Annotated in this window: 61 protein-coding genes, 1 other RNA gene and 1 pseudogene (1 of these 63 only partly in view); 39 read left to right on the top strand and 24 right to left on the bottom strand. The window is 62.9% G+C overall.

Translation table 11 applies throughout. The features are described from left to right. The 22 genes from PG879_RS01745 to PG879_RS01640 all read left to right on the top strand — a co-directional run. Positions 1-782, top strand: partial view of a MinD/ParA family protein gene (locus tag PG879_RS01745; protein WP_041215585.1) — the 3' portion only. It extends 94 nt beyond the left edge of the window; only the last 782 of its 876 coding nucleotides appear in the window; the start codon falls outside the window, past its left edge; its stop codon occupies positions 780-782. Then, positions 775-1,494, top strand: a complete 720-nt coding sequence (locus PG879_RS01740) for an RNA polymerase sigma factor FliA (protein ID WP_041212632.1) — start codon at positions 775-777, stop codon at positions 1,492-1,494. Before PG879_RS01745 ends, PG879_RS01740 begins: the two co-directional genes overlap by 8 nt. A 122-nt stretch (positions 1,495-1,616) precedes the next feature. Continuing rightward, positions 1,617-1,988 carry a chemotaxis response regulator CheY gene (gene cheY / locus PG879_RS01735; protein ID WP_425278782.1) on the top strand — a complete coding sequence of 124 codons (372 nt, stop codon included), beginning with the start codon at positions 1,617-1,619 and terminating at the stop codon, positions 1,986-1,988. Between the two features lie 12 nt (positions 1,989-2,000). Beyond that, complete coding sequence (locus PG879_RS01730; RefSeq protein WP_010673935.1) at positions 2,001-2,741, top strand: protein phosphatase CheZ; 741 nt, start codon at positions 2,001-2,003, stop codon at positions 2,739-2,741. An 11-nt stretch (positions 2,742-2,752) separates the two neighbouring features. Continuing rightward, entirely contained in the window at positions 2,753-4,903 is a 2,151-nt protein-coding gene (locus PG879_RS01725; RefSeq protein ID WP_143237234.1) for a chemotaxis protein CheA, read from the top strand. A gap of 31 nt (positions 4,904-4,934) precedes the next feature. Further along, complete coding sequence (locus PG879_RS01720) at positions 4,935-6,050, top strand: protein-glutamate methylesterase/protein-glutamine glutaminase (RefSeq protein ID WP_143237235.1); 1,116 nt, start codon at positions 4,935-4,937, stop codon at positions 6,048-6,050. A gap of 2 nt (positions 6,051-6,052) precedes the next feature. Further along, complete coding sequence (locus PG879_RS01715) at positions 6,053-6,790, top strand: flagellar motor protein (RefSeq protein ID WP_042016381.1); 738 nt, start codon at positions 6,053-6,055, stop codon at positions 6,788-6,790. 2 nt (positions 6,791-6,792) lie between these two features. Continuing rightward, the gene (locus PG879_RS01710; protein ID WP_210601746.1) at positions 6,793-7,701 is read left to right on the top strand and encodes an OmpA family protein; all 909 of its coding nucleotides are present in this window, start codon (positions 6,793-6,795) and stop codon (positions 7,699-7,701) included. 4 nt (positions 7,702-7,705) lie between these two features. After that, positions 7,706-8,500, top strand: coding sequence for a ParA family protein (locus PG879_RS01705; protein ID WP_010673940.1), 795 nt, complete (start codon positions 7,706-7,708; stop codon positions 8,498-8,500). Continuing rightward, a complete protein-coding gene (locus PG879_RS01700) occupies positions 8,497-9,363 on the top strand; it encodes a chemotaxis protein CheW (RefSeq protein ID WP_134996663.1) in 867 nt (288 codons plus the stop codon). The genes PG879_RS01705 and PG879_RS01700 overlap by 4 nt, the downstream gene beginning before the upstream one ends. A 69-nt stretch (positions 9,364-9,432) precedes the next feature. Beyond that, a complete protein-coding gene (locus tag PG879_RS01695) occupies positions 9,433-9,921 on the top strand; it encodes a chemotaxis protein CheW (RefSeq protein WP_010673942.1) in 489 nt (162 codons plus the stop codon). Positions 9,922-9,992: 71 nt separating this feature from the next. Next, the gene (locus tag PG879_RS01690; RefSeq protein ID WP_010673943.1) at positions 9,993-10,379 is read left to right on the top strand and encodes a DUF2802 domain-containing protein; all 387 of its coding nucleotides are present in this window, start codon (positions 9,993-9,995) and stop codon (positions 10,377-10,379) included. A gap of 219 nt (positions 10,380-10,598) precedes the next feature. Then, the gene (gene ccmA / locus PG879_RS01685; protein WP_039039903.1) at positions 10,599-11,234 is read left to right on the top strand and encodes a cytochrome c biogenesis heme-transporting ATPase CcmA; all 636 of its coding nucleotides are present in this window, start codon (positions 10,599-10,601) and stop codon (positions 11,232-11,234) included. 3 nt (positions 11,235-11,237) lie between these two features. Further along, complete coding sequence (ccmB, locus tag PG879_RS01680) at positions 11,238-11,906, top strand: heme exporter protein CcmB (protein WP_128271629.1); 669 nt, start codon at positions 11,238-11,240, stop codon at positions 11,904-11,906. A 166-nt stretch (positions 11,907-12,072) separates the two neighbouring features. Beyond that, positions 12,073-12,813 (top strand): heme ABC transporter permease, encoded by a 741-nt coding sequence (locus PG879_RS01675; protein WP_010673946.1) that lies wholly within the window; start codon positions 12,073-12,075, stop codon positions 12,811-12,813. Between the two features lie 2 nt (positions 12,814-12,815). Then, on the top strand, positions 12,816-13,022 hold the full coding sequence (ccmD, locus tag PG879_RS01670) for a heme exporter protein CcmD (protein WP_039039901.1): 207 nt from the start codon (positions 12,816-12,818) through the stop codon (positions 13,020-13,022). Continuing rightward, positions 13,019-13,510 (top strand): cytochrome c maturation protein CcmE, encoded by a 492-nt coding sequence (gene ccmE / locus PG879_RS01665; RefSeq protein WP_010673948.1) that lies wholly within the window; start codon positions 13,019-13,021, stop codon positions 13,508-13,510. The genes ccmD and ccmE overlap by 4 nt, the downstream gene beginning before the upstream one ends. Before the next feature lie 79 nt (positions 13,511-13,589). Then, the gene (locus PG879_RS01660; protein ID WP_043154498.1) at positions 13,590-15,545 is read left to right on the top strand and encodes a heme lyase CcmF/NrfE family subunit; all 1,956 of its coding nucleotides are present in this window, start codon (positions 13,590-13,592) and stop codon (positions 15,543-15,545) included. After that, entirely contained in the window at positions 15,542-16,072 is a 531-nt protein-coding gene (locus tag PG879_RS01655; RefSeq protein ID WP_010673950.1) for a DsbE family thiol:disulfide interchange protein, read from the top strand. The genes PG879_RS01660 and PG879_RS01655 overlap by 4 nt, the downstream gene beginning before the upstream one ends. 10 nt (positions 16,073-16,082) lie before the next feature. Beyond that, a complete protein-coding gene (locus PG879_RS01650; RefSeq protein ID WP_143237236.1) occupies positions 16,083-16,565 on the top strand; it encodes a cytochrome c-type biogenesis protein in 483 nt (160 codons plus the stop codon). Next, complete coding sequence (ccmI, locus tag PG879_RS01645) at positions 16,562-17,824, top strand: c-type cytochrome biogenesis protein CcmI (protein WP_143237237.1); 1,263 nt, start codon at positions 16,562-16,564, stop codon at positions 17,822-17,824. Before PG879_RS01650 ends, ccmI begins: the two co-directional genes overlap by 4 nt. A gap of 78 nt (positions 17,825-17,902) precedes the next feature. Next, positions 17,903-18,715, top strand: a complete 813-nt coding sequence (locus PG879_RS01640; protein WP_029314176.1) for an MlaA family lipoprotein — start codon at positions 17,903-17,905, stop codon at positions 18,713-18,715. A gap of 109 nt (positions 18,716-18,824) precedes the next feature. On the opposite strand, the gene sodB is transcribed toward PG879_RS01640, so the two are convergent. Continuing rightward, complete coding sequence (gene sodB / locus PG879_RS01635; protein ID WP_010673954.1) at positions 18,825-19,409, bottom strand: superoxide dismutase [Fe]; 585 nt, start codon at positions 19,407-19,409, stop codon at positions 18,825-18,827. A gap of 287 nt (positions 19,410-19,696) precedes the next feature. Here sodB and PG879_RS01630 point away from each other — a divergent pair, with 287 nt between their 5' ends. Further along, the gene (locus PG879_RS01630) at positions 19,697-20,041 is read left to right on the top strand and encodes a Grx4 family monothiol glutaredoxin (RefSeq protein ID WP_010673955.1); all 345 of its coding nucleotides are present in this window, start codon (positions 19,697-19,699) and stop codon (positions 20,039-20,041) included. Between the two features lie 72 nt (positions 20,042-20,113). Here the strand turns inward: PG879_RS01630 and PG879_RS01625 are convergent, their stop codons facing one another. After that, positions 20,114-21,325 (bottom strand): RsmB/NOP family class I SAM-dependent RNA methyltransferase, encoded by a 1,212-nt coding sequence (locus PG879_RS01625; RefSeq protein ID WP_010673956.1) that lies wholly within the window; start codon positions 21,323-21,325, stop codon positions 20,114-20,116. Between the two features lie 211 nt (positions 21,326-21,536). Between PG879_RS01625 and PG879_RS01620 the strand changes: the two genes are divergently transcribed. From PG879_RS01620 to PG879_RS01605, 4 genes are all read left to right on the top strand, one after another. Further along, positions 21,537-23,504 (top strand): reprolysin-like metallopeptidase, encoded by a 1,968-nt coding sequence (locus tag PG879_RS01620; RefSeq protein ID WP_210601747.1) that lies wholly within the window; start codon positions 21,537-21,539, stop codon positions 23,502-23,504. Beyond that, positions 23,501-23,824: a hypothetical protein gene (locus tag PG879_RS01615; protein WP_010673958.1), complete on the top strand. Its 324-nt coding sequence runs from the start codon at positions 23,501-23,503 to the stop codon at positions 23,822-23,824. The genes PG879_RS01620 and PG879_RS01615 overlap by 4 nt, the downstream gene beginning before the upstream one ends. A 157-nt stretch (positions 23,825-23,981) precedes the next feature. After that, positions 23,982-24,620: a pyridoxamine 5'-phosphate oxidase gene (gene pdxH / locus PG879_RS01610; RefSeq protein ID WP_039039893.1), complete on the top strand. Its 639-nt coding sequence runs from the start codon at positions 23,982-23,984 to the stop codon at positions 24,618-24,620. Then, positions 24,620-25,579 (top strand): LysR substrate-binding domain-containing protein, encoded by a 960-nt coding sequence (locus tag PG879_RS01605; RefSeq protein ID WP_010673960.1) that lies wholly within the window; start codon positions 24,620-24,622, stop codon positions 25,577-25,579. The genes pdxH and PG879_RS01605 overlap by 1 nt, the downstream gene beginning before the upstream one ends. A 66-nt stretch (positions 25,580-25,645) precedes the next feature. On the opposite strand, the gene PG879_RS01600 is transcribed toward PG879_RS01605, so the two are convergent. Genes PG879_RS01600 through PG879_RS01590 form a run of 3 tightly spaced genes read right to left on the bottom strand, consistent with a single transcriptional unit; the run spans position 25,646 to position 28,091 of the window. Next, complete coding sequence (locus PG879_RS01600; RefSeq protein ID WP_143237239.1) at positions 25,646-26,827, bottom strand: M20 metallopeptidase family protein; 1,182 nt, start codon at positions 26,825-26,827, stop codon at positions 25,646-25,648. Further along, entirely contained in the window at positions 26,827-27,276 is a 450-nt protein-coding gene (locus tag PG879_RS01595) for a hypothetical protein (RefSeq protein WP_048207257.1), read from the bottom strand. The genes PG879_RS01600 and PG879_RS01595 overlap by 1 nt, the downstream gene beginning before the upstream one ends. Next, entirely contained in the window at positions 27,273-28,091 is an 819-nt protein-coding gene (locus tag PG879_RS01590) for a DUF3100 domain-containing protein (protein WP_010673963.1), read from the bottom strand. The genes PG879_RS01595 and PG879_RS01590 overlap by 4 nt, the downstream gene beginning before the upstream one ends. Positions 28,092-28,351: 260 nt before the next feature. Between PG879_RS01590 and PG879_RS01585 the strand changes: the two genes are divergently transcribed. Further along, entirely contained in the window at positions 28,352-29,542 is a 1,191-nt protein-coding gene (locus tag PG879_RS01585) for a GNAT family N-acetyltransferase (protein ID WP_246875654.1), read from the top strand. 152 nt (positions 29,543-29,694) lie between these two features. Further along, positions 29,695-30,201 carry a GNAT family N-acetyltransferase gene (locus PG879_RS01580; protein WP_052815855.1) on the top strand — a complete coding sequence of 169 codons (507 nt, stop codon included), beginning with the start codon at positions 29,695-29,697 and terminating at the stop codon, positions 30,199-30,201. Positions 30,202-30,273: 72 nt separating this feature from the next. Here PG879_RS01580 and PG879_RS01575 read toward each other — a convergent pair whose 3' ends face one another. Further along, positions 30,274-30,774, bottom strand: coding sequence for an SRPBCC family protein (locus tag PG879_RS01575; protein ID WP_010673967.1), 501 nt, complete (start codon positions 30,772-30,774; stop codon positions 30,274-30,276). 182 nt (positions 30,775-30,956) lie between these two features. Between PG879_RS01575 and PG879_RS01570 the strand changes: the two genes are divergently transcribed. Further along, positions 30,957-31,397: a GNAT family N-acetyltransferase gene (locus PG879_RS01570; RefSeq protein WP_042880882.1), complete on the top strand. Its 441-nt coding sequence runs from the start codon at positions 30,957-30,959 to the stop codon at positions 31,395-31,397. A 133-nt stretch (positions 31,398-31,530) separates the two neighbouring features. Here PG879_RS01570 and eda read toward each other — a convergent pair. Further along, a pseudogene (eda, locus tag PG879_RS01565) lies at positions 31,531-32,216 on the bottom strand (bifunctional 4-hydroxy-2-oxoglutarate aldolase/2-dehydro-3-deoxy-phosphogluconate aldolase). Positions 32,217-32,348: 132 nt separating this feature from the next. On the opposite strand from eda, the gene PG879_RS20495 reads away from it, so the two are divergent. Beyond that, positions 32,349-32,486, top strand: a complete 138-nt coding sequence (locus tag PG879_RS20495; protein WP_235690580.1) for a hypothetical protein — start codon at positions 32,349-32,351, stop codon at positions 32,484-32,486. Positions 32,487-32,766: 280 nt separating this feature from the next. Here the strand turns inward: PG879_RS20495 and ssrA are convergent. Then, positions 32,767-33,126, bottom strand: a transfer-messenger RNA (tmRNA) gene (gene ssrA, locus PG879_RS01555). 122 nt (positions 33,127-33,248) lie between these two features. Continuing rightward, a complete protein-coding gene (smpB, locus tag PG879_RS01550; protein WP_010673973.1) occupies positions 33,249-33,737 on the bottom strand; it encodes an SsrA-binding protein SmpB in 489 nt (162 codons plus the stop codon). Positions 33,738-33,985: 248 nt separating this feature from the next. Here smpB and PG879_RS01545 point away from each other — a divergent pair, with 248 nt between their 5' ends. Then, positions 33,986-34,420 (top strand): SRPBCC family protein, encoded by a 435-nt coding sequence (locus tag PG879_RS01545; RefSeq protein ID WP_010673974.1) that lies wholly within the window; start codon positions 33,986-33,988, stop codon positions 34,418-34,420. Further along, positions 34,413-34,769, top strand: coding sequence for an RnfH family protein (locus PG879_RS01540; RefSeq protein ID WP_143237303.1), 357 nt, complete (start codon positions 34,413-34,415; stop codon positions 34,767-34,769). The genes PG879_RS01545 and PG879_RS01540 overlap by 8 nt, the downstream gene beginning before the upstream one ends. Before the next feature lie 67 nt (positions 34,770-34,836). On the opposite strand, the gene PG879_RS01535 is transcribed toward PG879_RS01540, so the two are convergent. The 3 genes from PG879_RS01535 to yiaY all read right to left on the bottom strand — a co-directional run bounded on the left by PG879_RS01535 (position 34,837) and on the right by yiaY (position 37,195). Continuing rightward, on the bottom strand, positions 34,837-35,472 hold the full coding sequence (locus tag PG879_RS01535; RefSeq protein WP_210600026.1) for an NAD-dependent epimerase/dehydratase family protein: 636 nt from the start codon (positions 35,470-35,472) through the stop codon (positions 34,837-34,839). Positions 35,473-35,572: 100 nt separating this feature from the next. After that, positions 35,573-35,911, bottom strand: coding sequence for an outer membrane protein assembly factor BamE (locus PG879_RS01530; protein ID WP_029314185.1), 339 nt, complete (start codon positions 35,909-35,911; stop codon positions 35,573-35,575). Between the two features lie 132 nt (positions 35,912-36,043). Beyond that, positions 36,044-37,195, bottom strand: coding sequence for an L-threonine dehydrogenase (gene yiaY, locus PG879_RS01525; RefSeq protein ID WP_143237305.1), 1,152 nt, complete (start codon positions 37,193-37,195; stop codon positions 36,044-36,046). A 392-nt stretch (positions 37,196-37,587) separates the two neighbouring features. Here yiaY and udp point away from each other — a divergent pair, with 392 nt between their 5' ends. Beyond that, positions 37,588-38,343 carry a uridine phosphorylase gene (gene udp / locus PG879_RS01520; protein ID WP_010674037.1) on the top strand — a complete coding sequence of 252 codons (756 nt, stop codon included), beginning with the start codon at positions 37,588-37,590 and terminating at the stop codon, positions 38,341-38,343. 107 nt (positions 38,344-38,450) lie between these two features. Here the strand turns inward: udp and PG879_RS01515 are convergent, their stop codons facing one another. Then, the gene (locus tag PG879_RS01515) at positions 38,451-39,182 is read right to left on the bottom strand and encodes an RluA family pseudouridine synthase (RefSeq protein ID WP_080988597.1); all 732 of its coding nucleotides are present in this window, start codon (positions 39,180-39,182) and stop codon (positions 38,451-38,453) included. Between the two features lie 194 nt (positions 39,183-39,376). Here PG879_RS01515 and rihA point away from each other — a divergent pair, with 194 nt between their 5' ends. Then, a complete protein-coding gene (gene rihA / locus PG879_RS01510) occupies positions 39,377-40,312 on the top strand; it encodes a pyrimidine-specific ribonucleoside hydrolase RihA (RefSeq protein ID WP_043154549.1) in 936 nt (311 codons plus the stop codon). Between the two features lie 29 nt (positions 40,313-40,341). Then, positions 40,342-40,818 (top strand): hypothetical protein, encoded by a 477-nt coding sequence (locus tag PG879_RS01505; RefSeq protein ID WP_029314217.1) that lies wholly within the window; start codon positions 40,342-40,344, stop codon positions 40,816-40,818. A gap of 96 nt (positions 40,819-40,914) precedes the next feature. Here PG879_RS01505 and PG879_RS01500 read toward each other — a convergent pair whose 3' ends face one another. The 3 genes from PG879_RS01500 to PG879_RS01490 all read right to left on the bottom strand — a co-directional run bounded on the left by PG879_RS01500 (position 40,915) and on the right by PG879_RS01490 (position 43,539). Further along, entirely contained in the window at positions 40,915-41,211 is a 297-nt protein-coding gene (locus tag PG879_RS01500) for a winged helix-turn-helix domain-containing protein (protein WP_039039881.1), read from the bottom strand. Beyond that, positions 41,208-41,738, bottom strand: coding sequence for a DUF1523 family protein (locus PG879_RS01495; RefSeq protein WP_010674042.1), 531 nt, complete (start codon positions 41,736-41,738; stop codon positions 41,208-41,210). Before PG879_RS01495 ends, PG879_RS01500 begins: the two co-directional genes overlap by 4 nt. 178 nt (positions 41,739-41,916) lie before the next feature. Continuing rightward, positions 41,917-43,539, bottom strand: coding sequence for a methyl-accepting chemotaxis protein (locus tag PG879_RS01490; protein WP_143237306.1), 1,623 nt, complete (start codon positions 43,537-43,539; stop codon positions 41,917-41,919). Between the two features lie 164 nt (positions 43,540-43,703). On the opposite strand from PG879_RS01490, the gene PG879_RS01485 reads away from it, so the two are divergent. Further along, complete coding sequence (locus PG879_RS01485; RefSeq protein ID WP_039039878.1) at positions 43,704-44,336, top strand: LysE family translocator; 633 nt, start codon at positions 43,704-43,706, stop codon at positions 44,334-44,336. A 126-nt stretch (positions 44,337-44,462) separates the two neighbouring features. On the opposite strand, the gene PG879_RS01480 is transcribed toward PG879_RS01485, so the two are convergent. The 7 genes from PG879_RS01480 to PG879_RS01450 all read right to left on the bottom strand — a co-directional run bounded on the left by PG879_RS01480 (position 44,463) and on the right by PG879_RS01450 (position 50,649). Continuing rightward, on the bottom strand, positions 44,463-45,566 hold the full coding sequence (locus tag PG879_RS01480) for a beta-N-acetylglucosaminidase domain-containing protein (RefSeq protein ID WP_210600025.1): 1,104 nt from the start codon (positions 45,564-45,566) through the stop codon (positions 44,463-44,465). 45 nt (positions 45,567-45,611) lie between these two features. Continuing rightward, positions 45,612-47,339: a potassium/proton antiporter gene (locus PG879_RS01475; RefSeq protein WP_010674047.1), complete on the bottom strand. Its 1,728-nt coding sequence runs from the start codon at positions 47,337-47,339 to the stop codon at positions 45,612-45,614. 269 nt (positions 47,340-47,608) lie between these two features. Next, on the bottom strand, positions 47,609-47,755 hold the full coding sequence (locus PG879_RS01470; protein ID WP_143237308.1) for a hypothetical protein: 147 nt from the start codon (positions 47,753-47,755) through the stop codon (positions 47,609-47,611). Then, the gene (locus tag PG879_RS01465) at positions 47,755-48,441 is read right to left on the bottom strand and encodes a M15 family metallopeptidase (protein ID WP_143237309.1); all 687 of its coding nucleotides are present in this window, start codon (positions 48,439-48,441) and stop codon (positions 47,755-47,757) included. Before PG879_RS01465 ends, PG879_RS01470 begins: the two co-directional genes overlap by 1 nt. A 29-nt stretch (positions 48,442-48,470) precedes the next feature. After that, on the bottom strand, positions 48,471-49,598 hold the full coding sequence (dapE, locus tag PG879_RS01460) for a succinyl-diaminopimelate desuccinylase (RefSeq protein WP_010674050.1): 1,128 nt from the start codon (positions 49,596-49,598) through the stop codon (positions 48,471-48,473). A 22-nt stretch (positions 49,599-49,620) separates the two neighbouring features. After that, the gene (locus tag PG879_RS01455; protein WP_039039874.1) at positions 49,621-49,971 is read right to left on the bottom strand and encodes an ArsC family reductase; all 351 of its coding nucleotides are present in this window, start codon (positions 49,969-49,971) and stop codon (positions 49,621-49,623) included. A gap of 363 nt (positions 49,972-50,334) precedes the next feature. After that, entirely contained in the window at positions 50,335-50,649 is a 315-nt protein-coding gene (locus PG879_RS01450; RefSeq protein ID WP_185975516.1) for a hypothetical protein, read from the bottom strand. A 285-nt stretch (positions 50,650-50,934) separates the two neighbouring features. Between PG879_RS01450 and dcuC the strand changes: the two genes are divergently transcribed. Both dcuC and PG879_RS01440 read left to right on the top strand, forming a co-directional pair. Beyond that, a complete protein-coding gene (gene dcuC, locus PG879_RS01445) occupies positions 50,935-52,311 on the top strand; it encodes a C4-dicarboxylate transporter DcuC (RefSeq protein ID WP_143237311.1) in 1,377 nt (458 codons plus the stop codon). A 137-nt stretch (positions 52,312-52,448) separates the two neighbouring features. After that, positions 52,449-53,588: a M20 family metallopeptidase gene (locus PG879_RS01440; RefSeq protein WP_143237312.1), complete on the top strand. Its 1,140-nt coding sequence runs from the start codon at positions 52,449-52,451 to the stop codon at positions 53,586-53,588. A 70-nt stretch (positions 53,589-53,658) separates the two neighbouring features. On the opposite strand, the gene PG879_RS01435 is transcribed toward PG879_RS01440, so the two are convergent. Next, positions 53,659-54,315 carry a hypothetical protein gene (locus PG879_RS01435; RefSeq protein ID WP_103259793.1) on the bottom strand — a complete coding sequence of 219 codons (657 nt, stop codon included), beginning with the start codon at positions 54,313-54,315 and terminating at the stop codon, positions 53,659-53,661. Between the last annotated feature and the right edge of the window lie 165 nt (positions 54,316-54,480).

The raw sequence follows: 54,480 nt of genomic DNA, 5'->3' as shown, positions 1-54,480 counted from the left end.
AGACCAACGTGACCCTGAACGTGGCGGGAGCCATGGCCGCCCAGGGCAAGCGGGTGTTGGTGCTGGACGCCGACCTTGGCCTGGCCAACGTCGACGTCATGCTGGGGCTGAGGGTGCATCGCAACCTCTCCCATGTGCTGGCGGGGGAATGCACCCTGGATGACATCATCGTCGAGGGGCCCTACGGCATGATGATAGTGCCGGCCACCTCGGGTACCCAGTCCATGGTCGAGCTCTCCCCGGTACAACATGCCGAGCTCATCCGCGCCTTCAGCGAGATGAAGACCCAGGTGGACGTGTTGCTGGTGGACACGGCGGCGGGGATTTCCGACATGGTGCTGAGCTTCACCCGCGCCGCCCAGGACATCATGGTGGTGGTGTGCGATGAACCCACCTCCATCACGGATGCCTACGCGCTCATCAAGATCCTCTCCAAGGATCACGGTGTGTTCCGCTTCAAGGTGGTGGCCAACATGGTCCGCTCCCTGCGCGAGGGGCAGGAGCTGTTCGCCAAGCTGACCCGGGTCACCGACCGCTTCCTGGATACCTCCCTGGAGCTGGTGGCCTGCGTGCCTTACGACACCAACCTGCGGGCCGCGGTGCGCAAGCAGAAACTGATAGTTGAGGCGTTTCCAAAATCCCCTGCCGCCCTGGTATTTCGTGCCCTGGCGAACAAGGCGGCGAGCTGGCCCATCCCGAATCAGCCGGGCGGCCACCTCGAATTTTTCCTGGAAAACTTGTTGCAAAAGCCGGTCATAACACAGGAAGACTCCCGTGAATAAAGCCCAAGCATACTTGCGTCATCAGGATTCCTACGTGCTGGTCGAGCGACACGCTCCGCTGGTCAAGCGGATTGCCCAGCATTTATTGGCTCGCCTGCCAAGCAGTGTCTTGCTGGATGACCTGATCCAGGCAGGTATGATTGGGCTGCTCGAAGCTTCCCGCAACTTTGACGGCAGCAAGGGCGCCAGCTTTGAAACCTATGCCGGCATCCGCATCCGTGGTGCCATGCTCGACGAGATCCGCCGTGGGGACTGGGTGCCCCGCTCGGTGCACCGCAACAGCCGTGCCATCGCAGAAGCGATCGAGAACGTGGAGCAGGCCCATGGCCGGGATGCCAGAGACACCGAGGTGGCCGCCAATATGGGGGTGTCCCTCGGGGAGTACCATGCCATGCTGCAGGATGTCTCCTGCGGCAAGATCATCGGCATTGAGGATCTGGGCGTCAGTGAAGATGTCATCGGTCATCCCGATGACGGCAACGGTCAGGGAGGATTCGACGATCTGGCGGCCGAACGCTTCCAGGGGGCTCTGGCCGAGCACATCGCCCGCCTGCCGGAGCGGGAGGCGCTGGTGCTCTCCCTTTATTACGATGAAGAGCTGAATCTGCGCGAGATCGGTGAAGTATTGAGTGTGAGTGAGTCTCGGGTGAGCCAGATTCATAGTCAGGCCATGCACAGGCTGCGCGCCCGTTTGCGAGATTGGAATTTATAAGTGGTTGTACTGGCTACACTGGAGCACAACTCTAAGGCATAATCCGCACCATAAAACCTGCGATCTGCATCATGTAAGTGAGCCGTCTTGGCGGCTATTTAGGAGGAACTTTGGACAAGAACATGAAAATCCTCATCGTCGATGACTTTTCAACGATGCGCCGGATTATCAAGAACTTGCTGCGTGACCTGGGATACAACAATACCCATGAAGCAGACGATGGCAACACGGCGTTGCCGATGCTGAAAAATGGCGACTTCCAGTTCGTGGTCACCGACTGGAACATGCCCGGCATGCAGGGCATCGACCTGCTCAAGGCGATTCGCCTCGACGACAAGCTCAAGCACCTGCCGGTTCTGATGGTGACTGCCGAAGCCAAACGCGAGCAGATCATCGAAGCCGCCCAGGCCGGGGTCAATGGCTATATCGTCAAGCCGTTCACCGCTGCCACCCTCAAAGAGAAGCTCGACAAAATCTTTGAACGTATCGGCTAAGGAGCGGCAGGGATGAAGGCCAAAACGAGTGCCATGATCTCGCTTGACCAGGCAAGGATGCTGGTTGCCCACCTGGAGCGGGAAGAGTTTGAACAGGCCGATACCATCCTCGCCGATGTGTGCGCCCCCAATGCGGCGGCCCTGTTTGACAAGGTGGGGCAGCTGACCCGCCAATTGCACAACTCATTGCAGGATTTTCGCCTGGATCCCAGGATCCCCGACCTGGCCACCCATGAGATCCCGGATGCCCGGGAGCGTCTGAGCTATGTCATCGACATGACGGACAAGGCGGCCAATCGCACCATGGATGCGGTCGAGGCAAGCCTTCCCATCGCCGATCGACTCAACGACAACATTCAGCTGGTCATGCCCAACTGGAATGCCCTGATGAGCCGGGATCTCGAGCTGGGTCAATTCAAGGCGCTGTGCCATCAACTGAATGATTTTATTAAGGCTTCTGAGACGGATGCCGATAAGTTACGACAACTGCTGACGGAAATTCTGATGGCTCAGGATTTCCAGGACCTGACCGGTCAGATGATCCGCAAGGTGATCAAACTGGTGCAGGAAGTTGAAACGAAGTTGATAGAGATGCTGACCATGTTCGGTGAGGGCGTTAGCGACAATTCGGCACGTAGCCTGCCAGCGAGCGGCATCGAGGCGGAAGGCCCCATCATGAACCCGCAGACCCGCTCAGATGTGGTCAATGGTCAAGATGATGTGGACGATCTGCTGTCTAGCCTGGGATTCTAATGGAGTGACGCATGGCCTTCGAAGTTGATGAAGACATACTGCAAGACTTTTTGGTCGAAGCATCAGAAATATTGGAACAGTTGTCTGAACAACTGGTCGACTTGGAAAAGCGGCCCGATGACAAGAACCTGTTGAACGCCATCTTCCGCGGCTTCCACACCGTCAAGGGGGGAGCGGGCTTCCTCTCCCTCACCGAACTGGTGGATGTCTGTCACGGTGCCGAGAACCTGTTCGACATGCTGCGCAACGGCAAGCGGACCCTCAGTGCCGAGCTGATGGATGTCATCTTGCAGGCGCTGGATGCCATCAACGTCATGTTTGCCCAGGTCCAGAACCGCGAAGAGATAAGCCCCGCTTCTCCCGATCTGCTGCACGATCTGCACGAGCTGTGCAAGCCGGAAGGGCAGGAGCAGCTGCGTACCGCCAGCGTGGCGGCCCAGCCAGCACCCGAGCCTGAGCCCGAACCAGAACCCGAGGTCATCGCCGAGGTGGCGCCTGTCGCCGTCAATGGCGGTGGCTCCATCGACGAGATCTCCGCCGACGAATTTGAACGCCTGCTCGATGAGCTGCACGGTGTCGGCAAAGCGCCGACGGTCTCTGCCGCCCCCGTGCTGAGCGGTTCAGGTGACATCACAGACGACGAATTCGAAGCCCTGCTCGACCAGCTCCATGGTCAGGGCCAGCACGGTGGTGCCCCCGATCTGGCCCCCCTGCAGTCGGTCCAGAAAGAGGTGGACGAGCTCATCGACGACGATGAGTTCGAGCGCCTGCTGGATGAACTGCACGGCCGTGGGCAGGGGCCCCAGCACAGTCTGGCATCTGCTCCTACGCCCGCTCCCGAACCCAAGGCTCCGGCACCCGCTGCCCCCGCAGCCCCGGTGACGCCGCCCAAGGCGCCAGTGGCCGCCAAACCCGCGCCGGCAGAGCCCCCAGCGCCAGCCAAGGCCGCCCCTGCCAAGCAGGCCGCTCCCGCCGAGAGCAGCGCGGTACAGAGCGATACCACGGTGCGGGTGGATACCAAGACCCTGGACGTCATCATGAACATGGTGGGCGAACTGGTGCTGGTGAGAAACCGCCTGGTGAGCCTCGGCATCGCCAGCAATGACGAAGAGATGTCCAAGGCTGTCGCGAACCTCGACGTCGTGACCGCCGATCTGCAGGGCGCGGTCATGAAGACCCGCATGCAGCCTATCAAGAAAGTATTCGGCCGCTTCCCGCGTGTGGTGCGCGACCTGGCTCGTACCCTCAAGAAGGAGATCGAGCTGGTGATGGTGGGTGAGGACACGGATCTGGACAAGAACCTGGTGGAGGCCCTGGCCGACCCCCTGGTTCACCTGGTGCGCAACTCCTGCGACCATGGCGTCGAGATGCCGGACGTGCGCGAGAAAGCGGGCAAACCCCGTCAGGGTACCATCACCCTGAGCGCCTCCCAGCAAGGGGACCACATTCTGCTCTGCATCGAGGATGACGGCGCAGGGATGGACCCGGAGAAGCTCAAGTCGATCGCCATCAGCCGTGGCGTGCTCGATGCTGACAGCGCGGCGCGCATGAGCGACAACGATGCCTACAACCTGATCTTCGCCCCCGGCTTCTCCACCAAGTCGGAGATCTCCGACATCTCCGGCCGTGGAGTGGGCATGGACGTGGTGAAGACCAGCATCGTCAGCCTCAATGGCTCGGTGCACATCGATTCCACCTGGGGCAAGGGCACCCGTCTCGAGATCAAGGTTCCCCTGACCCTGGCCATTCTGCCGACCCTGATGGTGGAGGTGGGTCAACAGACCTTCGCCCTGCCCCTCGGTTGCGTGAATGAAATTTTCCACCTGGATCTGAAAAAGGCCAACGTGGTGGATGGCCAGCTCACCATCATCGTCCGTGACAAGGCGATTCCGCTGTTCTACCTGCACAAGTGGCTGGTACGCGGTGCCGGCAAGACGGCCCGCCAGGACCAGGGCCACGTGGTCATCGTCCAGATCGGCACCCAGCAGGTCGGCTTCGTGGTAGACAACCTCATCGGTCAGGAAGAGGTGGTGATAAAGCCCCTGGACAACCTGCTGCAAGGTACCCCCGGCATGGCCGGCGCCACCATTACCAGCGACGGCGGCATCGCCCTCATTCTGGATGTGCCCAGCCTGCTCAAGGCCTATGCCCGTCGCCACTGAGCGCCAGGCTCAAGGAGTTAAAAGAATAACAATGGCAGTCAAGGTATTAGTGGTCGACGATTCGAGTTTCTTCCGCCGCCGGGTCAGCGAAATCATCAATCAGGATCCCCTGATGACGGTGATCGACACGGCCCAGAACGGGCGGGAGGCGGTAGACAAGGCGCAGCAGTTGCGGCCAGACGTCATTACCATGGACATTGAAATGCCGGTGCTCGACGGCATCAGCGCCGTGCGCGAGATCATGGCCAAGTGTCCGACCCCCATCCTGATGTTCTCCTCCCTGACCCACGAGGGAGCCAAGGCAACCCTGGATGCGCTGGATGCGGGCGCCCTCGATTTTCTGCCCAAGAAGTTTGAAGACATCGCCCGCGACAAGGACGAAGCCGTCAACCTGCTGCAGCAGCGGGTCAAGGAGATCGCCCGCAAACGCTTCCTGATGGCCACCCGGCCCCGAGCCCCCGAGCCTGCCGTCCGGCCCGCCGTCACGGGGGCCCTGAATCGTCCCTTGGCCGAACGCCAGCCCGAGCCTGCGCGGGCAGCGGCGGCTCCCGCCGCGTTCAAGCGCAGTGGCAAGAGTTACCAGCTGGTTGCCATCGGTACCTCCACCGGCGGGCCGGTGGCACTGCAGAACGTGCTGACCAAGCTGCCGGGAGATTTCCCTCATCCCATCCTGCTGATCCAGCACATGCCGGCCACCTTCACCGCTGCCTTTGCCGCCCGCCTCAACGGGCTGTGCCAGATAGGGGTCAAGGAGGCGCAGGATGGCGACGTGCTCAAGCCGGGTCAGGCCTATCTTGCCCCCGGTGGCAAGCAGATGTTGCTGGAAGGGCGCGGGCCCGGTGCCCGTCTTCGCATCATCGATGGCAATGACAAGGTCAACTACAAACCCTGCGTGGACATTACCTTCGCCTCCGCCGCCAAGACCTATGGCGACAAGGTGCTGGCCATCGTCCTGACCGGCATGGGCGCGGATGGCCGCGACGGTGCCCGTCTGCTCAAGGAGCAGGGGGCGACCATCTGGGCGCAGGATGAAGCCTCCTGCGTGGTCTATGGCATGCCCCAGGCCGTTGCCAAGGCGGGCATAGCAAGCGAATCCCTGCCGCTGGATCGGGTGGCCCAGCGCATTCTGGTCGAGTTGGGTCGCTGACCATGGGCATGCTCGGCCTGGTGCTGGCGCTGGGGGCCGTCGCCATCGCCCAGTGGTGGCATGGCGGGAGCCTGCTGACCCTGCTGGATGGCCCGGCCTTTGTCATCGTCGTCGGGGGAACCTGGGGGGCGGTGATCTTGCAGACTCCCCGCAGGTACCTGCTCAGTGCCCTGAGGCAGGCAACCTGGATGCTGTTTCCGCCGCAGCTGGATCTTGCGGAGCAGGCCGAACGCCTGAAGGCGTGGGCCCAGTTCGCCCGCCAGCAAGGCTTGCTGGCGCTGGAAAACCAGGCCGAGGCCGAGCCCGATCCCTTCACCCGCCAGGGGCTTTCCATGATTGTGGATGGCGTCTCCATCGAGGATATCCGCAGCTTGCTGGAGGCGGACATCGACATCGAGCAGGAGCGCAACGAGCACTCGGCCAGGGTGTTCGAGTCCATGGGGGGGTACAGCCCCACCATCGGCATCATCGGGGCCGTGATTGGCCTCATCCAGGCCATGTTTCATCTGGAGGAGCCAGGCACCCTGGGGGCGGGCATTGCCGTGGCCTTCGTCGCCACCATCTACGGGGTGGGCTTTGCCAACTTGCTCTATCTGCCGATTGCGAATCGGTTGCGCGCCTTCCACTACCATTACGGCCTCTATCAGGAGATGACCCTGGAGGGGCTTCTGGCCATCGCCCACGGGGAGAACGGCCCGCAGGTTGAAAGGCGGTTACGGGCTTATCTGAAAGGGGAGTAGCCATGCGCAAGCGCTATCGTTTGCACCTGCAAGGGCGAGAGCATCTCGATCGCTGGCTGGTCTCCTATGCCGATTACATGACGCTCATCTTCGCCCTTTTCGTGGTGCTCTACTCCGTTGCCATCGTCAACAAGGAGGAGTACCGCGCCGTCATCGAGGGCATGACCCAGGCCTTCAACCAGGCGCCGCGCAGCGATGGCCTGCTGGAAGGACGGGGCAATTCCTTGCTGGACAACCCGGTGTCGGCCGCCCCCAGCCTGCTGGAGAGCAAGGCCTCTGCGTCCCCCTCGCGTGCCCCCATCACGGGTACGCCCGTCTCGCAAGATGGCACGGCTCTTGCGCAGATCGACATGCAGATCCAGGAGTCCATGGGCGCCCTGGTCGATGCGGGGGTGGTGAAGCTTGCGCAGGATGACAACTGGCTGACGGTGGAGTTGAGTTCAGGTCTCCTGTTCAACAGTGGCAGCGCTTTTCTGGGTAACAATGCCGCCCCTGTGCTCGATACGCTTTCAGGTATTCTCAAACCGGTCGATAACTATGTCAGGGTGCGGGGCTACACGGATAACCAACCGATAAACAACGAAATTTTCCGCTCCAACTGGACATTGTCAGCGGCCCGCGCCGAGGCAGTGCTCAATGCCCTGGTGGGCAAAGGGGTGGCTCCCGGTCGGCTCGCCTACGAGGCGTACGGAGAGTTTTCCCCCTTCGTCGACAATGGCACCGAGCAGGGACGATTACAGAATCGCAAGGTGGTGGTCGCCATATCCAGGTTCGCCTGGGTGCCGCCAGCCCCCGTCAAACCGCTGACGGTGGCACCGGTGCAGGACGCACCGCAGAGTGTCGACAGTGAAAAGATCAGGGTGATCGCGCTGCCCGGTGGGGGCATACGCATAACAACAAGGCAGGATTGATACAGTGATTGTTTGGACGGTTGCCAATCAGAAAGGTGGAGTCGGTAAAACCACCACGGTCGTCTCCCTGGCGGGCATTCTGGCCCAGCGTGGCCAGCGGGTACTGCTGATCGACACCGACCCCCACGCCTCCCTGACCTCCTATCTCGATTTCGACTCGGACAGGCTGGAAGGCACCCTGTACGAGTTGTTCCAGGCGGCCAAACCCAGCGCCGAGCTGGTCAACCGGATGACCCTCAAGACCCGATTCGAGAACATCAGCCTGCTGCCCGCCTCGATTACCCTGGCCACGCTGGATCGGGTGATGGGCAACCGGGAAGGGATGGGGCTGGTGCTCAAGCGCGCTCTGCTGCGGGTGCAGGATCAGTTCGACTACGTGCTCATCGACTGCCCGCCGGTGCTGGGGGTCATGATGGTGAACGCGCTGGCGGCCTGCGATCGCATCCTGGTGCCGGTACAGACCGAATTCCTGGCCCTCAAGGGGCTGGAGCGGATGATGAAGACCTTCGAGATCATGCAGCGCTCCAAGCGGGAGAAGTTCCGCTACACCATCATTCCGACCATGTTTGACAAGCGTACCCGCGCCTCCCTGATGACATTGCAGTCCATCAAGGAGCAGTATGGGGAGGCGGTGTGGAATGCGGTCATTCCCATCGACACCAAATTCAGGGATGCCAGTCTGGTGCACATTCCTCCCTCCATCTATGCACCGGGCAGCCGGGGCACCTATGCCTATGAGACCCTGCTCAACCATCTCGACGCGCTGGAGCGTCAACGGACCCAGGAGGTGATGCCGTGAGAGAGACCACCCAGGTTCGGGCCATGGACGACTATTTCCACTCCCTGCTGCTGGACGATGCCCTGCTGCGGGAAGATCCCGAAGACGAAGCACCGGCCCCTGCGTTGCAACGTCAGACCGTCGCCGTGCCGGAGGTGGCTGCCACCCCCTATCTTGAAGCCGATACCCGACTGGCCCAGCTGAGCGAGCTGCTTGCCCAGGTGGGACAGGTCCAGTTCGAGATGGATGCCCTGAGCCACGAAGAGGTGCATGTCGAACCATTCCAGCTCGAGGCGGAGGTGGTTGACAGTGAGCCTCTGGTCGCCCTGGCAGAGCCGGTGGTGGAAGCCGTGGCGGAGGAGGTCGAGCCCGTCGCCCTCGCGGTGGCAGAACCTGCGCCCGCCCTTGAGGCGGCGCCCGCACCGTCGACCTGGGAGAACCTGGATACCGGCAACGAGTTTCAGGCGCTCTTCTTCGACGTGGCCGGGGTGACGTTTGCGGTGCCTCTGACCGAGTTGGGGGGCATCCATCAACTGGGGGAGGTGACCTCTCTCTTCGGCCAGCCGGGCTGGTACAAGGGGATCATGACCTCCCGCGAGCAGAAGATGAACGTGGTGGACACGGCCCAGTGGGTCATGCCGGGTCAGCATCTGGAGATGGACGATTACAAATATCTGATTATGCTGGGAGAATCACCCTGGGGATTGGCCTGTCACCAGTTGAAGGGCACAGAACTGCTGCACCGGGACCAGGTGAAGTGGCGCCATCAGGAGGGCAAGCGCCCCTGGTTGGCCGGCATGGTCAAGGAGAAGATGTGTGCCCTGCTGCACGTCAGGGAGCTCTTGCTGCTGCTTGGCCGGGGCGTGAACATCGAAGGCCGCTGACAACATCGGCATCGCCATGGTTTTATTGCTAATTTTACCCGTTGACGGGTTCATACAAGGATCAAGAAGATGACAGAGAAGCGCAATATTGCACAGAATCTGGCCGAAGACGAAGTGCTGCAGTGGGTGACCTTCCAGTTGGAAAACGAGACCTATGGCATCAACGTGATGCAGGTTCAGGAAGTGTTGCGCTACACCGAGATCGCTCCGGTCCCGGGTGCACCTGACTACGTGCTGGGTATCATCAACCTGCGTGGCAACGTGGTGACCGTCATCGATACCCGCTCCCGTTTCGGCCTGCCGGCCGGGGATGTGAGCGAGAACTCCCGCATCGTCATCATCGAGGCGGAGAAGCAGGTGATCGGCATCATGGTGGACAGCGTGGCCGAGGTGGTCTATCTGCGCTCCTCCGAGATCGATGCCGCCCCGGCGGTGGGCACCGAGGAGAGCGCCAAGTTCATCCAGGGCGTCAGCAACCGTGACGGCCAACTGCTGATCCTGGTGGATCTCAACAAGCTGCTCTCCGACGAAGAGTGGGAAGACATTGGTTCCCTGTAACAGGGACGGGAACGTGCGGACGGGGGCGATGGCACCTGTCCGCCTCCCTGTGACGGTAAGGTGATGGTTTGATGATTGAATTTGCAGCCTTGGGGTTGTCCTTGCTCGCACTGGTGCTGGCCCTTTACGGGATCCTGGGGCACCGTCGTCGCCAGCGAGAGTCCGAGGCCAGGGTGGAAGCGCTGCAGGGGCAGCTCGAGAGTCTGCGCAAGCAGATGATGGAGTTGCACACGGGCGCAATCGGCATGGGTCAGCGTCTGCAAGCCGCAGAAGGGGCCATGCAGAAGATCCACGACAGCCAGCAGGAGCTGACGTTGCAGGATCCGGAGCGCCGCCTCTACAGCCGCGCCGCCAAGATGGTGGAGCTTGGTGCCGATCTGGACGAGGTGATGAGCGAGTGCGAGTTGCCCCAGGCGGAAGCGGAGCTGCTTATTTCCCTGCGAAAGGGACGCAGCTGACGGATGTGTCGCGGGGAGGCCGGTGCCTCCCCGCTTTCTGTTCGGCCCGTGGCCACCTCTTTCTTGATGCCGGGACAGTGGATAATCCTTTGGCATCAATCTCTTTGGTGGGGGCGCGATCTTCCCCACAAATCCTGTTGATTATTGGCATCTTTGAAAAGACGCCTCCGGATCCTGTGTTAAGATACAGGCCGCCTCATTTTCAACGATTACATCCCCATGCTGCTTCAAGCGAACAATCTGAGCTGCGTGCGTGAAGATCGCACCCTGTTTGAACATCTCTCCTTCGCGGTGCGTGCCGGGGATTTGATGCAGATTGAGGGTCCCAACGGGGTGGGCAAGACCAGCCTGTTGCGCCTGCTCACCGGCCTCTCCCAGCCCTTTGCTGGCGAGGTGTGCTGGAATGGGGAGAATATCCGCCATTGCCGGGATGAATACCACGCCAGCCTGCTTTACCTGGGCCATCAGCCCGGCGTCAAGGCGACCCTGACCCCCCTTGAGAATCTCTCCTTCTACCAGAAGCTTCATGGCCCTGCCGGGGACGGCGTGGATCTCTGGCGGGTGCTGGCCCAGGTCGGCCTCGCCGGTTTCGAAGACTATCCCGCGGGGCAGCTCTCCGCCGGGCAGCAGCGACGGGTGGCGCTGGCCAGGTTGTGGCTGAGCGAGCGACCGGCGCTCTGGATCCTGGACGAGCCCTTCACCGCCATCGACAAGCAGGGGGTCAGGGTGCTGGAGCAGTTGTTCCTCGCCCACGCGGACAGGGGGGGCATGGTGGTCCTTACGACCCACCAGGATCTGACCCTGATGCAGGGACGGCTCAAGACCCTCTCCCTGACCTCGCTGTTGCAGGAGTAGCCCATGCTGCGCGCCGTCATACACCTTATTCACCGCGAGTTGCTGATGGCCCTGCGCCAGCGCGCCGACATCTTCAACCCGCTCTGGTTCTTCCTCATCGTCATCACCCTGTTTCCATTGGGGATCGGGCCCGAGCCCCAGTTGCTGGCCCGCATCGCTCCCGGCATCATCTGGGTGGCGGCCCTGCTGGCGGCCATGCTCTCCCTGGAGCGGCTGTTTCGTGACGACTTCAGTGACGGCGCCCTGGAGCAGATGATGCTGATGCCCCATCCCCTGGGGTTGCTGGCCCTGGCCAAAGTGATCGCTCACTGGTTGCTGACCGGTCTGCCGCTGTTGCTGGTCTCCCCCTTGCTCGCCATCCTGCTCTCCCTGGAGCTGAAGACCTATGTGGCCGTGGTGGCAACCCTGGCGCTCGGTACGCCGGTGCTGAGCCTGCTCGGGGCGGTCGGAGTAGCGCTGACCGCAGGGCTGCGCAAGGGGGGCGTGCTGCTCAGCCTGTTGTTGCTGCCGCTCTATATTCCGGTGCTTATCTTCGCCACGTCCGCCATCGACGCGGCGAGCATGGGACTGCCCTATGCCGGTCAGCTCGCCATCCTGGGGGCCATGCTGGTGGGGGCATTGACCCTGACGCCCCTGGCTATCTCGGCGGCGCTTCGGGTGAGTGTCAACTGATTGATTTGGTGAAAAGATTTTCGTTTGAAGCCTTGTTAGGGGCGAGATAGTTGAGATAGATCAAGGGGATGGCTGCTTATTGCTTTCGGGGGATATGATGTTTTTCCCCCATGGGTATGGTAGCCCTCGCCACTTAAAAATTAATAACTGAAAGGTTTCGTGAGCTATGTGGAAATGGTTGCACCCTTATGCCAAACCCGAGCGCGCCTATGGGCTGGCCGGCACCCTGCTGCCCTGGTTTGCCGTGACAAGCCTGCTCGCCTTCATCATCGGCACCGTCTGGGGGCTGGCTTTCGCACCCGCCGATTACCAGCAGGGCGACTCTTTCAGGATCATCTATATCCATGTGCCCTCCGCCATCCTCTCCATGGGCGCCTACTCCACCATGGCGGTGGCCGCCTTCATTGGCCTGGTGTGGCAACTGCGCATGGCAGACATGACGGTGGCGGCCATCGCCCCGGTGGGGGCCGTCTTCACCTTCATCGCCCTCTTTACCGGCGCCGCCTGGGGCAAACCCATGTGGGGCACCTGGTGGGTGTGGGATGCCCGGCTCACCTCCGAGCTCATCCTGCTGTTCCTCTATCTGGGTGTCATCGCCCTCTACAACGCCTTCAGCGACAAGGTGGTGGCGGGCCGCGCCGCCGGCATCCTGGCGCTGGTCGGGGTGATCAACCTGCCCATCATCCACTACTCGGTGGAGTGGTGGAACACCCTGCACCAGGGGGCCACCATCACCAAGTTTGACAAACCCTCCATCTCCCCCGAGATGCTGTGGCCGCTGCTCATCATGATCCTGGCGTTTGCCGCATTTCTCGGTGCCCTGACCCTGATGCGTTTTCGCAATGAGCTGCTGATGCGGGAGTGGCACCGCCCCTGGGTCGCCGACATCGCCAGGCAGGAGAAGTAAGCATGCACTTTGCCTCGTTCAGTGATTTCATGGCCATGGGAGGCTATGCCTTCTACGTCTGGCTCTCCTTCGGTCTGACCCTGCTCTGCCTGGTCGGCATCGTCATTTCCACCCGGTTGAAGACCCGCAGCCTGCTTGGCGAACTGCGCAACAAGCAGGCTCGGGAGGCACGCCGCAAGGCGGCCCAGCAGATGGAGAACACCCTATGAACCCGCGCCGCAAGAAACGCCTCACCATCATCCTGGCCATCAGCCTGGGCCTTGCCAGCGTGACTGGCCTGGTGCTCTATGCCCTGAGCCAGAACATCGACCTCTTCTACACCCCGAGCGAGCTGGTGGAAGGGAAGGGGCCGGAGAAGATCAAGCCCGAGGAGGGGCAGCGCCTGCGCATCGGTGGCCTGGTGGTGCCGGGGTCTGTGGTGCGGGATCCCCAGAGCCTCAAGGTAGCCTTCAAGCTGGTGGACAACGGCGGCCATCTGGTGACGGTGGAGTTTGACGGCATTCTGCCGGACCTGTTCCGCGAGGGGCAGGGCATTGTCGCTCAGGGCACCCTCAAGGATGCCACCACGGTCGCCGCCTTCGAGGTGCTGGCCAAGCACGACGAGAACTACATGCCGCCGGAAGTGGCCGACGCCACCAACGGCATGCACTTCAAGCCCGAATACACAGAGGCGCAGTTGCAGGGAGCCAAGCAATGATGCCGGTATGCGCCAAGAATTCACTTCTTTATGCCGCCAAATCGGCAGGTTTCTCTGTGCAATCGAGAGGGAATAGTCAATGATCCCGGAATTAGGGCAGTTCTCACTGATCCTGGCCTTCGCCACCGCCCTGCTGCTGGGCAGTTACCCGCTGATCGGGGCCCATCTCGGTCGTCTTGGCATGATGTCGGCGGCCCGCCCGCTCGCCTACAGCCAGTTCCTGCTGCTGCTGCTGTCGTTTCTCTGTCTCACCTGGGCCTTTATCGACAACGACTTCACCGTGCAGTACGTGGCCACCAACTCCAACAGCCTGCTGCCCCTGCAATACCGCATCTCGGCGGTATGGGGAGCCCATGAAGGCTCGCTGCTGCTCTGGGTGCTGACCCTGGGGGGCTGGACGGCGGCGGTGGCCCTCTTCAGCCGTCGCCTGCCGCTCGATGCGGTGGCGCGGGTACTCGGGGTGCTCGGCCTTATCTCGGTGGGCTTCACCGCCTTCGTGCTGTTCACCTCGGATCCTTTCACCCGCACCCTGCCGTATTTCCCGGTGGACGGGCGGGATCTCAATCCGCTACTGCAGGATCCCGGTCTCATCTTCCACCCCCCCATGCTCTACATGGGCTACGTGGGCTTCTCGGTGGCCTTCGCCTTCGCCATCGCCTCCCTGATGACGGGGCGTCTGGACGCCACCTGGGCGCGCTGGTCCCGTCCCTGGACCATGGCGGCCTGGGTCTTCCTGACGCTGGGCATCGTGCTCGGCTCCTGGTGGGCCTATTACGAACTCGGCTGGGGTGGCTGGTGGTTCTGGGATCCGGTGGAAAACGCCTCCTTCATGCCCTGGCTGGCGGGCACGGCCCTGCTCCACTCCCTCGCGGTGAGCGAGAAGCGCGCCACCTTCAAGGCCTGGACCGTGCTGCTGGCGCTCTCGGCCTTCTCCCTGAGCTTGCTCGGCACCTTCCTGGTGCGTTCCGGCGTGCTGGTGTCGGTCCATGCGTTTGCCTCGGACCCGACCCGGGGTCTGTTCATCCTGGGCTTCCTGCTGGCGGTGATAGGCAGCTCCCTATTGCTGTTCGCCTTCAAGGGCTCCCAGGTGAAGAGCCACGGCAAGCATGAGCTGTGGAGCCGGGAGACCCTGCTCCTTGGCAACAACATCCTGCTGGTGGCGGGCCTGCTCACCGTGCTGCTCGGCACCCTGCTGCCCCTGGTGCACAAGGAGCTGGGGCTTGGCAGCATCTCCATCGGCACCCCCTTCTTCAACCACATCTACAGCTGGCTAATCATCCCCTTCGCCCTGCTGCTGGGGGTGGGCCCCCTGTTCCGCTGGCGCCGCCAGGATCTCGGTGAGCTCAAGGGCAAGGTGATGCTCGCCCTGGTGCTGAGCCTGGCCGCGGCTCTGCTGTTGCCCAAACTCTTTGCCGAGGCGTTCAAACCCTGGGCTGCGCTCGGTATCGGCCTTGGCGTCTGGATCATCGTCACCAGCGTGCAGGAGACCTGGGCGCGGGCCACCCACAAACACGGTTTTGCCACCGGCGTGCGCAAGCTTGGCAACAGCCACTGGGCCATGATCCTGGGGCACGTGGGGCTCGCGGTCAGCATCATCGGCATCGCCTGCACCCAGAACTACAGCATCGAGAAGGACCTGCGGATGCAGGCCGGCGATCGCGTCCAGTTCGCCGATTACGAGTTCGTCTTCACCGGCATCAAGGAGAAGAACGGCCCCAACTACGACGGTTTCAAGGGCGTGCTGGAAGTGCACCAGGATGGCAAGCAGGTAGCCCTGCTCAAACCTGAGAAGCGGATGTACACCGTGAGCCGCATGCCGATGACCGAGGCGGCCATCGATGCGGGGGTTACCCGGGATCTCTATGCGGCGCTCGGCGAGCAGCTCGACAACGGCGCCTGGGCGGTACGGATCTACTACAAGCCCTTCGTGCGCTGGATCTGGTTCGGCGGCGTCTTCATGGCCCTCGGCGGCGTGCTGGCCATGCTGGACAAGCGCTACCGCTTCGGACGTCGTGACGAGGAGGCCAAGGCATGAGCAAGAAGACCTGGCTCTATCTGCTGCCCTTCATCATCTTCCTGATGGGGGCCGTGTTTCTGTTCAAGGGGCTCTACTCCGATCCCACCAAGCTCGAATCCGTGATGGTGGACAAGGAGGTGCCCGTGTTCACCCTGCAGGACATCTATGACCTGGGCAAGCAGCACGACAGGAGCATCCTCAAGGGGCGCCCCATGCTGCTCAATGTCTGGGCCACCTGGTGCCCGACCTGTTACGGAGAACACACCTACCTCAAGGAGCTGGCGGGGCAGGGGATCTACATCGTCGGCATGAACTACAAGGACGAGCGTGACAAGGCCATCAAGTGGCTGGCGGAGCTTGGCAACCCCTACCAGATCAACCTCTACGATCCGGACGGCATGCTGGGGCTGGATCTCGGTGTCTATGGCGCGCCCGAGACCTTCTTCATCGACAGCCAGGGCATCATCCGCTATCGCCACGTGGGGGACATCAACCCAGACGTCTGGGCCAGTACCCTCAAACCCATCTTCGATGCCATGAAGTGAGGCCTCCCCGATGAAAACACTGATTGCATCCCTGTTGCTGCTGGCCGGTCTCGTCTGCGCCGGACAGGCCCGCGCCGCCATCGATGTCTACACCTTCGAGAGCGACGCCCAGGAGCAGACCTTTCGCGAGCTGACTAAGGAGCTGCGCTGCCCCAAGTGCCAGAACCAGGACATCGCGGATTCCAACGCCGGACTTGCCAAGGATCTGCGGGACAAGACCTACCAGATGGTGCGCGAGGGCAAGGAGAAGCAGGAAGTGGTGGACTACATGGTGGCCCGCTACGGCAACTTCATTCTCTATGATCCCCCCCTGATGGCCTCGACCCTGATCCTCTGGCTTGGCCCCTTGCTGGTCATCGTGATTGGCGTCGTCACCGTGGTGGTGCGAAGCCGCCGCCATGCCCCTGCTCCCTTGCAACAGTCTGAAGGCACCCTGAGTGCAGAAGAGCAGGCCAGGCTGTCCGCCCTGCTCAAAGAGGAAGAGAAACCATGACCCCATTCTGGATACTGGGTGCGGCCCTGCTGGTGCTGGCGAGCCTGGCGCTGATCGTGCCGCTGTGGCGCGGCGAGGGCAGGCAGAGCATCAGTCGCTCGGCCCTCAACAAGCAGCTCTATCGCCAGCGCCTGCTGGAGATAGGGGAGGAGCGGGAGCAGGGGATACTGGCGGAGGAGCCGGAATCCCTGGTGGAGCTGCAGCGCAGCCTCCTGGACGACATTCCCGACGTGGAGCAGACCGCCCGTGGCGGCAAGAGCCTGATCTGGATCCCCGGTGTGCTGGTGCTGGCGGTGGTGAGCATCGGCCTCTACGCCAAGCTCGGCGCCTGGCAGGAGGTGAGCCGCTGGCAGGATGCCAGCAGCCGGTTGGGGGAGCTCAGCAATCGCATCCTGGTGGAGCGCGACGCCCGGGTGACCGAGCAGGATCTGCTGGACTTCACCCTGGCCCTGCGAACCCAGCTGAAACAAGAACCGAACGACTACCGTGGCTGGCTGCTGCTGGGACGTCTGACCCTGGATGGCAATGATCCCGAGATGGCCCGCGAGGCGCTGGAGCGTGCCTACGCTCTCGCGCCCCAGAAGGCCATGGTGGCGGTGCCCTATGCCCAGGCCCTGATGATGACGGGGGAGGAAGCCCGTGCGGATCAACTGTTGCAGGCGGTCATTACCGAGGACCCGGCCAACATCGAGGCTCGCTCCGTCCACGCCTTCATGGCCCTGCAAAAAGAGGATTTCCAGACCGCCCTCGACCGCTGGCAGGGGATGTTGCCGCTGCTGGAGCCGGGCTCGGCCCGCTACACCATGGTGGAGCGCTCCATGGAGTACGCCAGGCAGCAGCTTGGCCAGCGTGGCATCGCCGTGACTACCCCGTCTGCCGAAGGCCAGGCACAAGCCGGGGTGCTGGCGGTGAAAGAGGGGGAGTTCCCCCTGCACATCACCCTGGCGCCGGGCATCAAGATGCCGGAAGATGCCCATCTGTTCGTCTTTGCGGTGATCCCCAACGGTCCGCCCATGCCCATCGCGGTCAAGCGCATTGCAGGCCCGCATCTCCCGCTCACCCTCTCCCTGGGGGACGGGGATGCCATGATGGAGGGGAGCAAGCTGGCGGCCCATGCCGAGCTGCAGTTCAAGGCGCGCCTCTCCCGGGGCGGCAACGTCATGAACAAGGAAGGCGCCTTTGAAGGGGTTTCGGTCACCGTGCCGACCAGCACCATCCCCACAGCGCCGATTGACATCCGCATCGATCACGCCCTCTAATATGCTTTTGGCCCACCCCTTGGGGTGGGCCCCCTGTATAATTCATATCAATACCCAAAAAAATCTTAGGACTTTCATATGTATCTGCGTTCAGGAGCATTGGCGGTGGCATTGCTGCTCGCGGGCTGTGCGGGCGGCCCTCCCAAGCCGGGCCCGGAGAGCCTGGATCTCGGCGAGACCCCGAGCCGCCCCGGGGCATCCAGCACGGCCAGCGATCCTCGCGACCCCTTCCAGGGGCCCAACCGTGCCATGTGGGCCGTCAACTATGACGTGCTGGAGCCCTATGTGGCGCGCCCCGTGGTACACGGCTATGCCCGCTATGTCCCGCAAGGAGTGAGGGACAGCATAGAGAATTTCGTGGACAACTTCGACGAGCCGAGCAGCATGGTAAACCACCTGCTGGTGGGGGATCTGAAAGGGGCCGGTACCAACCTGGGCCGCTTCACCCTCAACACCACTGTGGGCCTGCTCGGTCTGTTCGACGTGGCCAAGCATGCGGGCCTGGCTCGCAACACGCTGGAGATGGACACCGTGCTCGGCAAGGCCGACATCGGGGATGGCGCCTATCTGATGGTGCCGGTCTACGGTCCCACCACCACCCGGCAACTGGTTGGGGATACCATCGATACCATCTACTTCCCCTATGCCCTGCTGACCTTCCCGCTGAAGGTGGTGCACTGGGCGCTGGATGGCCTCGGTACCCGCTCCAAGCTGATCGATCAGGAGCGCATCATCGACAACGCGCTGGATCCTTACGCCCTGACCAAGGACTTCTACTTGCAGTACAACGATGGCAAGGTGACGGGCCGCAAACCCGAGCTCCAGGAGCAGAAGCCAGAGGCGGCGGATGATGGCAACCTCGACGATTACATGGACGAGATAGACCAGTAAGCACGGTCATCTTCCACAAGGCGCCTGCGGGCGCCTTTGTTGTCGATGGCAGGTGTTCGACCATAAAAAACGCCCCGCAAGTGCGGGGCGTTTTGGCAAGAAAGGCTTATCAGGCAGCCAGGTTCTTGGCCACGAATTCCCAGTTGACCAGGGCCCAGAAGGTTTCCATGTACTTCGGACGCAGGTTGCGGAAATCGATGTAGTAGGCGTGTTCCCACAGGTCGACGGTCAGCAGCGGGGTGGTACCGGCTTCGGTCAGCGGGCAACCGGCGTTGGAGGTGTTGACGATGGCCAGGGAGCCGTCAGCCTTTTTCACCAGCCAGGTCCAGCTGGAGCCGAAGTTGCCGATGGCAGACTTGGTGAACGCATCCTTGAACTCGGCGAAGGAGCCGAAGGCCTTGGTGATGGCATCGGCCAGGGCGCCAGTGGGCTCGCCACCGCCGTTCGGGGAGAGGCAGTGCCAGTAGAAGGTGTGGTTCCAGATCTGGGCAGCGTTGTTGAAGACGCCACCAGTGGAGGTCTTGATGATCTCTTCCAGAGACTTGCCTTCAAACTCGGTACCCGGCACCAGGTTGTTCAGGTTGACCACGTAGGTGTTGTGGTGCTTGCCATGGTGGTATTCCAGAGTTTCCTGGGAGATGTGCGGTTCCAGAGCATTGATTGCATAGGGCAGAGCGGGAAGTTCGAAAGCCATTTTCTACTCTCCATTGGCTGGTCCGTGCGAAGGCGACGGTTGCAAGACATTGCGTACTCTTTTCTATCTTGAAAAGAATTGTTCTTGAAATGAGGGGGCCAGACGGCCCAAAGCCCGACGATTGTAGCAGTATCAAAGATGGGCGAACAACCCTTGATTCTTGCCATGATCCGGATCAAGCTGCGGCGTATTGATGCATGACTTCTTTCATTCGCAACGGTTTGCCAGTTTGTGGTCTGCCCGGATTGCAGTAGAATGGCCGCCGAAATCGCTCCAGTGAGGCATTTATGGAAACTATTGAAAAGATCAAACAGCAGTTGGCTGAGAATCCCATCATCCTCTACATGAAGGGATCCCCCAAGCTGCCCAGCTGCGGTTTCTCTGCCCAGGCCTCCCAGGCCCTGATGTCCTGCGGCGAGCCTTTCGCCTATGTCGACATCCTGCAGAACCCGGACATCCGCGCCGAGCTGCCGAAATTCGCCAACTGGCCCACCTTCCCGCAACTGTGGGTCGAGGGCGAGCTGGTCGGTGGTTGCGACATCATGATCGAGATGTTCCAGGCCGGCGAGCTGCAGACCCTGATCAAGGAAACTGCCGCCAAGCACAAGCAGGATGACGCTGCTGCCGAGTAAGGCCGCATCTATACCATGCAATGCAAAAAGGGGAGCCACTGGCTCCCCTTTTCTTTGTGCCCACGACAGACATCAGGCGATGCGTTCGAGGCGCGCCATGTAGAAGCCGTCGAAGCCGGTCTCTGCCGGGCTGACGTTGTGATCGCCGATCAGGCGGAAGTGCTCGTTGGCGGCGAGGAACTTGTCCACCTGCTGGCGGTTCTCCTCGGGCAGGATGGAGCAGGTGGCGTAGACCAGCAGGCCGCCCACCTTCACCATCTGGCTGTAGCGCTGCAGGATCTCCTCTTGCAGGGCGACCAGCACCGGCAGGCGCTCGGCGGTGTCGCGCCACTTGGCATCCGGGTTGCGCTTGAGCACGCCAAGGCCGGAGCAGGGGACGTCCAGCAGCACGCGATCGGCGCTTTCTTTCAGGCGCTTGACGGTCTTGCTGCTGGTGATGACCCGGGTCTCCACGTTGTGGGCACCGGCGCGGCGGGCGCGCTGCTTGAGGTTCTCCAGTTTCCACTCTTCCACGTCCATGGCCAGCAGACGGCCCTTGCCCTGCATCATGGCGGCCAGGTGCAGGGTCTTGCCGCCGGCACCGGCACAGGCGTCGATGACCCGCATGCCGGGCTTGACGTCGAGGGCCGCGGCCACCAGCTGGGAGCCGGCATCCTGCTGCTCGAAGCAGCCATCGGCAAAGGCCTGGGTACGGAACAGGGCGGCGTCCGAGGTCACTTGCAAGGCGGTCTCCACTCCGTCGACGGGCACTGTGGTGACATGCTCTTTGGCCAGCATGGCTTGCAGCTCGTCCCGGGTGCACTTGAGGGTGTTGACCCGCAGGTAACGCTTGGGCATCCAGGCCAGGGCGGCACGCTCGGCCGGCCAGGCGTCGCCCAGTTGCTCGCTGCCGAGTTTTTCCAGCCAGGCAGGGCAGCCGTCCATCAGCACCGGGTTCTTCTTGGCTTCGGTCAGGCGGCGGCGGAACGCCTCCTCGTTGAAGCGATCCAGGGTCGGGTGGTTGGGCTGATCTATCTTGTGGAAGGCGTGCCAGCTGTGCAGCAGCGGCCAGACATTCTTCTCCGCCTGACGGACCTGGATGCCGGTGAGGAAGCAGTAGAGGCTGAGGCGGCGCAGCAGATCGCCGGTGACCAGGGCAATCCTTGCCTGTTCTTGCGGTTTGAGTTCGATGCCGGAGAAGTGACGTGCATAGGCGCGGTCGAGGGTAAGACCCTGACCCAGCACATCGTCAACGATGGCAACGACCAGATCCCCGAAACGGGGCAACAGTGGGGACTTGAGCATGAGATTAACCTTGGCCAAAGAAAGAGTGAACCGGCCCCGTCGAAGAGGGGTTCTGGAACGGACAAATCCGCGCCATGATAGGGGCTAGTCTGCATTGGTGCAACCTTCCCCATTCGGGGAATGTACAGAGGATGTTGCTGGACTAATCGGACCAGCGGGCAAATGATGCCGTGGCAGTTCAGGTGAATCCGTTTAAAAAGGAATTAAAAAGATGCAGTTGATGAAATATTCTCCGCTGGCGGTGCTGGTGGCGGGTCTGATGACGTCCGGCAACCTGATGGCCGGCGAGTGGCATACGGTCACGGCGCGGGCCACCGCCGCCGATGGGTACGAGGTGAGGGCCAGCCAGTATCGCATCGTCACCGTCTCCACCGATTACCTGGCTGCCCTGAAGGGGGGCGAGCGCCGCCTGACCCTGCCCCTGCCGGATGGCAAGGAGGTGACCTTCAGCCTGCAACCCTATGATCTGCTGCCGGCGGATCTGGCCGCCAAATATCCCGATATCCTGGCCTTCAAGGGGTACAACGAAGCGGCGCTGGGCGAGACCGGGCGCTTCGATCTCGGTCCCCAGGGATTCCACGCCATGTTCAGCCATGAAGGGAAAATGGTGTTCGTCGATCCCCTTCGCAATGGGGAAGGCTATGCCGTCTATTACCAGCAGGATGCCCACAGCCGGCTGGAAGAAGAGGCGGACAAGGTGATCGGGGGCGAGGCCAAAAAGCTGGCCCGCCAGGTGCTGGTGGATGGCAACGAGCGCAAGCGCTATGTCATCGCCATCTCGGCGGCGGGGGAGTACACCCAGTATCACGGCGGTACCGTGGAGGCGGGTCTTGGCGCCATCACCACCCTGCTCAACCGGGTCAACGAGGTCTACCAGCGTGACGTGGCGGCCGAATTCCAGCTGGCCAGCGGCAACGACACCATCATCTTCACCGACGTGGCGAACGATCCCTTCAACAATGATGACGGCGATATCGATGCCAACATGCAGGTGCAGGCCGATGCCCTGACCAAGGGGCTGGGGGCCTTCGACATCGGCCATGTGGTCAACACCGGTGGCGGCGGCCTGGCGGGACTGGGCGTACTCTGCACCCCTGACAAATCGGCGGGGATGACGGGCTCCTCCGAGCCGGTGGGGGATGCCTTCTTCATCGACTACGTAGCCCACGAGATCGGTCACCAGTTCGGAGCAGACCACACCTTCAACGGCACCACAGGCAGCTGTGGTGGCGGCAATCGGGAGGCAAGCCAGGCCTGGGAGCCGGGCAGCGGCAGCTCCATCATGGCCTATGCGGGGATCTGCGGAGACGAAGATCTGCAGCCCCACAGCGAGCCCTATTTCCACAGCAAGTCCATCGAGCAGATGCGGGCCCACATGGCCACTGTGCCAAATTGCGGCACCCCGTTGGCGCTGGTCAACAATGCGCCCCAGGTGGCGGCAGGCAATGACTACGTCATCCCTGCCAACACCCCCTTCGTGCTCAAGGGGGCGGGGGCCGATCTTGACGGCGATCCGCTGAATTACACCTGGGAGCAGATCGATCTGGGGACGGAGTCGAGCAGCCCGGCCACCATGGTGGACGACGGCAGCCGCCCGCTGTTCCATTTCGTGGCGCCGACCAGCTTGCCGGAGCGCACCCTGCCGAGTCTCACCTCCCTGCTCACCAACACCCTGGCGATAGGGGAGGCCTGGCCTGCCACCAACCGGGACCTGAACTTCCGCCTCACGGCGCGGGACGGCAAGGGCGGTGTCGCCAGCGATGACATGAAGATCCAGGTGGTCAACACCGGCAAGGCCTTTGCCCTGACCAGCCCGGTGGTGACCCCCCTGGGGGCGGGCAAGACGCAGACCATCAGTTGGGAAGTGGCCGGCACCAATGCCGCCCCCATCAACTGCAGCAAGGTGGATCTCTTCATGACCCGGGACGAGGGGGCAAACTGGACTCCCCTTGCCAGCGGCAAACCCAACTCGGGCTCGGCGAGCGTCACCATCCCGGCGGGCCAGGATGGCACTGCCCGCTTGAAGGTGGCGTGCAGCGACAACATCTTCTTCGCCATCAGTCCCCTCAAGCTCTCGGTCACCCAGCGCGGTGAAGAGGGGGGAAGCGGTGGCGGCGGTGCCCTCGGCTTCTGGACCCTGGCCCTGGCGTTGCTGGGCTGGCAGCGGAGGCGGGCATGAGACTGGCCGGGGTGCTGCTGCTCACCCTGCTCGGCGGTTGTCAGGCCGATGCAGACACCCTGGAGCAGGCGGTCAGCGCCAGCCTTGCCAGGCAGGACTACCGGCTGATCGTGCGGGCCGGGCGCGGCGAGGTGGCGCCCGGGATCGCGGCGGATCAGCAGGCGGCGGCCAAGGCGCGCTGCGGCGTGCGCTATCTCGACGGATTCGGGGATGTCATCAAGCCGGATCAGAAGGAGGCCCATGCCAGGCTGAGCGCCTATGCGGCGGACTACAACCGGCGCATGCTGGCCCATTGCCCGCCGGTTGACGGCAAGCAGTAGGCTGACGGTCATCGGCATAAAGAGGGAGGCATGAGCCTCCCTCTCTTTTTGCTCCGCCATTTGGCCGCCCCGAGGCTTGTACCCATGGCGCGCTCGTCGCACAATGCCTGCACCCATCGCCGCACGGGCGGCAGAGAAAGAGAGAAGGAAAATCAAGATGATGGATGTGGCTGATCTGCGTCGCGAATACACCAGGGGTGGACTGCACCGGGCCGATCTGCCGGCCGAGCCCCTCACCCTGTTCGAGAAGTGGCTGGCCCAGGCGTGCGAGGCCAAACTGACCGATCCCACCGCCATGGTGGTGGGCACCGTGGATGCCGATGGCCAGCCCTGGCAGCGCACCGTGCTGCTCAAGCACTACGATGCCGAAGGCATGGTGTTCTACACCAACATGGGCAGCCGCAAGGCGCATCAGCTGGAGGGCAACCCCCGTATCAGCCTGCTCTTCCCCTGGCACACCCTGGACAGACAGGTACACGTGACCGGTCGGGTGGAGAAGATGAGCACCTTCGAGGTGATGAAGTATTTCCACAGCCGTCCCAAGGACAGCCAGATCGCCGCCTGGGTCTCCAAACAGTCGACCCGCATCTCGGCCCGTGGCGTGCTCGAGGCCAAGTTCCTCGAACTCAAGCAGAAGTTTGCCAATGGCGAGGTGCCGCTGCCGAGCTTCTGGGGTGGTTTCCGGGTGCGCATCGACACCGTCGAGTTCTGGCAGGGCGGGGAGCATCGTCTGCACGATCGCTTCTATTACACCCGCGAGGGGGACGGCTGGCACATCGAGCGCCTGGCGCCCTGATGAACATCGCCCGGCTCAAGAATTTCACCGAGATAGTGAAGAACAACTTCAACATCTCGGCGACGGCGGAGAAGCTCTATACCTCCCAGCCGACCCTCAGCAAGCAGATGAAGATGCTGGAAGAGGAGCTGGGGCTGGCGCTGTTTACCCGCAAGGGCAAGAACCTGGCGGGCCTGACCCCCATGGGGGAGCAGGTGATGGAGCTGGCCAGGGGAGTGGTGGCCCAGGTGGAGCAGATTGGTCAGCTTTCCCTCGGGGATCAGCTGGCCACCAGCGGGGTGCTGCGCATCGCCACCACCCACACCATGGCCCGCTACAAGCTGCCGGCGGTCATTACCGAATTCTCCCGCCGCTACCCCGAGGTGAGCATCCAGCTGCATCAGGGAGCCCCTGCCCAACTGGCGCAGATGGCGCAAAACGGGGATGTGGAGATGGCCATCGCCACCGAGTCCATGCACCTGTTCGACGAGCTGGCGACCGTGCCCTGCTATCGCTGGGGGCGCAGCGTGGTGGTGCCCCACGGCCATCCGCTGCTGGACTGCCAGCCGCTGGCCATGGCGGATCTGGCCCGGTATCCCCTCATCACCTATGTGTTCGGTTTCACCGGCCGCTCCAAGATGGACAAGGCGTTCGGTCGCCATGGTCTCAGCCCCCGCATCGTGCTGACGGCCACCGACAGCGACATCATCAAGCACTATGTGCGCCTGGGGATGGGAGTCGGGGTGATCGCCACCTCGGCGTTCGACGAAGGGGACAGGGAGAGCCTGGTCTGCCTCAACATCGATCATCTGATCGCCTCGAGCGTGGCCCATGTGTGCCTGCGCAGGCACGCCCACCTGCGGGACTACATGTACGACTTCATCCACCTCTATGCCCCCCATGTGAGCCGGGAGACGGTGCAGCTGGCGCTGCTCAACCAGGGAACGCCCGCTCCGTCTGCGACTCTGCCCTGGCTCTGACGCCGAGACATAAAAAAGAGAGGCCGTCGGCCTCTCTTTGCATTGCTATCCCCTTGTACTGACCCCTCAGGCGGCTCGGGTCGCCAGATTGACGAAGATCTGGGCTCCCACCAGCAGGCAGTCGTCGTCCAGGTAATAGGGGTTCGCGTGCAGGTAGTTGCAGATCCCCTTGGCCTGATTGCCGCTGCCGAGGAAGAACATGGCCCCCATGCGGCTTGGCGTGGCGTTGATCATGTAGCTGAAGTCCTCGCTGCCGGTCATGGGCTGGCCCTTTGCGTTGATCCCGTCGCTGGACAACACCTCCGAGGCGGCTTGTTGCAGGCGCTCGCAGGCCTGGGGGTGGTTCTCCACTGCCGGGTAGCCGGCATGGACCATGGTGGTCTTGAAGCCGCGCAGCTCGCTCTGGGCGATGATGTCCCTGAAGCTGTTTTTCAGGATCTGGTCGGTTTCGGTGTCCATGGCGCGGATGGTGCCACGGGCCTGCACATGATCGGCGATGGCGTTGGGAATGGTGCCGCCGTTGATCATGCCGCAACCAAAGACCGCCGGGCTGAACGGACTGGTGCGCTTGGCGACGATGTAGTCCATGTCCTCGATGATCCGCACCGCCTCCCGGATGGCATCCAGCCCCTTGTGGGGGGTGGAGCCGTGGGCGGAGATGCCGTGCACATCGAGCGTCCAGGCAGACCCCCAGGAGGACATGACCCCCTGGTTGAACTTGATGGTGCCCGTCTCCATGGCGCCGTCGTTGTGCAGGGCATAGACCTCGTCCACCCCCTTCATGCAGCCAAGCTCCACCATCTTTTCGGCACCGGGGACGCGCATGTCCTCTTCCGCCATCTGGAAGATGAAGCGGACGTTGTAGCGCAGGCGCTCGCGGTTGGCGGCCAGAAACCTGGCGGCGGTCAGAGCGATCGCCATGTGGGAGTCGTGGCCGCAGTTGTGGGCCATCCCCTCATGGGTGGATTTGAACGCCACCTCGCTCATGTCGTGCATCTCCAGGCCATCCATGTCGGCACGAAAGGCAATGGTGGGCAGGGTGGGGTCGACCGCCAGATCCCCGTGAAAACCGGTGAAGCCGGGATACAGGGTGATCCTGTAGCCGAACTCTTCCATCAACCCACGGCAGTAGGCAGAGGTCTTGAACTCGGCCCCGGAGTATTCCGGGATGCGGTGCAGGTGGTGGCGCACTTCGTAGCTGAAGTCGCGCAGGGCCAACAGGTCAGGTTCGATATGGTAGTGGTTCATCAGATGATCCCTTGAATGGAGAAACCGAGCTGGGCAACCAGGGAGGCGCCAAAGAAGCAGCAGGTGGAGACGATCATGAAGATGAGGATCACCTTCCACGACATCTTCTTGAGCTCCTCCAGCTGACCGCCCACCGAGAGGCCGGCGAAGGCCAGGAGCGGCACGCAGCAGGAGAGGAAGGAGATCTTGGCCACGGCATCGATGAAGAGGCCGCGCACCGGGGTCTCGGGCAGGCAGATGAGAATGCCGATGATGGTGGCATAGGCAAAGGCCGGCAGGGAGGAGGGCAGGTAGCGCTTGGCCACCAGGGAGGCGAACACCACCAGAGACATGGCGACGAAGCTGTCCCCCATCTGCCACAGCGGCAGGCCCGAGGTCAGGGTCTGGGTGAACATGGCCAGCAGGATCGCCAGGAAGACGAAGCGCATATCCATCACGATGCTTTTCATGCTTTCTCTCCTTTGGCGGTCAGGGCATAGATTTTTTCAGCGAGCGGCAGACCCAGATAGGTGAGGGAGAGCGCTCCCAGGGCCGACGAGAGCAGGTTCGAGGCGGCGGCGATGCTGAGCACCTGCTGGGCCATCGCCTCATCGAGGCCGTTGATGAGGGCACCGGAGGCGGCGCTCAGCATGGAGCCGGATCCCACGCCGGAACCGGCGGCCAGGGCCAGGGGGTGCAGCCCCGTGAGGGGGGCAATGCTGCCGAGCACGCTGAACCAGAGGGTGCCGATGACGGAGCCGCACAGGTAGATGGCGAGCACGCCGATGTATTCCTGGGAGCCGGTGCCGAACTTGCCCTGGATCACCGCGACCGAGGGTTCACGGCTGATGGAGGAGCAGGCCCCGATGGCGCGGCGGCCAAAGCCGAATTTCACCGCCAGCGGAATGGCGATGAGGATGGGTAGGAGGTTGCCTATCTCCTGCAGGAAGAGCGGTACGCCGACGCTCAGGATCATCTTGAGGTTGGGGATGATCATCCCCGCATACTGGGTCCCGAGGATCAGCAGGCTGAAACCCACCATCTTGCCGCAGAAGCCCTCTTCTCGCTCGGTGAAGAGCCTCTTCCAGCCGGGAATGCGATCCTTGACGGGCTTGGCGGAGACGATCATGCCGATGATGACGGCAAAGAGCATGGGCAGGATGGGAATGATGGCGATGCCGAGTCTGATCTCCTGCTTCCCGATGAGGGATTGGGCCACGAAGATCAGCAGGGCGGTCGCCAGGGTACTGACTACTACCGTTTTGAGTGGGCTGGTTGGCTGCATAGTGTGTCTCTTGTTATCCGTTGTCCTTCATGGGCGTCTTTGGTCACGCCATGATGGGGGCATGATAGGAAGCGAGGAGGGGAAGGAATGTGACCGCCATCAAGTCAGCCATATGGCATTTTTTCATGGGGTATGCCGTTTAACCATGGTAAACATATGGTTTAACAACTCATTGGCAGCTGCTTATGCTGCCTCAGACAGGAGTGTGGTGCCGCCCGGGCACCCGGTGCCTGATCCGGGGGGCGGATGTGGGGGAAGGAATGGATCTGTTGATCGAGGGTGCGCTCTGGCGCCCCTCCTGGCAAGCGGCGTTGCAGGCCTGGCAGCACCGGGGAAACCGCTGGTGGCTGTTGCTTGGCAAAGGGGAGGCGAGGGAGACGGCACCCTGGTCGGTCAGCCCGCCAGATGGCATTCTCCTTGCCCGCGACCTGCTTGCCGCCTGGCTGGGGGAGGCCGCCTCCCCGCTGATGGCGACACAGCCGGACCGGCAGATCCTGATCGCTGCCTCCGGCTCCCTGCTGACCCTGGCCAGAGAGAGCGGCTTGCTCACCCTGGGGCCCGTGGGGGCGGATCACCGCCTCGGTGCCGATGACGACCTCGGGGTTGCCCTGCAACGCCTGCTTGCCCGCCGCCTGATGACCCCGGTGCTGCGCGAGCCTGGCGGGCAGGACGCGCTGGTGCTGCGCCCCCTGCTGCCCGGCGATGAGAGCGCCATCCTGCGTTATTGTTCGGATGCGGCGCTCGCCCGCTATACCCTCAACATCCCCCACCCCTATTCGCCGGAGGCGGCGCGGGACTGGCTTGCCCTGAGCGGGCGCAAGGCTGCTCTCGGGCTGGGATGCACCTGGGCCCTGACTCTGCCCCAGGGGTGTGAAGACGAGCCCGCTCCCCTGGTCGGTACCCTCTCCCTGCACTGGCACGGGGAGCTGGCATGGTGGGTCGGCGTGCCCTGGCAGAACAGAGGGCTGGCCACCCGGGCCGCGAGCCTGGTCAGGGCGTTTGCCTTCGAGCAGTGGCACCTGCCCGCCCTCACCGCCCGCCACATGCCGGGCAACCTCGCCTCAGGCCGGGTGATGGAAAAGACTGGCATGCACCATGACGGGCGTCGGCCAGATCCGGCCGATGGCGCCCTCGTGCTCGATTACTGGCGGCTGGATCGCCCGGCGCGTCTGACGGATGCACGCAAAGAGGCGCTGGCCCCCTGGCTGGATGACGAGGAGGTGGTCGTGGCCATACTGCACGGTGAGGGGGTGGCGCTCTTCATGGCGGGGGAGACGACAGAGGGCGAGCAGACACTCAGCGGGCTGACGGTGCGGCGCTATCCCCTGGCCATGCTGGCGCCAGAGGCACCCGGGGTGCAAGCCCATGGGGGTGGCGCCCTCCTCAAGGAGTGCGGGGATCTGGGCCTCGCCTATCTGCGGCGATTGCGACAGCCTGACGACGGACGCTGATGGCTTGCGCAAGGGCGGTCATCGCGAAGCCTGGTGCGGGGTTTGTCAGGCGTTTTCCTGAGTCCGTCCTCCCATTTTCAGACAAAGGCAGTGAAGTGGCGCCCCACTTCTGTGGAATAATGGCCGCCCTGCTGTACGAGGAGTAACGCTGTATGTTGAGAACCGAGCGTCCCGGCGACATGCTGCCAGTCTATGAGCTGGTGAGTGCCGCCTTTGGTCGTCCCGACGAGGCCGAACTGGTCAACCGCCTGCGAGAATGTGGGGCCGCCGTGGTCACCATGGTCGAGGAGGAAGAGTACGAGTTCATGGGGCACCTGATGCTGAGCCCGATCACCATTGAGGGACAGGAAGGGCCCTGGCTGGGACTGGCACCCGTGGCCGTGCATCCCGACTGGCAGGGGCAGGGCATTGGCTCGGATCTGGTGCGGGAAGGGCTGGACACGGCACTGGAGATGGACTGGAAGGCGGTGGTGGTGCTCGGGGATCCTGCCTACTACGCCCGTTTCGGGTTTCGGCCTGCCAGCGACTTCGGCCTGCACTGCATCTACGAGGTGTCGACGGAGTGTTTCATGGCGATGGAGTTGCAACCCGGCGGGCTCGACGGGGTAAGGGGCGAGGTGCTCTATCACCCCCTGTTCGATGAAGAGCCGGTGGAGTGACCGCCTGCCTATCCACGAAAAAGGACCCTGAGCGGGTCCTTTTTCATGCCATGCCCATCGCTTGAATGGACGTCACTGGGCCAGGGATTTCAGCTGCTGCTTGCCCGGCGGGTTGTTCCAGTCGATGGGGCCGTGGGTGAAACGGTACTGAAGCCTTGGCAGACTCAGTTCCAGCCACTCCTCCCGGAAGTAGGCATAACCCTGGTCCCAATCCGGATCCTGCGCCCAGCCGGTCTGCAGGAAGTGGAGCCGGGTGCCCTGGCCCTCCGGCACGAAGCGCAGGCTGACCTGGGTCTTCTGCTGACGAATGTGGGGAAACTGGGGAGGGAAATTCCAGCTGAAGCTGAGCAGATCATGGGGCATGACCGCCATCACCCGGCACCCTTCGCTGCCACGCTCGCCGAGGGGAGCATCGGGTCTGAAATAGATCTCGAACGGTCCGTTGGGTTCCGGGACCATGAGGCACTCCGGCGCCAGAAAACTGCGCAGCCCGCTCTCCGTGGTCCAGGCCCGCCAGACATCGTCAATGTGGGCGGGTACCAGAATACTGCCTTCAATTTGCTTGTTATCCATAAATCAGTGAACCTCAAACCAGTCATGGACGGGACCTCGGCAGTATAGCCCCTGAGGCGATAAAATAGGCAGCCCTGTGTCACACGGTTACGTATTCAAGAGGGTCCACATTGCCGATTTGACAGCACGGCGGGATCCATCGAGAGTGGGAAGCGACAAGCACGCAACGCAAGGATGGTGTCATGATCAGAATGATGACGGAAGCTGACGAGCCCATGCTGGCGCAGCTCTTCCTCAAGGGAAGGCGCCAGGCCTTCCATTGGGTTGATCCCGCCCTGTTCCGGCTCGAGGATTTTGCCGAGCAGACCCGGGGCGAGGAGATCTGGGTGGCGGAGAAAGGGGGCAGCCCGTGCGGATTCGTCTCCATCTGGGGGGCCGAGAGCTTCGTGCATCATCTCTACGTGGTGGCGGACTGGCACGGGCAGGGCATGGGGCGGGCCTTGCTTGCCGCCGGCTTGGCCGGATACCCCTCCCCGGCCTCCCTCAAGGTGGCCATGCGCAACACCACGGCGATGGCTTTCTATCATCGCCTGGGCTGGGAGAACACCGAAGAGACGGGTCATTGCGACATCACGGGCCCCTGGCGCAGGCTGGTGTTGACGCCCGATGCCGCAGGGGAATAAGCCGCTGGCAGACTGCGGCAACCGCACCGCACATTGATCTCCAGCCCTGGCAGGGCATAAAAAAGCCACTTCGCGGGAAGTGGCTCTTCAACACATCCGGGGGAGGGCAGACCTTCCCTCGCTCAACCGATGATCACAGGGCCGCCACGGCCTCTCTTACCAGGGCGGCCAGCTCTTCCCACCTGCCCTCGTCGATGAGCTTGGCCAGCACCATCCAGGTGCCGCCGCAGGCGATCACGGCATTCAGCCCCAGATACTCTTTCAGATTGGCCGGCGTCACGCCGCCGGTGGGCATGAAGCGCACCGGATAGACGGCGCCCAGGGCCTTGAGCATGGCGGTGCCGCCTGACTGCTCTGCCGGGAAGAACTTGAGGTGGCGCAGCCCCATCTCCATGGCTTGCTCCACCAGGCTGGGGTTGTTGACCCCGGGATGATGGTGACGTCCTTGACCAGGCAGTACTGCACCGTGGTCGGGTTGAAGCCGGGGCTGACGATGAAGTCGGCGCCCGCCGCAACGGCCGCATCCACCTGCTCGCGGTTGAGCACGGTGCCGGCCCCGAGCAGCAGATCCGGGTAGGCCGCGCGCATCTGGCGGATGGCCTTGGCGGCGGCGTCGGTGACGTCGGCCCCTTGCAGGCGTGCGGCGAGATAACCGGCGCTGAAGGAGTCGCCCGCCGCCGTGGTGTCGATCACCTGTTCGGCGGACAACCGCAGGGCGGCGATTTCGATCCGCTGCGCTGCCGTGACCACCAGGCAAGGCTCAGAGCCGCGCTTGACGACGATCTCGCCCACCCCGAAGCCCTGGCTCCCTGGCTGCATTGCGAGCGCAACTCCTACTGGCGCAAGCTCCACGAGCATATCGACGACAAGGCCATCTCCAGCTGGTGCGACGATCACGACCAGATCCTCAAGGCCTTGATGCGCAAGGATCCGTAGGCGGCCAAGCTGGCCATGTGGCAGCACCTGGAGAACACCAAGCAGATGCTCTTCCAGGCCACCATCTTCGATGACGAAATGGAGGATGACCGCTACCTCTTCTCCGAAAATCCCGTCGTTCATCTGACCCAGCCTTCCACTGCCAACGGCTAGTGGAAGATTCTCGGGGGCGAACCCTCGAGGTTGTTTCAACCCCATGGAGGCGCTGGGCTGATGGCGTGGCCCACAGCGCCCGGGCAAATTGCTGCTCCACTCGCCGGTTTTTGCTGGCGACGCCACCTGGAGCTGGCCCATGTCAAATGCAGCCACCCCCCGCAGAGCCTTTGGCCTGATCTGGAGATGTGCTGCGCTCGTGGGGCGGATACATCCTCTCAAGGTGAGAAAAAGGATACAAAAAGGGCCACTTCTTGCGAAGTGGCCCTTTCCAAACGTTTGGTGGAGCTGGGGGGATTTGAACCCCCGTCCAAAATTACTACATCCTCGGTACTACATGCTTAGTCACTCTTTACATTCGCCAACACGCTGCGGAGAGACACGCCACGCATTGACTAGCTCGATTGGTTTTAATGCTTCCGCCCCGAGCAGGACTTCCACACGATCCTGTGAAGGATGACCTTCCATTTCCCTAGGACACAGGCAAGCTAGGGGAGAAGGGCTCAGCGCAGGTTATTAAGCTGCGAGTGCGTAGTTTTCGTCGTTTGCGACTATTTTTTTGCGGTTTATTAACGAGGCCTACCGCACCTCGGCATGCACCTTGGGTTTCGTGAATCTTGTCGAATCCAGAATCAGCCCCAAGTTGTCAAAAGGGATTGTACGCAAAAATCCTGTCATGGCAAGGCGTTGATGGCAATCGACCGGCCTTGGCCGGTCGATTGCTGGTTTATTGGTCGCCGCATGGGGGCCGGCGGCGCACAATCAACCGCGGTGCTTGTTCTTCATGATGCGGGCCTTCTCACGGTCCCATTCCCGTGCCTTGGTGTCTTCCCGCTTGTCGTGCTCTTTCTTGCCTTTCACCAGGCCGATCTCGACCTTGACCCAGCACGCTTTCCAGTAGAGGGCCAGCGGCACTATGGTGTAGCCCTGACGAGCGGTCAGGCTCTCGAGCTTGTCGAGTTCACGGCGACTGAGCAGCAATTTGCGGGTGCGGGTCGGATCGCATACCACGTGGCTGGAGGCGGCGTTCAGCGGCAGGAAGCTGGAGCCGAACAGGAAGGCTTCTCCCTGCATGAAGATGACATAGGCTTCGCTGATGTTGGCCTTGCCCGCCCGCAGGGACTTCACTTCCCACCCTTGCAGGGACAGGCCGGCTTCCACGCGCTCTTCGATGAAGTACTCGTGACGGGCGGTTCTGTTGAGTGCAATGGTGCTGGACCCGGCTTTGTTTTTACTGTTCTTTTTGCTCATGACGGGGGCCTTAGGCAATGTTTAGGAAGGCGCATTATACGTGGGTGGCGGCGGCTGTAAAACGCACAGCGCTCCGAGTGGCGGCTTTGTGAGCAGTTCGATGACGATTTTGAGGGAAGGGCGGGGCGAGAGCGGACCACACTGGCCGGAAAGTGTGCGATTGCCCTGCTTGGTGACCCGCGAACAGTTTCGGCGGTGATTTTGGCTGACAAGGTGATAAAATCGGGCCGATTGGATGAGGAAAACCCATGCCCCGTATTACTCGCAGTGCCCTGGTGATGTTCAGCGCGGAACAGATGTTCCGGCTGGTCAATGATGTTGATGCCTATCCTGAGTTCCTGCCTGGCTGTGTCGGCAGCCGTGTTCACGAGTCAGGTGAAGACTACATGATGGCCTCGGTCGATGTGGCCAAGGCAGGTATCGCCAAGACCTTTACCACGCGCAACCAGCTTGATGCCAATCGCACCATCAAGATGGAGCTGGTGGAGGGGCCTTTCAGCAAGCTGGCGGGATGGTGGACCTTCACACCCCTGGACGTGGATGCCTGCAAGGTGGAGTTCGATCTCGACTTCGAGTTCACCTCCAAGCTCATTGAGCTGGCCTTTGGCCAGATCTTCCGCGAGCTGGTGAGCTCCATGGTGCTTGCCTTCTCCAATCGTGCCAAGGTGGTTTACGGTGTCTGATCTCCTCAATATCGAAGTGGCCTATGCCCTGCCCGAGCGGCAGACGGTGCTGTGCATCCGGGTCGCGCCCGAGACCAGCGTGCTGGCGGCCATCGAACAGTCCGGCATCCTGCAAAAGCACCCGGAGATCGACCTGTCGGTCAACAAGTTCGGTATCTACAGCCGTCCGGTGAAGGGCACAGAGTCGGTGCAGGAGGGGGATCGCATCGAAATCTACCGCCCTCTCATCGCCGATCCCAAGGAGATGCGCAAGAAGCGTGCGGAAAAAGCCAAGGAAGAGGGGCGTGCCGATGTGGTCACCGGCGGGCGGCCCGATGTGCACCGCAAGCGAGACGATGCCGGCACCTGACGGGTGATGGGCTGTGACAAGGGGCGCCGTGGCGCCCCTTTGTGATCGTCTCGCCCGGCACAGGGCATCACAGGGTGAGCAGGCGCTCGTTTTCCACTGTCTCTATCCCGCTCTCCTGGATGGCAAGGCGCGCCATGGCGTGCGCCACCTGACTGGCCTCGATGGCACGCCAGCGGCGCAGCGAACCGCGCAGCAGGGGCTTTACCAGCGGATAGATGGCCTGGATGATCTGCTCCGAACGGCGCGCAGGTTCGCGATGGCCGAGCAGCATGGCCGGGCGCAGGATGACGAGCCGCTGCCACTCCTGGGCCAGCAGGGCCTGCTCCATCTCGCCCTTGGTGCGGGGATAGAGGGCAGGGGAACCCGGGTTGGCGCCCAGACTGGAGACCACCAGCAGGCGGCGGCAGCCGTGGCGACGGGCGAGCGCGGCAAAGGCCAGCACATAGCCGAGATCGACCCGGCGAAATGCCTCGGCCGAGCCGGCATCCTTGCGGGTGGTGCCAAGGCAGCAGAAGGCAATGTCTACAGGGGAGGGCAGCGTCAATCTGTCCAGCGCGTCGAACGAGGTGGGCAGCCAGGTGCGTCCCGGAGCGGGATCGCCCGGTTTGCGGCAGAGCAGGAGGAGGTCGTGCTCCGTCCCCAGCTCGCGCAGCAAGGCTTTGCCAATCAGACCGGTGGCGCCGGCAATCAGGAATCGACCCATGATGATCTCCTCGGGGCAATGAGGCATCCAGAGTGTGGCCCGGCGACATCACCGGGGCCAGAGAGAACAAAACCGGCAGAAGCCGGTTTTGTAATGTCATCTAGAGCGGTGTGGTGAAGGCGGCAGGGAGAGGGAAATCACCGGTCACTGTGGCCAGTCTGTCACCCACGAAGTTGAGGGTCAGCTCCTTGCGCTCCTTGTCGCCCCGACCGGGCTGGAACTCATAGAGGTAGTACCAGGTGTTGGGGTCAAAGCTGTCGCGCAACATGGGAGAACCCAGCACGAACTCGACCTGTTCGCGGGTCATGCCCTGGCGCAGCTTGTCGACCTGCTTTTGTTCCACATAGTTGCCCTGGGGAATATCGATGCGATAGACCAGGCTGCAACCGGACAGGGTGAGGGCGGTCAGGGCCGCGGCAATCAGGTGTTTCATCCGCATATCGGGTTCAGATCATCCATACAGTCTTTTTAGCTCGGCAAATCATACCCACTCCCCGTGCGGAAGTAAAAAGCCATTGATCCATCAGCCAATAAAAAGGGCCGCGTGGCGGCCCTGGCAGATCTTGCCCCCTTACATGGCGGCGCGGAAGATGGCGACGATCTCCGCGTGAGTCGCCTGCCTGGGGTTGGTGAGACCACAGGCATCCTTGAGCGCATTGGTGGCCAGCACGTCTAGGTCGTCGGCCCTGACCCCGAGCTGCTCCAGACCGGCGGGGATCTTGACGTCGCGAGCCAGTTGCCGGATGGCGTCAATGGCTGCCGCCGCACCCTGCTCATCGCTCATGGCACTCACATCCACCCCCATATGACGGGCCACATCCTTGAGCCGACCGGCGCACACCCGGGCGTTGTAGGCCTGGACATGGGGCAGCAGCACCGCATTGCACACCCCGTGGGGCAGGTCGTAGAAGCCGCCGAGCTGGTGAGCCATGGCGTGCACATAGCCCAGGCTTGCGTTGTTGAAGGCCATGCCGGCCAGGAACTGTGCATAGGCTATCTGCTCACGGGCATGGAGATCCTCCCCCTGATGCACGGCGGTGCGAAGGTGTTCGGCAATCAGTGCGATGGCCATCACGGCGCTGGCATCGGTGACCGGGGTGGCGGCGGTGGAGACATAGGCCTCGATGGCGTGGGTCAGGGCATCCATGCCGGTGGCGGCGGTGAGGCCGGCGGGCTTGGCCAGCATCAGTTCCGGGTCGTTGACCGACATCAGCGGCGTGACGTGCTTGTCGATGATGGCCATTTTCACCTGACGGGATTCGTCGGTAATGATGCAAAAACGGGTCATCTCGGAGGCGGTGCCGGCGGTGGTATTGATGGCGATGAGCGGCAACTGCGGCTTGGCGGAGCGATCAACCCCCTCGTAATCCTTGATGCTGCCCCCATTGGCGGCCACCAGGGCGATGCCCTTGGCGCAGTCGTGGGGTGAGCCGCCGCCGAGCGAAATGACGCAGTCGCAGCCGTGGGCCCGGATCATCGCAAGACCCGCCTCGACGTTGGCCACGGTGGGATTGGGTCTGGTCTCATCGAACACCACTGCGTCGATGCCGTGCTCGGCCAGGAGGGCGGCAAGCCGGCCCACCACGCCAATCTGGCCCAGGATCTTGTCGGTGACGATGAGCGCCTTGCGATAGCCATGTCCCTGGATATCTGCTGCCGCCTCCTGCAGGCAGCCCGCCCCCATCAGGTTGATTGCGGGAATGTAGAACTTGAATGTCGCCATGATGGACTCCGTATGATTAGCCATTAAGTGGTATGCGGGCGCCAACATAACAGCGTCGGAGGGGATGAGAAGGGGGCAATGGTATCTCGTTTGCAACTTTGTGGACTCGATCGCGCTCTTTAAATGGACGGTCGATCAAGGCTTGACAAGGGATGGGAGTGCAAAAGGAACGTAAAAACGTTTTTCAAGAAATTCATCATCTTAGCAAACGTTTTGCGCCATTTTTGTCAGCTTTGAAGCGCAGAAGTGTGAGGCGCATCAAGGAATTGGAAAGCGCTTTCGACCATAGTTGGCGCCTCCCCGGATGAGGGGACACCGGCTTGAAAGTACCGTAAAGAATCACCTTAACTGCACTCGGCTGCCATGCGGCGGGGCGCAACCAGGAGTCCACTATGTCTGATGTATTTCACTTGGGTTTGAAAAAAGCGGATCTGCAAGGCGCCACCCTGGCGATCGTCCCCGGTGACCCCGAGCGCGTGAAGCGCATCGCAGAGCTGTTGGACAACCCGGTGCACCTGGCCAGCCATCGTGAATTCACCACCTGGCGCGGCGAGATGGACGGCAAGGCCGTGATCATCTGCTCCACCGGTATCGGTGGCCCGTCCACCTCCATCGCGGTGGAAGAGCTGGCCCAGCTGGGCATCCGTACCTTCCTGCGCATCGGCACCACCGGCGCCATCCAGCCGCACCTGAACGTGGGCGACGTGATCGTCACCACTGGCTCCGTGCGCCTCGACGGTGCCAGCCTGCACTTCGCGCCGATGGAGTTCCCGGCCGTGGCCGACTTCGACTGCACCACCGCCCTGGTGAACACCGCCAAGGAGCTGGGCTCGAAGCTGCATGTGGGCGTCACTGCTTCTTCTGACACCTTCTACCCAGGTCAGGAGCGTTACGACACCGTATCCGGCCGCGTAGTACAACGTTTCCAGGGTTCCATGAAAGAGTGGCAAGCCATGGGCGTGCTGAACTACGAGATGGAGTCCGCCACTCTGCTGACCATGTGTACCAGCCAGGGCCTGCGTGCGGGCATGGTGGCCGGTGTCATCGTGAACCGTACCCAGCAGGAAATCCCGAACGCCGAAACCATGGCGAAAACCGAATCTGATGCCATCAAGATCGTGCTGGGCGCCGCCCGCAAGCTGATCTGATAGCACTACACCGAGTGGGGGGTGGGGGCCGTTGCGAAAGCGCGGCCCCTATCTTTATCCGCCGTTTGCCCCTTTTGCCTTCCTGGCCCTGCTTTCCCCCTTCTTCGTTACCCCTGTTGCCCCGTCATGGCCGCCAGTGCCTGCGCAAAGGGCGCTTCACAGCGGATCTGTACCGCTTCGCCGCTCACCGGGTGCACAAAACCGAGTTCACTGGCGTGCAGCATCAGTCTGGGGGCTCGTTCGCAGCCGGGCGGGAGCAGGCCGCCATAGAGATCGCATCCCAGGATGGGATGGCCCAGCCACTGGCTGTGGATGCGCAGCTGGTGGGTGCGCCCGGTTTCCGGTACCAGCCTGACCCGGGTCAATGGCACCGGCTGGCCTGCCCCCTCCAGGGTGAGCCGCTCCATCACCCGATAGCGTGAGCGGGCGGGTTTGCCGCTGGCGGCGCAGATGCTCATCAGCGGGAACAGCGCCGGATCCTTGGCGATGGATGCGTCGATGACGCCCTCATCCACCGCCAGATGGCCGCAGAGCAGTGCCTCGTAAGCCTTGCTCACGGTGCGCTGGCTGAACTGGTGGCAGAGCAGGGCGTTGATGCTCTTGTTTTTGGCCACCACCATGACGCCCGAGGTGCCAAAGTCGAGGCGGTGCACCAGGGTGCAGCCGGGGTAATCCTGTACCAGCCGGTAGTGGACCGAATCGAGGTTCTGCGGGTTCTTGCCCGAGAGGCTCAGCAGGCCGCTCGGCTTGTTGATGAGTAGCAGATGCGCATCCTCAAACAGGATCTCGATGGTGGCGGCGCAGGGCGGGGCGATGAAGGTGTCGACGATGACGGACATGGGGCAGCCGGACGATGAAGGGGGAGGGATCATACCCGAACGATGGCGGCGCGGCGAATCTGGATGTCCTCTCCCAAGGCCTGTCGCCAAGTACTTGATCTCGTTGGTTGAGGCGTTTTGTGACTCCCTCCTGAGTTCATCTGGCCATCTCTTGCTAAGGTATGGCTCCCTGTCATGTTGTAAGGAGTCTGTCCATGGCGTTGCCCGTTATTCTCGATTGCGATCCCGGCCACGATGATGCCATCGCCCTTATTCTGGCGCTGGCGAGCCCCGAGCTGAAGGTGCTGGCGGTCACCACCAGCGCGGGCAACCAGACCCCGGACAAGACCCTCAACAATGCCCTGCGCATCCTGACCCTGCTCGGCCGCGACGACATCCCGGTGGCGGCGGGGGCAGCCAAGCCCCTGGCCCGTGAGCTCATCATCGCCGACAACGTCCACGGCGAATCGGGGCTGGACGGCCCAGAGCTGCCGGATCCCGCCTTTGCTCCCTGGGCGATGAGCGCCCTTGAACTGATGGCAAGATGTCTGCGCGAGAGCCCGGAGCCGGTCACCCTGGTGCCGACCGGGCCGCTCACCAACATTGCCCTCTTGCTGGCGGCCCACCCCGAGCTCAAGCAGAAGATCGCCCGCATCGTACTGATGGGGGGCGCCGCCGGTGCGGGCAACTGGACCCCCGCGGCGGAATTCAATATTTATGTGGATCCCGAAGCGGCCGATATGGTCTTCAAGTCGGGGCTGCCCATCACCATGTGCGGGCTGGACGTGACCCACGAGGCCCAGGTGATGGACGAGGATATCGAGCGGGTACGCGCCATTCCCAACCCGGTGGCGCAGTGCGTGGCACAGCTGCTCGACTTTTTCATGATCTATCATCGGGATCCCAAGTGGGGATTTGCTGGCGCGCCGCTCCATGACCCCTGTACCATCGCCTGGCTGCTGGCGCCCTCCCTGTTTCACGGGGTGGAGTGCCGGGTCGATATCGAAACCGGCGGGACCCATACCCTGGGTATGACGGTGGTGGATCGCTACGACCTGACCGGCAAACCGGCCAATGCCCTGGTGCTGCTGGGGCTCGACAGGGTCGGTTTCATCGAGTTGCTGGTGCAGCGACTGCGCTCATTTGGTTGACATCCTGGACATCGGATAAGGGGTTGAGAATGTGGAAAGGGACGTTGGCGCTGCTGACATGCATGCAACTGACGGGTTGCGCGACCCCGTTCGAGAAGATGTGGCAGGGGCTGGCGACCTGCGAGCTGGACACCCTTCATCTCGACATCGAGACCGGGCGCCCGGCCAATCCGCAGCTCGCCATGTATACCCCTGACAAGGTGAGCGAGGGCTTTGCCTGGTACAAGGTCCATCAGGAGTTGCACGGCCTGCCCATCGTCGGCTTCCTGGTGCCAGCCTCCACCTTCGAGGTACATGCCCTCTTCGTGGATACCCCCATCGCCAATGCCCGCAGGCTGACACATAACGCCTATGGCAGCGAATTTTCCGACGAGAGGCTGCATGACGAGGGGATGGCCCCCCTGTTGCTGCGCGACCCCAACAATCCCAAGCGCTCCATCATCGACTGCACCCGGGGTGAGTCGGCGGAGCCGCTGCCGGAAGAGTCTTTCGGCGAAGGGGAGTGAGTCCGGGGGAGGGCAACGGGATATCAGGCCAGACAAGAAAGGGGGCAGCCGCAAGGCTGGCCCCTTCTCTATGGGAGCAGACCCGGGTCCGGGGTGTCAGGGATACCCCAGGGTCTGCCTGATGACGGGAAGCTGCGCAGCAATCCAGGCCGGATTTATGGGCCCCCAGTCGCTGATGCGGTAGTGCCCCTGCAGATGGCGAGCCCCCTCGGTCTGCTCGAAGGCGCACTGGATGTCGAGCTCCGCCAGGGCGCTGAGGGTGTCCTGGGCGGTGCGGCGCGGCATGCCGGTCGCCTCCATGATGGCGGGCACGGTGTCCGTGCCCTGACTGATGAGGTGAGCCACGTAGAGCCGGCGATAGAAGCTGGTGCGGGTCTTGCTCGGCTCGCTCATATCTCGTCCTCGAGGCGATCGAAGTAGCGCCAGGTGGCGATGGCCGCCTTGCCCATCACCAGGGCCCAGACACCGAACCAGAACCAGCGGAAGAAGCTCCAGGTGGAGGCATCGGGCTCGGTGCTCGCGATCTTGGTGACGTTGGGGAACATGGAGAACATGTTCACGCGCCAGCCGTAGGAGGTGATGATGGCCAGGCGTTTTTCGAACTCCATGGACTTGGCCTTGGCCTGGACGTCGGCGGCGTTGAACTTGAAGTAGAAGGGCCAGCCCCATTCGGTGTCTTCATTGCGAAACACCCGGATCTTCTCGCCGGGGCGCTCGGTGTAGATGTAATAGACGTCGGTGGTGGGGCCGTCAGCCGGGTTCTTCTGGCTGATGGGGCCATCCTTGTCGGTGCGCTTCACCTCCACCCCGGTGATGGTGGCGATGGTGTGCTCCGGCAGATAGAAATCGAGCCAGAGTGCGGAGAGCAGGGCGATGAGGCCGAGCATGATAAAAGCGGGTTTCTTGAACTTCAGGCTCATGATGATCTCTCGATGAGGGGGAGTGACGTGCCTCTACCATACCCACATTTGTGAATGCAGCCCAGCCCCCAATGGCACCTTGATGGCAAAAACCCGTTTTAAACAGGAGGCGTGAAGGGGGAGGGGCAAGTGCGGGGCCTGCGCCGGGCCCCGCGGTATCGAAGAGACCCTCTCGGGATCAGAGCTGGAACTGGGCAAGCTGCCTGCGCTGCTGCTCGGCGAGCTGTGACAGTTCGTGACTGGCGGCGGCACTCTGGCTGATGCCGGCGGCGTTCTGGTTCACGATCTCGTGGATGTTGGTGAGGTTGCGGCTGATGTCGGCGGTGACGCAGGATTGTTGTTCTGCCGCGGTCGCCACCTGGGCGTTGGCACCGTTGATCTGGTTGACCGCGTCCGTGATGCCCCCCAGCAAGGCCTGTACCTCGGCGGAGAGCTGCTGGTTGTGGCCAAGGATCTCCAGGGTCTGCTGCACGCCGCTGTTGGCGGAGAGGGACTGGCTCTGCAACTGCTCGATGATGGCCTGGATCTCCTTGGTGGAGTCCTGGGTACGGGCGGCCAGCAGGCGCACTTCGTCGGCCACCACCGCAAAGCCGCGGCCGCTTTCACCGGCGCGGGCCGCCTCGATGGCGGCGTTGAGGGCCAGCAGGTTGGTCTGCTCCGAAATGCTCTGAATGACTTCGATCACCTTGCCGATCTGCTCGGACTGGGACTTGAGCCTGGCCACCACAGTCGCGGCGTTCTCCAGACTGCCCGCCATGCGGCCGTTGGCCTCGATGCTTTCGGCAAACAGGGCCAGCCCCTGTTCGACCCGACTGTTGGCATCCCGGGCCAGCTCGTCGGCCAGGGCGGCGTTGTGGTTGACGTTGTCGGCGGTGCTGGCCAGCTCGGTGACGGCGGAGGCCACCTGTTCGGTCTCACCACGCTGCTGCTGGGCGTTGACCTCTGCCTGGGTCATCACAGCGGCAAGCTCGGTGGCGGCGGAGGCCACATTGCCGCTGATGCCGGTCAGGGTCTGGATGGTGTTGGCAAGCTGGCTCAGGGTCCGGTTGATATCCCTGGCGAGCTGGCCCAGCTCGTTGTTGCCTTCGGCATTGGCACGCACGTTGAAGCGGCCGAGGGCGACGGCGTGCATCACCTCCTGCAACTGGCCGATGGGCTGCACGATGCGCCCGGAGATCCACCAGCCACCCAGCAGGGCCGCGATCAGGGTGCCCCCCATCAGCAGCAGGGTGCGCAGCAGGGTCGCGCGGTAGTGGGCCTGCTCCTCGGCAATCTCAGTCTGGGTCAGCTGATTGATGTGGACGGACATGGCATCGATCTGCTTGATGAGCGCCTCCCCCAGATCGCGAAAGTGCAGGCGGGCCTGCTCATAGGCGGCGGGATCGCCACTGCCTTGGTACTTGGCGGTCAGCAGGGGCAGCATGCTGCTGCGGGTATGGCCGAGGTAGGCCTGCAGGGCGGCCGCGACCTGACGGTTGTCCTGCTCGGCACCGGTGACAACCAGTCTGGTCAGGATGGCGCCAATCTCCTGCTCTGCGGCGGAGAGCTGGGTCGGCAACTGGGCGAAGAGTGCCTCATCGTAGAGGCCGTAGATGGCGTTGGTGCGCAGCCGGTAGGTGGCGTGGATCAGGGCCGCGATGTCGTCCTTGTGGCGGGTGACGCTGGCGGTGGTTTCATTCATGTCCTGAATGGCACCGTCGATTTCCTGTTTGCTGATCACGGCCATCAGCAGCATCAACAGGCTGGCGAGCAGGAGAGGGATAAGCACTTGAAGACGAATGGACAGATTATTCAATGACATGAAAGATCCTAACCCGAAAGAGGAGTGAAGCGGCATCTTACACAGGCGCGACAATCCTTGTCACAGGGTTTTTAATGCTAAATTCTTGCTGAATGAAAAGGTTTTTCTTGTGTTAAAAGAGTGTGATAGGCAAGATCGTCTGCTTGTTACCCTGGAGGTGTAGTGTGTCCGACTGGATTGATCCCGCCATCTTGGCGCTCTTTATTCCCACGTTCTTTTTTGTCTCAGTAACCCCCGGTATGTGCATGACCCTGGCGATGACCCTGGGCATGAGTCTGGGGGTGCGCCGTACCTTGCACATGATGTGGGGGGAGCTTGTCGGCGTCGGCCTGGTCTCCGTGTTGTCGGTGGTCGGGGTGGCGGCAGTCATGCTCAATTACCCGGCCCTGTTCTCCGCATTCAAATATGTAGGTGGCGCCTACCTGGTCTGGCTTGGCATCCAGATGTGGCAGGCCAAGGGCAAGATGGCCATCCCGGCGGATCTCTCGGCGGGCCAGCAGACCAGCCCCATGGGACTGGCCGTGCAGGGTTTCGTGACCGCCATCGCCAACCCCAAGGGGTGGGCCTTCATGGTCTCCCTGCTGCCCCCCTTCATCAATGCGGCCAAGCCGATGGCACCCCAGATAGGGGCCCTGGTCGCGCTCATCCTGGTCATCGAGTTCTCCTGCCTGATGCTCTATGCCAGCGGTGGCCGCACCTTGCGCCATTTCCTCGCCAAGAGCGGCAATGTCACTCTGATGAACCGGATCGCGGGCTCTCTCATGCTGTTTGTCGGGGTCTGGCTGGCCTTCGGCTAAACACCCGCTCAATCTGCCGCCCTATGTGACGCCATGGGGCACCTGAAGAGAGATCATGCAAAAAGGCCACCTCCCTGCCCGGGAGGTGGCCTTTTACATGGGCCCGTTTTTCATGGACTCATGGGGTCAGTCGGTCAGGCAGTCCGGATCGAACACGTATTCCCCGGCCAGCCAGCGCAGGATCTCGTTCACGCAGGCCTGATCCTGGAACGGCAGGTAGCGGCTCTTGAGGTGGATGACCTGCTCGGGGGTGAGCTGGGCCAGACCGATGTCCTGGAAGAGCGGCAGGTCGGCCTGGATCATGGCGGAGATCTGCGGCCCGCAGGTGGCGTTGAGGGAGGCGTGCAGCGCCTTGTCAGGATCGTACTGCTTGCCGAGCTTGTAGCTCATGGGCAGGGTGGCGAGCGGCAGGGCCGAGAGGGCCGCCTGCTTCATGGGGTTGACCGCATGGCCGCTCACGAGCTCCGCCAGCTCTGCCGGACGGTTTTCGAAGGCGCGCAGGTGCAGGAAGCTGCTCGCCTTGCTGCCGTCATTGACCGGATAGTTGTCCCACAGGAAGGGCTTGCGATGGAGCCAGTCGGCGGCCTGTTTGAGGTGGGCAGCCGGATACTCGGTGGAGCAGACTTTGGGGCCGGTCCAGAAGACATCGATGCGCTTGTCGAGCCCCTGACCCAGATCCTGCAGATAGTGGGGGGGCATGGCACCGAACACCTTCTCCAGCACCGGATCCGTGCTGTAGTAGCTGGGGCAGAACAGCAGGCGACCTGCGTCGGTGTGGGCCGCGATGTCGTGGGCGATGGTGAGCTGCCAGTGGGCGAGATCCGGGGTGTCCCCCTTCATGTCGTCAAACAGGATCGCCAGGATATCGGGCTTGAGCGCCTCCTCGATGAGCCTCACCTTCTCCAGCAGGGCGGGTCGCTGGCGGGCATAGTCGTGATGGGCCCCCATGGGGCTCAGGCCCACCCCGAAGGCCAGACCGTTCTCCCGGCACCGGCGTGCGAGCTGGCACAGGGCTTCAAGCTGGTCGGCGGGCCAGGGTGTGGCCCAGTGCTTGCGCAGGTAGCCGTCTTCCTTGGGGGCGTAGAGGTAGAAGCCATAGCCGTGGCGGGGCAGCCACTGGGCGTAGCGGGCACGGGCTTCCCAGCTCCAGCCCTTGCCAAAGAAACCCTCGATGAGGCCCAGCTTGGGCGAGGGAGGATACAGACCGGACAACAGGGTTTGATAAGGCATGGTTCACTCCCTTCTCACACAAATGCGGGCTACGATGGCCGGCGCCTAGACGGGGTCTTCTTCCAGGAAGCGTACCCCTATCTTGCGGGGTTCACCCTCTTCCATTTCCGCCACCGTCCAGAGCAGTCCCTGCCAGGCGACATGGTCACCGACCACCAGATTATCGCCCAACTGATGGGCAATAAAATCGCCGAGGCTCTGATCCGCCACCTCGCTCACATCCAGCCCGTAGAGCGGGGCGAGATCCACCAGCCTGGCGTTGGCCTCCAGCAGGAAGTCACCGAAGAAGCGCGGGCCCAGATCCTGCTCCGGCGCCTGGCTGAAGAGCTGACCGAGGGCGGGCAGGTCATGCTCGTGGCCGATGACGCAGAGGATGTCATCGGATTGCAGGCAGGTACTGCCCGAGGGGTGGAGCAGCTCCTGGCCGCGGAACAGGGCGCAGATGCGGGTGCCCTGGGGCATGCGCAGCTCCCGCAAGGGGGAGCCGATGCACCACTTCTCGGCGCTCAGGCGATAGACGAAGGTCTCCCACTGGCTGTCGAGATCGATTTCCAGCCCAGAGCGGTTGATGGGAGAGGGCGGGGCGGGCACCTCCACTCGCGCCAGCTTTGATGCCAGCGGCAGCGAGCTGCCCTGCAGGATCAGCGAAACCAGCACCACGAAGAAGGCGACATTGAAGTAGAGCTGGGCATTGGGCAGCCCCGCCATCATGGGGAAGACCGCCAGGATGATGGGCACGGCGCCGCGCAGCCCCACCCAGGAGATGAACCAGCGCTCGCGGGGCGCGAAGTTCTTGAACGGCAGCAGTCCAATCCAGACCGACACCGGACGGGCAAACAGGATCATCCACATGGCCAGGGCCAGCGCCGGCAGGGCGATGGGCAGCAGCTTGTGGGGAGAGGCGAGCAGCCCCAGCACCAGGAACATGCCGATCTGGCTGAGCCAGGTCAGGCCGTCCAGCACGGAGAGGGTGGTGCTGCGGCTGCGCAGGGAGAGATTGCCAAGCAGCAGGCCGGTGAGGTAGATGGCGAGGATGCCGCTGCCCCCCACCGCCGTGGTGAGGGCGAAGATGAGCAGGCCGCCGCTCACCGTGAGCAGGGGGTAGAGACCGGGGGCGAGCTTGGCACTGTTGATGAGTTTCCACAGCAGCCAGCCCCCCGCAAGGCCGATGCCAGCGCCCAGACCAAACTGCTTGACGAGTTGCAGCAGCAGGAAGCCGGCATCCAGCCCCTGCTGGGCGGTGGCCAGCACCTCGATCAGGGTGACGGTGAGGAAGACCGCCATGGGATCGTTGCTACCCGATTCTATCTCCAGGGTGGCGCTGACCCGCTCGTTGAGGCTGCGCCCGCCGAGCAGGGAGAAGACTGCCGCCGCATCGGTGGAGCCGACGATGGCACCGATGAGCATCCCCTGCATCAGGTTGAGGTCGAACAGCCAGGCGGCGGCGAGGCCCGTGAGGCCGGTGGTGATGGCCACCCCGACCGTGGCCAGCGAGAGCGCGGGCCAGAGTGCGACCCGAAAGGAGGAGACCCGGGTGCGCATGCCGCCGTCCAGCAGAATGATGGCCAGTGCCAGGTTGCCCACCAGGTAGGCGACCGAGTAGTCGGCGAAGTGAATGCCGCCGGGACCATCCTCACCCGCCAGCATGCCGACGGCGAGGAAGATGACCAGAATGGGGATGCCGACTCTGGAGGAGAGTGCGCTCAACAGGACACTGGCGCCCACCAACAGGGCACCGATGAAGAAGAAACTGTTGACGGTGGTGGCATCCAATGGCGAACTCCTTATGGCGGGCTGCAAAACAGGCACATTATATGCAGATTGACCCCCTTTGTGTGGCTTAATTGTGCATTGTTTTGCAGTTTTTTACGTTTGTTGCGCGGTTTTCAAGCAGGGCGAGGGCGGAGTGCCCGCGCGGGAAAGCGCTGGGAAAGGGGGCAATGGATGGGGCTTTCAGTGCAGGCAGAGGGGGGCGGCAGAGGGCGGAAAAATGCCGTGGACGGGGAGGGGGCAGGAGCGCCGACGGGCTCCTGCGAGGAGGGTCAGTCGTCCTCGCCGTCCTTGACCTCCCGGATCTTGTCCTTGTACTTGGGCAGCTGTTTCTCGAGCTGCTTCATGTCCTTGATGGCGTTGAGAAACAGGCCGAGCAAAAACAGCAGCGGCAAGCCTATCCATAACCACAAGCTCATCAGAATCTCCTTTCGTGGTGTGCCGGGGTGACATAGCGGGCCAGGATCTCGTCGAGATGGGCCAGGATGCACTCCTTGCCTTCAATATCCGCCCGTTCCAGACAAAGCGCCAGCGCCGCCGGATCCAGGGCCAGCCCGTCGGATTCGGGCGCGAAGCTCAGGTGCCAGGGCTCGTAGGCCACCCCCTGATCCGGTTGCTCCCCTTTTGCATAGGGCAGGAAGAAGCCGAAGTCGTTCATGCGATCGTCCAGCCATTCGCGCAAATCGGCAAACCAGCCGCCCGCCTCGTACTCCCAGGGTTCCAGCGCGAGCCGGGTGCCGGCGGGCAGGCAGTCCGGATCGTAGATGTCGAGATCCGTGCCCCAGTGATGGCGGCTGGTGCCGGGCAGGGCGCTCCAGTGCAGGATGGCGTGCAGTCGTTCGGTCTCGCCCAGTTGCAGGGCATCGAGGGGCTGGTTGTTCGCATCCAGCAGAGGGCGCTCCCCGCGCCACTTGCCGTTCCAGATGGCGAGCTGGCGCTCGAAGCCGCGCCAGCTGGAGGCCGCCTGCAGGTTGAAACCGGCATGGGCGGCAGCCACCTGCATGTCGTTGAAGGCCGCCGCGGTGGCGGCGGTCAGACGATGGGGGCCGCGCCCCACCAGGATGAGGTGGCTCTCATCCAGCCCAAGCAGTTGATCCTGATTCATGGTCTGGTCTCTCTTGTCCGGAGCGCTGCTCATGCCAGCAGTCGTGCCAGCACCCCTTGGTACATGTCCGCCAGCAGATCCAGATCGTCCGCCTTCACGCACTCGTTCACCTTGTGGATGGTGGCGTTGACCGGGCCGAGCTCGATGACTTCCGCCCCGGTGGGAGCGATGAAGCGCCCATCGGACGTGCCCCCCGTGGTGAGCAGGGCCGGCTGCTGGCCGTTCACTGCCGCCACGGCGGCGACGGTGGCGTCCAGCAGGGCGCCGGTGTCGGTCAGGAAGGGCTGGCCGGAGAGGGTCCACTTCAGCTCGAAGTCCAGGCCGTGACGGGTCAGCAGCGCCTCGACCCGCTCGCGGATAGCCGCATCGGTGAGCTCGGTGCTGAAGCGGAAGTTGAACTGGACCTGCAACTCCCCCGGGATGACGTTGGAGGCGCCGGTGCCGCCCTGGATGTTGGCGATCTGGAAGCTGGTGGGGGGGAAGTAGGCGTTGCCCTTGTCCCACTCGATGGCGGCGAGCTCCGCCAGCGCCGGGGCCGCCTTGTGGATGGGGTTGTCCGCCAGATGGGGGTAGGCGACGTGGCCCTGCACCCCGCGCACCAGCAGATCGCCGGTGATGGAGCCACGACGGCCGTTCTTCACCACGTCCCCGACCTGGGCGGTGGAGGAGGGTTCGCCGACGATGCACCAGCGGATCTTCTCGTTGCGTGCCTCCAGGGTGTCGATGACGCGCACCGTGCCGTTGATGAAGGGCCCCTCTTCATCCGAGGTGATGAGAAACGCGATGGAGCCCTTGTGGTCCGGGTGCTCGGCCACGAAGCGCTCGGTCGCCACCACCATGGCGGCCAGGGACCCCTTCATGTCGGCGGCGCCCCGGCCATGGAGCATGCCGTCCTTGATGGTCGGCTCGAATGGCGGGGTGTCCCACTTCTCCAGGGGGCCGGCGGGTACCACGTCGGTGTGGCCGGCGAAGCAGAAGAGGGGACCCTCGCTGCCACGGCGTGCCCAGAGGTTGGTGGTGTCCTCGAAGACCATGGGTTCGATGACGAACCCCAGGCGCGCGAGGCGCTCCGCCATCAGGGTCTGGCACCCTTCATCCAGGGGGGTAACGGAGGGGCGGCTGATCAGATCCTTGGCCAGTGTGATGACGTCCGACATCGGTGTTCCTTAACAGAAAAAGTTAACGGGAGAAGAGGGATTGATAGAGGTCTGCCTTGAAGCCCAGGGTCAGGGTACCGTCCTGGTCCAGCAGCGGGCGCTTGATCATGGCCGGGTGGGCCAGCAGCAGGTCACGGGCCTTGGCGGTGTCGAGCCCCTGTTTTTCTGCTTCCGGCAGGGCGCGGAAGGTGGTGCCACGGGTGTTGAGCAGGGCTTCCCAGCCCAGCTTGGCGAGCCAGAGATCGAGCTGCTCCGGGCTCAGACCGTCGGCGCGGTGATCGTGAAAGCGGTAATCGATACCCGCCTCCTCCAGCCACTTGCGGGCCTTCTTGATGGTGTCGCAGTTCTTGATGCCATAGAGGGTGGTGGCCATGGGGGATCCTTTGTCTGCGGGCCTGCGGCCCTGAAATCGTGCAAGGGCCCGATTCTGGCATTGTGGGCCCCCCATGGCAACGCTCATGGCCGGATGGGCTGGTTTTACCAGTCAGGCCGAGTGGAGAAGGGAGGGGCCGCGCGCCAGCACACGCTGGTCTGGGACGGGATGCGCTGCGGTATCAAAGGGGGAGACCGGGGGCAGGAGGCCCTTATGCTGCACGCCTGGCCGGATAGGACGACAGGGGGCAGGGCGCCTCACAGGGACACACACCTGGCCTGGGGCCGGGGAAGAAACGGTGGGGGCCAAAAAACCAGAACGCGCCTGCTGGTATGGGCGCGTTCCGGATTCAGGGGGCGGCACTCAGTGCAGGGTGGTCCACTCGTGATCGAAGACCCGTGCCCGCTCCCAGGGGGCATCCGGCAGGCTGGAGGAGAGGCCGCCGTACTTGCCCACGTCATCCATCACGATGGCGGAGAGAATGGGCAGGTGATTTTCGGTGCAATACATGCGGATGCGTTGCAGCAGGGTGCGCAGTTCATCCTGGCACTGCTCCAGCCCGGCCTGCCTGGCCAGTTTGGAGTAACGAATGGTGGTGCGTTCCTTTGCAGACTCGACGAGGATGTCCCACAGCTTGCAGTCGCAGGTCGGGGTGCCTGCGGTGGCTTGGTTTGTCATAACTCTCTCCGGTGCGAAATGGTCGCTCTGTGTCGACGGGCATCTTGGCCAGTTCACCCCGGCGGGATGTTGATCCAACGCAAACAAAGTGGCGGTTGTCGGTCAGGGATACCCTGGGGAGCATTCTAGATCCAGTTCCTTGATGTTAAATGTCGTTTTTAGTTTTATTTTTGGAGTAAAAATCTACAACCGTTTGCTTTTTCCATCTTTATTGATGGTGATCAAGAGGAAAGGGGAGATCCCCCACTAGATTGCGCTTCTCTATAATCTTGTCAGGAGTGCACCTTGGAACTCGTCTTCGTCTTGCTCGTGCTGATCGCCGTGGTCTACGGCATCGTCAAGGATTACAACCCGCAGGCGGTGCTGGCGCTGGCGGGCATGGCCCTCTTCACCGTCGCCTACTGGCTGGGACTGCACCCCATTCTGCCCGCCGACAAGAGCACCGGCTTCGCCCTGTTCGACCTGTTCGAGGTGTTCAAGGGGATCTTCTCCTACCGGGCGGCGGGGCTCGGCCTCACCATCATGGCGGTGGCCGGCTTTGCCACCTACATGTCCCATATCGGTGCCTCCCAGGCGCTGGTGCAGGTGGCGGTCAAACCGGTGGCGGGCATCCAGTCCAGCTACCTGATGCTGGCCATCTGCTACCTGGTGGCGGTCTTCGTCTCCCTGTTCGTTACCTCCGCCACCGGCCTTGGCCTGCTGTTGATGGTCACCATGTATCCGGTGATGCGCAACCTCGGTATCAGCCCGGCCTCCGCCTGTGGCGTCATCGCCACCTCCCAGGCGTTTGAAATCGGCCCGACCCAGACCAACGCCATCTTCTCCGCCGGTCAATCCGGCATGGATCCCACCAGCTATTTCGTTGACTACCAGATCTGGCTGGTGGCTCCCATGTTGCTGGTGACCATGGTGCTGCACTTCTTCTGGCAGCGGCACTGTGACCGTCAGGAGGGCTGGGATCCCGCCCTGCATCGCGGCGAACACGCGGAGCTTGACGAAAAAGGGGCAGATGAGGTGGCCGCGCCAACCTGGTACGGCCTGCTGCCCATCATCCCCTTCGTGCTGATGATGACCTTCTCCAAGCTCCTGGTGACCAGCATCAGCGTCAGCGTGGAGGTGGCCATGCTGCTGTCGGTCTTTATCGGCATGCTGTGCGAGCTGCTGCGCACCCGCTCGGTGCGCACCGCCTTCGCGGGGCTGTCGAGCTTCCTCGACGGCATGGGCAAGGTGTTCGGCCCAGTGGTGGCGCTGATCGTCTGTGCCGAGCTCTTCGCCGAATCCCTCAAGGCCATCGGCGCCATCGACACCCTGCTGCACTCTGCCAGCAATGCCGGCATCGGCAGCGGCCTGATGACCCTGGTGATGGTGGGGCTCATCATGGTGGCGGCGGTCATCATGGGCTCGGGCAACGCGGCCTTCCTCAGTTTCTCCTCCCTGGCCCCCGCGGTGGCGGCCAAGTTTGGCGTGCCGGCGGTGACCATGCTGCTGCCGATGCAGCTCGCCTCCAGTATCGGCCGCACCGTCTCCCCCATCGCGGCGGTGCTCATCGCCTGTGCGGGCATCGCCAAGGTCTCTCCCTTCGTGGTGGTCAAGCGTACCAGCGTGCCCATGGCGGGGGCCCTGGTGACGGCGCTGCTCCTCAACTATCTGCTGTTCATGTAAAGGCTCTGGTGTAGAGGCGGCGGCCAGCTGATCCACGCTGGCCGACCGCCGTTGACGAGGCGGCGCCGAGTGCCCGCCCACTCTTATCGTTGCAAAAACAGTCTGTGTTTTACGCAGATTGTTCCATGGAGAAGACAATGAACGACCTCAAGCGCCCGTTTTCACTCGATACCTATCTGGCGGATCTGGCCCCGCTCATCAACCTCGACTGCGGCACCCGCACCCCGGCCGGGGTGGCCCGGGTCGCCGATATCATGACCGAGAAATATGAGGCCATCGGCTGGCAGGTGACCCGCCACCAGTTCGCCGCCGAGTGCGGCCCCTGCCTCGAGGCAACCAATGCCCCGGGGGCGGATCACTACGACGTCATGCTGGTGGGCCACATGGACACCGTCTTCCCCGAGGGGACGGCGGCCAAACGCCCGCTGAAAATCGAAGACAATCAGGCCTTTGGTCCCGGCGTCTCGGACATGAAGAGCGGCCTGCTCTCCACCTGGTATGCCTTGAAAGAGCTGGACCCGGCCGTGCTGGCCAGGCTCAAGGTGCTGGTCTGCTGCAACTGCGACGAGGAGATTGGTTCCCCCTGGTCCAAAGAATGGCTGGTGAAAAAAGCCAAACAGAGCGGCTGCGTGCTGGTGGCCGAGGCGGCCCGCCCGAGCGGGGATCTCATCAGCGCCCGCAAGGGCAATGCCAAGTACCGCATCACCTTCCACGGCAAGGCCTCCCATGCGGGCTCGGCCCTGGCACAAGGGATTTCCGCCATCACGGAGCTGGCCCACTGGGTGCTCGCCATCAACGAACAGGTCAACATGGAGACCGGCACCACCATGAACGTGGGGGTGGTGCAGGGGGGCACCGGCGTCAACGTGGTGCCCGACTTTGCCGAGGCGATCGTGGATTTGCGCTTCTGGCGCAACGAAGAGGCGGCAGCGGTGCACGACCGGCTCACCTTCATGGCCAACAACCCCTTCCTCGCCGGTTGCCGGGTCGAGGTGGCGCGCCAGAGCTTCAAGCCCGCGATGCGCCCGAGCGGCGACACCGAGGCCCTGATGGCACTGGTGGAGGCGGCAGGCAGGGAGGAGGGAGTCCCCTTCACCTGGCTGGAGGCCGGTGGCGGCTCCGATGCCAACTTCACCGCGGCGGCCGGGGTGCCGTCCCTCGATGGCTTCGGCCCCATGGGGGGCGGCTTCCACTCGGAGGCGGAGTTCCTGCTGCTGGAGAGCATCGAACCGCGCATCCGCCTGCTGAAGCGGGTGCTGGGCAAGCTGGCCAAATAGGTCAACGTTAAGGACAAGCAAAACGGGAGGCCAGCGCCTCCCGTTTTTTATGTGTCGCCCTCGTGAGAGGTCATTCCTCGTCCTCCAGCAGATAGGCGAGGTGCTCCTGGCGCGCCACCTGCCAGTGGCCGAGCGTCAGCGGCGCCGTAAACCCGGGGCCGTCGGTCACCATGGTGTGGTACTCCCCCTGCTCGCCGCAGGCATCGAAGCCATCCCGATCCGCCAGTTGCTGCAGATCGCTGAGGGTGCCAGCATCGAGCCTGCGCCCCACCCACTCGGGGGCCAGTACCCGGGTATCGACGCAGGAGAGGTGGGCGACGATGCCGCGGGCCAGCATGTCCGCCAGCAACGCCTCGCGGGGTTGCTGCCAGAGCGGGGTGTGAACGGTGAGCCCCAGGGGGCGACAGCGCTCGCGGATCCAGTTCGGCGCGCCCCCCACGCTGTCGATGTCGCCGGTGACGACCCCATCGAGTTGCCACTCCTCTTTCAATGCCGCCAGGGCCCGCTCATAACCGAGATCGAAGGGCGCTTCGATGGTGACCAGCCGATGGGGCAGTGCGAGGGCCGCCGCCTGACGGCGAACCTGTGACAGGGGATGGGCGAGAAAGCGGGGCGCTGGCGGGGCAAAGGTGATCAGGGCCACCACCTGATGGCCCGCCTCCCGGGCGTGGCAGAGGGCCTGCATGGCATCTTTGCCGCCGCTCCAGAGCAGGATGACGCGAGACATGGGGGATTTCCGCAAAGAAAAGAGGGGTCATGCTACCCAGAGTGGGGGGCGATGGCAAAGCGCGGGTCGGAGATGCGGGGATAAAAAAGGCGCTGTCCCAATTACATGTTGAAAGGCTAACCTTGAAGTAGGTCATCACCCTGAGGGCCTCCATCATGGATACCC

It is taken from the genome of Aeromonas sp. QDB63 (assembly GCF_027707425.1).
Lineage (GTDB): Bacteria > Pseudomonadota > Gammaproteobacteria > Enterobacterales > Aeromonadaceae > Aeromonas > Aeromonas caviae.
Note: the sequence above shows the minus strand (reverse complement) of the source record. Positions and strands in the feature narration are given on the sequence as shown.

Coding starts and splice junctions, on each gene's coding strand:
- PG879_RS01535 (WP_210600026.1), bottom strand. CDS start 35,472: ATGGGTCGATTCCTGATTGCCGGCGCCACCGGTCTGATTGGCAAAGCC.
- PG879_RS01450 (WP_185975516.1), bottom strand. CDS start 50,649: ATGACAAACCAAGCCACCGCAGGCACCCCGACCTGCGACTGCAAGCTG.
- PG879_RS01435 (WP_103259793.1), bottom strand. CDS start 54,315: ATGTCTCGCGTCATCCTGCTCTGGAGCGGCGGCAAAGATGCCATGCAG.
- rihA (WP_043154549.1), top strand. CDS start 39,377: ATGGCGTTGCCCGTTATTCTCGATTGCGATCCCGGCCACGATGATGCC.
- PG879_RS01730 (WP_010673935.1), top strand. CDS start 2,001: ATGAAGGCCAAAACGAGTGCCATGATCTCGCTTGACCAGGCAAGGATG.
- PG879_RS01490 (WP_143237306.1), bottom strand. CDS start 43,539: ATGTCATTGAATAATCTGTCCATTCGTCTTCAAGTGCTTATCCCTCTC.
- PG879_RS01720 (WP_143237235.1), top strand. CDS start 4,935: ATGGCAGTCAAGGTATTAGTGGTCGACGATTCGAGTTTCTTCCGCCGC.
- ccmA (WP_039039903.1), top strand. CDS start 10,599: ATGCTGCTTCAAGCGAACAATCTGAGCTGCGTGCGTGAAGATCGCACC.
- PG879_RS01580 (WP_052815855.1), top strand. CDS start 29,695: ATGTTGAGAACCGAGCGTCCCGGCGACATGCTGCCAGTCTATGAGCTG.
- PG879_RS01600 (WP_143237239.1), bottom strand. CDS start 26,827: ATGAACCACTACCATATCGAACCTGACCTGTTGGCCCTGCGCGACTTC.
- PG879_RS01630 (WP_010673955.1), top strand. CDS start 19,697: ATGGAAACTATTGAAAAGATCAAACAGCAGTTGGCTGAGAATCCCATC.
- PG879_RS01495 (WP_010674042.1), bottom strand. CDS start 41,738: ATGAGCCTGAAGTTCAAGAAACCCGCTTTTATCATGCTCGGCCTCATC.
- PG879_RS01595 (WP_048207257.1), bottom strand. CDS start 27,276: ATGAAAAGCATCGTGATGGATATGCGCTTCGTCTTCCTGGCGATCCTG.
- PG879_RS01545 (WP_010673974.1), top strand. CDS start 33,986: ATGCCCCGTATTACTCGCAGTGCCCTGGTGATGTTCAGCGCGGAACAG.
- PG879_RS01575 (WP_010673967.1), bottom strand. CDS start 30,774: ATGGATAACAAGCAAATTGAAGGCAGTATTCTGGTACCCGCCCACATT.
- PG879_RS01585 (WP_246875654.1), top strand. CDS start 28,352: ATGGATCTGTTGATCGAGGGTGCGCTCTGGCGCCCCTCCTGGCAAGCG.
- PG879_RS01640 (WP_029314176.1), top strand. CDS start 17,903: ATGTATCTGCGTTCAGGAGCATTGGCGGTGGCATTGCTGCTCGCGGGC.
- PG879_RS01715 (WP_042016381.1), top strand. CDS start 6,053: ATGGGCATGCTCGGCCTGGTGCTGGCGCTGGGGGCCGTCGCCATCGCC.
- sodB (WP_010673954.1), bottom strand. CDS start 19,409: ATGGCTTTCGAACTTCCCGCTCTGCCCTATGCAATCAATGCTCTGGAA.
- PG879_RS01695 (WP_010673942.1), top strand. CDS start 9,433: ATGACAGAGAAGCGCAATATTGCACAGAATCTGGCCGAAGACGAAGTG.
- PG879_RS01505 (WP_029314217.1), top strand. CDS start 40,342: ATGTGGAAAGGGACGTTGGCGCTGCTGACATGCATGCAACTGACGGGT.
- PG879_RS01465 (WP_143237309.1), bottom strand. CDS start 48,441: ATGAATCAGGATCAACTGCTTGGGCTGGATGAGAGCCACCTCATCCTG.
- PG879_RS01500 (WP_039039881.1), bottom strand. CDS start 41,211: ATGAGCGAGCCGAGCAAGACCCGCACCAGCTTCTATCGCCGGCTCTAC.
- PG879_RS01530 (WP_029314185.1), bottom strand. CDS start 35,911: ATGCGGATGAAACACCTGATTGCCGCGGCCCTGACCGCCCTCACCCTG.
- PG879_RS01625 (WP_010673956.1), bottom strand. CDS start 21,325: ATGCTCAAGTCCCCACTGTTGCCCCGTTTCGGGGATCTGGTCGTTGCC.
- PG879_RS01605 (WP_010673960.1), top strand. CDS start 24,620: ATGAACATCGCCCGGCTCAAGAATTTCACCGAGATAGTGAAGAACAAC.
- yiaY (WP_143237305.1), bottom strand. CDS start 37,195: ATGGCGACATTCAAGTTCTACATTCCCGCAATCAACCTGATGGGGGCG.
- PG879_RS01710 (WP_210601746.1), top strand. CDS start 6,793: ATGCGCAAGCGCTATCGTTTGCACCTGCAAGGGCGAGAGCATCTCGAT.
- PG879_RS01515 (WP_080988597.1), bottom strand. CDS start 39,182: ATGTCCGTCATCGTCGACACCTTCATCGCCCCGCCCTGCGCCGCCACC.
- PG879_RS01615 (WP_010673958.1), top strand. CDS start 23,501: ATGAGACTGGCCGGGGTGCTGCTGCTCACCCTGCTCGGCGGTTGTCAG.
- PG879_RS20495 (WP_235690580.1), top strand. CDS start 32,349: ATGTGGCAGCACCTGGAGAACACCAAGCAGATGCTCTTCCAGGCCACC.
- ccmE (WP_010673948.1), top strand. CDS start 13,019: ATGAACCCGCGCCGCAAGAAACGCCTCACCATCATCCTGGCCATCAGC.
- pdxH (WP_039039893.1), top strand. CDS start 23,982: ATGATGGATGTGGCTGATCTGCGTCGCGAATACACCAGGGGTGGACTG.
- udp (WP_010674037.1), top strand. CDS start 37,588: ATGTCTGATGTATTTCACTTGGGTTTGAAAAAAGCGGATCTGCAAGGC.
- dapE (WP_010674050.1), bottom strand. CDS start 49,598: ATGTCGGACGTCATCACACTGGCCAAGGATCTGATCAGCCGCCCCTCC.
- cheY (WP_425278782.1), top strand. CDS start 1,617: ATGAAAATCCTCATCGTCGATGACTTTTCAACGATGCGCCGGATTATC.
- PG879_RS01675 (WP_010673946.1), top strand. CDS start 12,073: ATGTGGAAATGGTTGCACCCTTATGCCAAACCCGAGCGCGCCTATGGG.
- ccmI (WP_143237237.1), top strand. CDS start 16,562: ATGACCCCATTCTGGATACTGGGTGCGGCCCTGCTGGTGCTGGCGAGC.
- ccmD (WP_039039901.1), top strand. CDS start 12,816: ATGCACTTTGCCTCGTTCAGTGATTTCATGGCCATGGGAGGCTATGCC.
- PG879_RS01660 (WP_043154498.1), top strand. CDS start 13,590: ATGATCCCGGAATTAGGGCAGTTCTCACTGATCCTGGCCTTCGCCACC.
- PG879_RS01725 (WP_143237234.1), top strand. CDS start 2,753: ATGGCCTTCGAAGTTGATGAAGACATACTGCAAGACTTTTTGGTCGAA.
- PG879_RS01455 (WP_039039874.1), bottom strand. CDS start 49,971: ATGGCCACCACCCTCTATGGCATCAAGAACTGCGACACCATCAAGAAG.
- PG879_RS01570 (WP_042880882.1), top strand. CDS start 30,957: ATGATCAGAATGATGACGGAAGCTGACGAGCCCATGCTGGCGCAGCTC.
- PG879_RS01440 (WP_143237312.1), top strand. CDS start 52,449: ATGAACGACCTCAAGCGCCCGTTTTCACTCGATACCTATCTGGCGGAT.
- PG879_RS01655 (WP_010673950.1), top strand. CDS start 15,542: ATGAGCAAGAAGACCTGGCTCTATCTGCTGCCCTTCATCATCTTCCTG.
- PG879_RS01590 (WP_010673963.1), bottom strand. CDS start 28,091: ATGCAGCCAACCAGCCCACTCAAAACGGTAGTAGTCAGTACCCTGGCG.
- PG879_RS01650 (WP_143237236.1), top strand. CDS start 16,083: ATGAAAACACTGATTGCATCCCTGTTGCTGCTGGCCGGTCTCGTCTGC.
- PG879_RS01480 (WP_210600025.1), bottom strand. CDS start 45,566: ATGCCTTATCAAACCCTGTTGTCCGGTCTGTATCCTCCCTCGCCCAAG.
- smpB (WP_010673973.1), bottom strand. CDS start 33,737: ATGAGCAAAAAGAACAGTAAAAACAAAGCCGGGTCCAGCACCATTGCA.
- PG879_RS01690 (WP_010673943.1), top strand. CDS start 9,993: ATGATTGAATTTGCAGCCTTGGGGTTGTCCTTGCTCGCACTGGTGCTG.
- ccmB (WP_128271629.1), top strand. CDS start 11,238: ATGCTGCGCGCCGTCATACACCTTATTCACCGCGAGTTGCTGATGGCC.
- PG879_RS01470 (WP_143237308.1), bottom strand. CDS start 47,755: ATGAGCTTGTGGTTATGGATAGGCTTGCCGCTGCTGTTTTTGCTCGGC.
- PG879_RS01620 (WP_210601747.1), top strand. CDS start 21,537: ATGCAGTTGATGAAATATTCTCCGCTGGCGGTGCTGGTGGCGGGTCTG.